Origin of the sequence: Acinetobacter sp. YZS-X1-1 (assembly GCF_000804305.1) — a bacterium.
Taxonomy (GTDB): Bacteria; Pseudomonadota; Gammaproteobacteria; order Pseudomonadales; family Moraxellaceae; genus Acinetobacter; species Acinetobacter variabilis.
The window spans coordinates 1-57,671 of record NZ_JWHB01000006.1 but is presented as its reverse complement, the minus strand read 5'-3'; the positions used below and the strand labels follow the sequence as shown (position 1 = coordinate 57,671).

General features: G+C 42.9%; 49 protein-coding genes, 1 tRNA gene and 2 pseudogenes (1 of these 52 running past the window's edge). 24 read left to right on the top strand and 28 right to left on the bottom strand.

Translation table 11 applies throughout. From position 1 onward, the window contains the following. A protein-coding gene (locus RJ01_RS05635; protein ID WP_005235301.1) for a YbgF trimerization domain-containing protein crosses the window boundary here: on the top strand, nt 1-15 show its final stretch. The gene continues 789 nt to the left of window position 1, outside the view; 15 of the gene's 804 nt are visible here — the last part of the coding sequence; its start codon lies off the left edge, out of view; the stop codon is at nt 13-15. Nucleotides 16-85: 70 nt separating this feature from the next. On the opposite strand, the gene lpxA is transcribed toward RJ01_RS05635, so the two are convergent. From lpxA to rimO, 12 genes are all read right to left on the bottom strand, one after another. Continuing rightward, a complete protein-coding gene (lpxA, locus tag RJ01_RS05630; RefSeq protein ID WP_005235299.1) occupies nt 86-874 on the bottom strand; it encodes an acyl-ACP--UDP-N-acetylglucosamine O-acyltransferase in 789 nt (262 codons plus the stop codon). Next, on the bottom strand, nt 871-1,356 hold the full coding sequence (gene fabZ, locus RJ01_RS05625; RefSeq protein ID WP_171064833.1) for a 3-hydroxyacyl-ACP dehydratase FabZ: 486 nt from the start codon (nt 1,354-1,356) through the stop codon (nt 871-873). The genes lpxA and fabZ overlap by 4 nt, the downstream gene beginning before the upstream one ends. Nucleotides 1,357-1,361: 5 nt before the next feature. After that, nucleotides 1,362-2,432, bottom strand: a complete 1,071-nt coding sequence (gene lpxD / locus RJ01_RS05620; protein WP_034170319.1) for a UDP-3-O-(3-hydroxymyristoyl)glucosamine N-acyltransferase — start codon at nt 2,430-2,432, stop codon at nt 1,362-1,364. A gap of 3 nt (nt 2,433-2,435) precedes the next feature. Next, the gene (locus tag RJ01_RS05615; RefSeq protein WP_034170375.1) at nt 2,436-2,927 is read right to left on the bottom strand and encodes an OmpH family outer membrane protein; all 492 of its coding nucleotides are present in this window, start codon (nt 2,925-2,927) and stop codon (nt 2,436-2,438) included. Between the two features lie 80 nt (nt 2,928-3,007). Further along, complete coding sequence (bamA, locus tag RJ01_RS05610; protein ID WP_376738166.1) at nt 3,008-5,503, bottom strand: outer membrane protein assembly factor BamA; 2,496 nt, start codon at nt 5,501-5,503, stop codon at nt 3,008-3,010. An 83-nt stretch (nt 5,504-5,586) separates the two neighbouring features. Further along, entirely contained in the window at nt 5,587-6,942 is a 1,356-nt protein-coding gene (gene rseP, locus RJ01_RS05605) for an RIP metalloprotease RseP (protein WP_034170317.1), read from the bottom strand. Between the two features lie 3 nt (nt 6,943-6,945). Continuing rightward, a complete protein-coding gene (gene ispC / locus RJ01_RS05600; protein ID WP_034170316.1) occupies nt 6,946-8,142 on the bottom strand; it encodes a 1-deoxy-D-xylulose-5-phosphate reductoisomerase in 1,197 nt (398 codons plus the stop codon). Next, nucleotides 8,143-8,967 (bottom strand): phosphatidate cytidylyltransferase, encoded by an 825-nt coding sequence (locus RJ01_RS05595; RefSeq protein WP_034170315.1) that lies wholly within the window; start codon nt 8,965-8,967, stop codon nt 8,143-8,145. A 5-nt stretch (nt 8,968-8,972) separates the two neighbouring features. Continuing rightward, the gene (gene uppS, locus RJ01_RS05590) at nt 8,973-9,725 is read right to left on the bottom strand and encodes a polyprenyl diphosphate synthase (protein WP_034170314.1); all 753 of its coding nucleotides are present in this window, start codon (nt 9,723-9,725) and stop codon (nt 8,973-8,975) included. Between the two features lie 7 nt (nt 9,726-9,732). Next, nucleotides 9,733-10,287 (bottom strand): ribosome recycling factor, encoded by a 555-nt coding sequence (gene frr / locus RJ01_RS05585; RefSeq protein ID WP_005235283.1) that lies wholly within the window; start codon nt 10,285-10,287, stop codon nt 9,733-9,735. A gap of 79 nt (nt 10,288-10,366) precedes the next feature. Beyond that, on the bottom strand, nt 10,367-11,095 hold the full coding sequence (gene pyrH, locus RJ01_RS05580; RefSeq protein ID WP_004786170.1) for a UMP kinase: 729 nt from the start codon (nt 11,093-11,095) through the stop codon (nt 10,367-10,369). 46 nt (nt 11,096-11,141) lie between these two features. Further along, complete coding sequence (gene rimO, locus RJ01_RS05575; protein ID WP_004786172.1) at nt 11,142-12,485, bottom strand: 30S ribosomal protein S12 methylthiotransferase RimO; 1,344 nt, start codon at nt 12,483-12,485, stop codon at nt 11,142-11,144. Between the two features lie 350 nt (nt 12,486-12,835). Between rimO and glnL the strand changes: the two genes are divergently transcribed. Next, nucleotides 12,836-13,945 (top strand): nitrogen regulation protein NR(II), encoded by a 1,110-nt coding sequence (glnL, locus tag RJ01_RS05570; protein ID WP_034170313.1) that lies wholly within the window; start codon nt 12,836-12,838, stop codon nt 13,943-13,945. Beyond that, nucleotides 13,932-15,407, top strand: a complete 1,476-nt coding sequence (gene glnG / locus RJ01_RS05565) for a nitrogen regulation protein NR(I) (RefSeq protein WP_034170312.1) — start codon at nt 13,932-13,934, stop codon at nt 15,405-15,407. The genes glnL and glnG overlap by 14 nt, the downstream gene beginning before the upstream one ends. 62 nt (nt 15,408-15,469) lie before the next feature. Here the strand turns inward: glnG and RJ01_RS05560 are convergent, their stop codons facing one another. Both RJ01_RS05560 and mnmG read right to left on the bottom strand, forming a co-directional pair. Continuing rightward, nucleotides 15,470-15,796 carry a hypothetical protein gene (locus tag RJ01_RS05560; RefSeq protein WP_034170311.1) on the bottom strand — a complete coding sequence of 109 codons (327 nt, stop codon included), beginning with the start codon at nt 15,794-15,796 and terminating at the stop codon, nt 15,470-15,472. Nucleotides 15,797-15,980: 184 nt separating this feature from the next. Next, nucleotides 15,981-17,861 carry a tRNA uridine-5-carboxymethylaminomethyl(34) synthesis enzyme MnmG gene (mnmG, locus tag RJ01_RS05555; RefSeq protein WP_034170374.1) on the bottom strand — a complete coding sequence of 627 codons (1,881 nt, stop codon included), beginning with the start codon at nt 17,859-17,861 and terminating at the stop codon, nt 15,981-15,983. 249 nt (nt 17,862-18,110) lie between these two features. On the opposite strand from mnmG, the gene RJ01_RS05550 reads away from it, so the two are divergent. The 21 genes from RJ01_RS05550 to RJ01_RS05450 all read left to right on the top strand — a co-directional run bounded on the left by RJ01_RS05550 (nt 18,111) and on the right by RJ01_RS05450 (nt 44,335). Continuing rightward, on the top strand, nt 18,111-18,482 hold the full coding sequence (locus RJ01_RS05550) for a hypothetical protein (RefSeq protein ID WP_034170310.1): 372 nt from the start codon (nt 18,111-18,113) through the stop codon (nt 18,480-18,482). A gap of 212 nt (nt 18,483-18,694) precedes the next feature. After that, nucleotides 18,695-19,582: a bile acid:sodium symporter family protein gene (locus tag RJ01_RS05545; protein WP_034170309.1), complete on the top strand. Its 888-nt coding sequence runs from the start codon at nt 18,695-18,697 to the stop codon at nt 19,580-19,582. Nucleotides 19,583-19,669: 87 nt separating this feature from the next. Next, nucleotides 19,670-20,569 carry a bile acid:sodium symporter family protein gene (locus RJ01_RS05540; RefSeq protein ID WP_034170308.1) on the top strand — a complete coding sequence of 300 codons (900 nt, stop codon included), beginning with the start codon at nt 19,670-19,672 and terminating at the stop codon, nt 20,567-20,569. A 123-nt stretch (nt 20,570-20,692) separates the two neighbouring features. Next, a complete protein-coding gene (gene prmA / locus RJ01_RS05535) occupies nt 20,693-21,598 on the top strand; it encodes a 50S ribosomal protein L11 methyltransferase (protein ID WP_034170373.1) in 906 nt (301 codons plus the stop codon). A gap of 18 nt (nt 21,599-21,616) precedes the next feature. Beyond that, nucleotides 21,617-22,477, top strand: coding sequence for a DUF3426 domain-containing protein (locus RJ01_RS05530; RefSeq protein ID WP_005235262.1), 861 nt, complete (start codon nt 21,617-21,619; stop codon nt 22,475-22,477). A 401-nt stretch (nt 22,478-22,878) separates the two neighbouring features. Further along, a complete protein-coding gene (gene fis / locus RJ01_RS05525; RefSeq protein ID WP_001086304.1) occupies nt 22,879-23,148 on the top strand; it encodes a DNA-binding transcriptional regulator Fis in 270 nt (89 codons plus the stop codon). 95 nt (nt 23,149-23,243) lie between these two features. Continuing rightward, nucleotides 23,244-24,818: a bifunctional phosphoribosylaminoimidazolecarboxamide formyltransferase/IMP cyclohydrolase gene (gene purH / locus RJ01_RS05520; RefSeq protein WP_005235255.1), complete on the top strand. Its 1,575-nt coding sequence runs from the start codon at nt 23,244-23,246 to the stop codon at nt 24,816-24,818. Between the two features lie 150 nt (nt 24,819-24,968). Further along, nucleotides 24,969-26,252 carry a phosphoribosylamine--glycine ligase gene (gene purD / locus RJ01_RS05515; protein ID WP_034170307.1) on the top strand — a complete coding sequence of 428 codons (1,284 nt, stop codon included), beginning with the start codon at nt 24,969-24,971 and terminating at the stop codon, nt 26,250-26,252. Between the two features lie 148 nt (nt 26,253-26,400). Beyond that, nucleotides 26,401-26,919: a GNAT family N-acetyltransferase gene (locus RJ01_RS05510; protein WP_081402646.1), complete on the top strand. Its 519-nt coding sequence runs from the start codon at nt 26,401-26,403 to the stop codon at nt 26,917-26,919. A gap of 539 nt (nt 26,920-27,458) precedes the next feature. Continuing rightward, nucleotides 27,459-28,334, top strand: coding sequence for a MetQ/NlpA family ABC transporter substrate-binding protein (locus RJ01_RS05505; RefSeq protein WP_034170306.1), 876 nt, complete (start codon nt 27,459-27,461; stop codon nt 28,332-28,334). A 72-nt stretch (nt 28,335-28,406) separates the two neighbouring features. Further along, nucleotides 28,407-29,432: a methionine ABC transporter ATP-binding protein gene (locus RJ01_RS05500; protein WP_034170305.1), complete on the top strand. Its 1,026-nt coding sequence runs from the start codon at nt 28,407-28,409 to the stop codon at nt 29,430-29,432. After that, nucleotides 29,429-30,124, top strand: a complete 696-nt coding sequence (locus RJ01_RS05495; RefSeq protein ID WP_034170304.1) for a methionine ABC transporter permease — start codon at nt 29,429-29,431, stop codon at nt 30,122-30,124. Before RJ01_RS05500 ends, RJ01_RS05495 begins: the two co-directional genes overlap by 4 nt. 646 nt (nt 30,125-30,770) lie before the next feature. Continuing rightward, the gene (dnaE, locus tag RJ01_RS05490) at nt 30,771-34,343 is read left to right on the top strand and encodes a DNA polymerase III subunit alpha (RefSeq protein ID WP_034170303.1); all 3,573 of its coding nucleotides are present in this window, start codon (nt 30,771-30,773) and stop codon (nt 34,341-34,343) included. 34 nt (nt 34,344-34,377) lie between these two features. Beyond that, nucleotides 34,378-35,226 carry an RNA methyltransferase gene (locus RJ01_RS05485; protein ID WP_034170302.1) on the top strand — a complete coding sequence of 283 codons (849 nt, stop codon included), beginning with the start codon at nt 34,378-34,380 and terminating at the stop codon, nt 35,224-35,226. Continuing rightward, nucleotides 35,226-36,035: a serine O-acetyltransferase gene (gene cysE, locus RJ01_RS05480; RefSeq protein WP_034170301.1), complete on the top strand. Its 810-nt coding sequence runs from the start codon at nt 35,226-35,228 to the stop codon at nt 36,033-36,035. Before RJ01_RS05485 ends, cysE begins: the two co-directional genes overlap by 1 nt. A 122-nt stretch (nt 36,036-36,157) precedes the next feature. Beyond that, nucleotides 36,158-37,108 carry an ABUW_2363 family tetratricopeptide repeat lipoprotein gene (locus tag RJ01_RS05475; protein ID WP_034170300.1) on the top strand — a complete coding sequence of 317 codons (951 nt, stop codon included), beginning with the start codon at nt 36,158-36,160 and terminating at the stop codon, nt 37,106-37,108. A 124-nt stretch (nt 37,109-37,232) separates the two neighbouring features. Then, nucleotides 37,233-39,239 carry a triacylglycerol lipase gene (locus RJ01_RS05470; protein ID WP_034170299.1) on the top strand — a complete coding sequence of 669 codons (2,007 nt, stop codon included), beginning with the start codon at nt 37,233-37,235 and terminating at the stop codon, nt 39,237-39,239. 291 nt (nt 39,240-39,530) lie between these two features. Further along, the gene (gene mutS, locus RJ01_RS05465) at nt 39,531-42,155 is read left to right on the top strand and encodes a DNA mismatch repair protein MutS (protein WP_005235238.1); all 2,625 of its coding nucleotides are present in this window, start codon (nt 39,531-39,533) and stop codon (nt 42,153-42,155) included. Between the two features lie 204 nt (nt 42,156-42,359). Further along, nucleotides 42,360-42,683, top strand: coding sequence for a ferredoxin FdxA (gene fdxA, locus RJ01_RS05460; protein ID WP_004786212.1), 324 nt, complete (start codon nt 42,360-42,362; stop codon nt 42,681-42,683). Nucleotides 42,684-42,823: 140 nt separating this feature from the next. Then, nucleotides 42,824-43,537 (top strand): D-Ala-D-Ala carboxypeptidase family metallohydrolase, encoded by a 714-nt coding sequence (locus tag RJ01_RS05455; protein ID WP_004786214.1) that lies wholly within the window; start codon nt 42,824-42,826, stop codon nt 43,535-43,537. 132 nt (nt 43,538-43,669) lie between these two features. Then, complete coding sequence (locus RJ01_RS05450; protein ID WP_034170298.1) at nt 43,670-44,335, top strand: O-methyltransferase; 666 nt, start codon at nt 43,670-43,672, stop codon at nt 44,333-44,335. Nucleotides 44,336-44,505: 170 nt separating this feature from the next. Here RJ01_RS05450 and RJ01_RS05445 read toward each other — a convergent pair whose 3' ends face one another. The 14 genes and pseudogenes from RJ01_RS05445 to RJ01_RS05380 form a co-directional block, all read right to left on the bottom strand. Continuing rightward, on the bottom strand, nt 44,506-45,348 hold the full coding sequence (locus RJ01_RS05445; protein WP_004786218.1) for a universal stress protein: 843 nt from the start codon (nt 45,346-45,348) through the stop codon (nt 44,506-44,508). Between the two features lie 187 nt (nt 45,349-45,535). Beyond that, nucleotides 45,536-46,153: a DapH/DapD/GlmU-related protein gene (locus RJ01_RS05440; RefSeq protein ID WP_004786220.1), complete on the bottom strand. Its 618-nt coding sequence runs from the start codon at nt 46,151-46,153 to the stop codon at nt 45,536-45,538. Further along, entirely contained in the window at nt 46,146-46,745 is a 600-nt protein-coding gene (locus RJ01_RS05435) for a YigZ family protein (protein WP_034170371.1), read from the bottom strand. The genes RJ01_RS05440 and RJ01_RS05435 overlap by 8 nt, the downstream gene beginning before the upstream one ends. A 114-nt stretch (nt 46,746-46,859) precedes the next feature. Further along, nucleotides 46,860-48,029: pseudogene (locus RJ01_RS05430) on the bottom strand (HlyD family efflux transporter periplasmic adaptor subunit). A 13-nt stretch (nt 48,030-48,042) separates the two neighbouring features. Then, a complete protein-coding gene (locus tag RJ01_RS05425; protein ID WP_034170297.1) occupies nt 48,043-50,181 on the bottom strand; it encodes a type I secretion system permease/ATPase in 2,139 nt (712 codons plus the stop codon). Continuing rightward, nucleotides 50,178-51,718: pseudogene (locus RJ01_RS05420) on the bottom strand (TolC family outer membrane protein). The gene RJ01_RS05425 and the pseudogene RJ01_RS05420 overlap by 4 nt, the downstream one beginning before the upstream one ends. Nucleotides 51,719-51,865: 147 nt before the next feature. Next, complete coding sequence (lptB, locus tag RJ01_RS05415) at nt 51,866-52,609, bottom strand: LPS export ABC transporter ATP-binding protein (protein ID WP_034170296.1); 744 nt, start codon at nt 52,607-52,609, stop codon at nt 51,866-51,868. After that, on the bottom strand, nt 52,609-53,175 hold the full coding sequence (gene lptA, locus RJ01_RS05410; protein ID WP_004786229.1) for a lipopolysaccharide transport periplasmic protein LptA: 567 nt from the start codon (nt 53,173-53,175) through the stop codon (nt 52,609-52,611). Before lptA ends, lptB begins: the two co-directional genes overlap by 1 nt. Then, nucleotides 53,159-53,707, bottom strand: a complete 549-nt coding sequence (gene lptC, locus RJ01_RS05405) for an LPS export ABC transporter periplasmic protein LptC (RefSeq protein WP_034170295.1) — start codon at nt 53,705-53,707, stop codon at nt 53,159-53,161. The genes lptA and lptC overlap by 17 nt, the downstream gene beginning before the upstream one ends. Nucleotides 53,708-53,740: 33 nt before the next feature. Beyond that, nucleotides 53,741-54,280 (bottom strand): HAD family hydrolase, encoded by a 540-nt coding sequence (locus RJ01_RS05400; RefSeq protein WP_034170294.1) that lies wholly within the window; start codon nt 54,278-54,280, stop codon nt 53,741-53,743. 3 nt (nt 54,281-54,283) lie between these two features. Then, a complete protein-coding gene (locus RJ01_RS05395) occupies nt 54,284-55,261 on the bottom strand; it encodes a KpsF/GutQ family sugar-phosphate isomerase (protein WP_004786235.1) in 978 nt (325 codons plus the stop codon). Nucleotides 55,262-55,534: 273 nt separating this feature from the next. After that, a tRNA-Gly gene (locus RJ01_RS05390) sits at nt 55,535-55,610 on the bottom strand. A 65-nt stretch (nt 55,611-55,675) separates the two neighbouring features. Then, nucleotides 55,676-57,097, bottom strand: coding sequence for a cysteine--tRNA ligase (gene cysS, locus RJ01_RS05385; RefSeq protein WP_034170293.1), 1,422 nt, complete (start codon nt 57,095-57,097; stop codon nt 55,676-55,678). 146 nt (nt 57,098-57,243) lie between these two features. Beyond that, the coding region (locus RJ01_RS05380) for a hypothetical protein (protein WP_005235199.1) at nt 57,244-57,671 on the bottom strand (428 nt) is incomplete at its 5' end.

Sequence of the window (57,671 nt, the reverse complement as noted above, 5' to 3'; positions counted from 1 at the left end):
AAATTTCTTAAGTAAAATATAAAGCCTCAAAATAAAAAAGACACCATGCAGGTGTCTTTTTTAATTCCAACTTCACTTCTATAACTTAACGCACAATGCCACGCTTTGATTGTTCAAGTGAATCAATCAGACGTTGGGCTTCAGAAACTTCTGGAAGAATCTCGTTACGGATTTTCTCAATAGCTTCCTGAGTCGTTAAGCCAGATTTATAAATCAGCTTAAAGGATTCACGTAAACCATTAATCACGTCTTTTGACCAGCCTTTACGACGCATGCCTTCAATATTCATGGCAAATGCATGGGCCGGGTTACCCGATACCATCACATAGGCAGGAACATCTTTCAGAATCAGTGAAGCACCACCAATCATGCTGTAAGAGTCAATTTTACAGAACTGGTGAATACCTGAGTTACCACCAATCACGACATAATCGCCTACGTGTACGTGACCCGCCACACCGACATTATTTGCAAAAATGTTATGATCACCAACCATACAGTCATGTGCAATATGCGTATTTACCATTAACAGGTTATGACTGCCAATCTTGGTAATACCTTTGTCCTGAACCGTACCACGGTGCAGACTGCAGTGTTCACGAATCTTATTATAATCACCAATTTCCAGCCAGGTTTCCTCACCTGCATATTTCAGATCTTGGCAGACTTCACCAACACTGGCGAACTGAAAAATTTCATTATGTTCACCAATACGTGTGAAACCACCTACCACGACATGTGAATGCAGTTTGGTACCAGCACCAATCGTGACATTTGGCCCAATAATACAATAAGGGCCAATCTGTACATCTGCAGCAATTACTGCAGATGCGTCAATGATGGCAGTTGGATGAATTAGGGGATTATTGCTCATGCCTGCTCGACTTTCAGATGGGAAACCATAATTTCCGCGGTTGTTGCGACAATGCCATCTACTGTGGCAATACAATTATATTTATAAATGCCACGTTTTTGCATCACTAATTCAGATTTAAGTACTAATTGGTCGCCAGCAACCACTTGTTTTTTAAATCGAACCTTTTCAGCGCCAGCAAAAAGGAATAATGAACCTTCTTTTGGAGTTTCATTATTCATGACAAAACCAAGGATACCTGAGATCTGTGCTAATGCCTCGACAATCAATACGCCTGGCATGATTGGATAGTTCGGAAAATGGCCTTGCAGAAACTCTTCATTAATTGAGACGTTTTTATAACCAACAATGCCATTTTCGGTAATATCGACAACGCGATCTACCAGCAGAAATGGATAGCGATGGGGCAAATATTCACGAATCTTTTGAATATTCATTGGCAATTCAGGCTTCGTGAATGTAGGCAAATTCGACTCTGTCATCATAATTATTTACGCAACTTAAATGTTGATTCAATGGACTCAATTTGAGATTGCATATGATCCAATCGTTTTACCAACTGGGTCAATGGCACATCTGCTAATTGTCTTAAGCGAACCACTGTGCGTTTCCATTGCTGATTTGGCAACAATCCCATGCCTGAAGAATAAGTACCTTCTTCAGTAATGTTATTTGTCACCATTGACATTCCTGTCAAGGTCACATTATCGGTGATATGTAGGTGTCCTGCTACCCCACAGGCCCCCGCGAGAATACAGTTTTTGCCAATCGTGGTACTACCGGCAATCCCGCATTTGGCTGCAATCGCAGTATTTTCACCAATCTTGACGTTATGGGCGATTTGCACAAGATTATCAATAATGACACCTTGTTCCAGAATTGTGTCATCCAGTGCACCCCGGTCAATACTACAGTTTGAGCCGATCCGGACATCATCTGCAACACGGACTGAACCCAACTGGGCAATCCGATGCCATTTCCCTTGATAAGGTGCGAAACCAAAACCTTCACTACCAATCACGGTATTGGCATGGATACGAACACGATTACCGATTTTTGTAGCACCTGTTAAAGTCACATGGGCATCAATAAAACAGTCCCGACCAATTTCAACCTGGTCGTCGATCTGAACGTGTGACTGGATAATGGTATTTTCACCTACCACACAATTCTCACCAATGATTGCATAGTGACCAATATAGGCATTGTCAGCAATGATGGCAGATGGATGAATTTGTGCGGTACTTTCAATTCCCTGAGTCGTATGCTTTTTCTCAAAAACGTGAGTCAGAATTGCAAAAGCCAGATAAGGGTTGGCCACGACAATGAAGTTCTGCTGGGAAGTTAGCTGCTCTTTTAATTCAGCAGTCACAATTAAAGCACCTGCCTTACTCTGAGCTGCCTGTTCCAGATATTTATCTGCATTGACAAATGCAAGGTCATGAGAGGTTGCATTTTCAAGACTTGCCAAACCTCTCAAACATAAATCCGCCTGACCTACATACTCACCTTGGACAAGACGAGCGAGGTCAGCTAACTGAAGTTTTTGATGATTCATCGATTATTTAATTGCATTAACCTTTTGAATCATTTTATCAGTTAAATCATACTTCGCGTCATAAGCAAGTACGGAATTTTTATTTAAAACCACACCTAGCTTGTTTTCTTGGCGCAATTGTTCAGCAGCACGCTTCAAATTTCCTTCAAAAGCCTTATTTACACTTTGCATGCGCGTTTGCACAGTTGCCTGTACCTGTTGCTGCACACCTGCCAGCTGAGTCGCTTTGCCTTCAAATTCTTTGGCTATTTTTTCACGTTCTGCCTGTGTTTTTGCAGCCTGACCTTTTTGCTTGATTGCAGCAAGATCTTTTTGCAACTGTGCAATTTGTGCAGTTTGCGACTTGATTTCATTTTCCAGAGTGGCATTTTGCTGCTTTAAATAAGTACTGTTTTGTACTACTTTTTCCAGATCAACGATCCCATAATCATCTGCATGTGACAATGAAGTTAAACCCGCTAAAGCAATACCCATTGCCATCATCATTTTTTTCATGTTTTTACCCATTCAAAAGATTTTGCTCACAAAACCTGATGGCTTCATGAGCAAAATTTGTATTTAAGATCAAAGTATTCTTAGAAAGTACGTCCAATTTCGAACTGAACATTTTGAGTTTCATCACCGTCTTTATCATTCAACGGGTATGCATAGCTCAGTGATAATGGACCAATCATGGTAATCCAGGTGAAACCAGCACCTACGCTATAACGCATATTGCCTGCATCGAAACCAAAGTTATCTTTACAGTATTGCTTCGCATTTACATCAGTATTTTGTGGATTGAGATATAAATTTCCGCGAGGCACATTACACTGAGTATCAAAAACTTGTGCTCCCTCTGCAAAAAGTACCGGGCGAACCTGACGTGCCCAATCTCCTTTAAATGGCACAGGAAGCACTAATTCTGTACCAAACTGAACTAAGGCATTACCACCCACTTCTTCTGGACCAAAGTCTTGTTCTCGTGATTCATTATAAGTTACACCTGGATATTTAGGGCCTAAGGTACTGTTTTCATAACCACGGACTGAACCATAACCACCAGCGTAGAAATTCTTATAGAATGGCAAATCATTACCATAGCCCAACTTACCATATCCACGCAGAACAAAATCTTTGCCTAATGGGAAGAAAGCTTGCGCATCATAAGTGACTTTTTGATATTCCACATCACTACCCGGCAAGGCAATTTCTGCATTGACACGGTGTGACATCCCAGTAGTCGGGAACATTGGACGGTTTAAGGTATTGTAAGACCAACCCAGATTCAGGTTATAAGTCAAGAAATCGCCTTTAAATTCATTTCCATAAGTAATTTGTGGCACTGCGCAGTCATAACCAATTACTGTAGTACCATCTTGTCCATAAATAGGTACAGTTAATTGTGAGTTACCAGCGCTGTCTTTTGGACAGTAGGCACCATCTCTAGTACTTTTACCACCATTAGCTAATAAATAATCCCGTACATAAGTCGATACATATGGACCTGTAGTCACTTCAGTTTGATCAATGTTCAGACCTAAGCTTACACTCTGGTTTTCATCAATTGGATAACCAAAGTTAATCCCGCCACCAAAACTGTCTGTCACATAGTTGTTGACGTTATAATCATCATTCAGCTTGGTTTTACGGTAGTACATATTATAGCCGCGACGTACACCATCAATGGTGAAGTACGGGTCCATCACGCTCAAGTTATAATAATCTTGAGTTTCAGAACGTGACAGATCAATCGAAACGCTGTTCCCTGTACCCAGGAAGTTAGTCTGACTTAATCCAGCCTGGAACGTTACACCACCACTTTGAGAGAAACCAACAGCTAGAGTACTTGTACCCGAATGCTGCTCTTCAACTGCCACATTCAAATCAATCTGATCTGGTGATCCTGGAATACGAACAGGTTTGATATCAACTGTTTTGAAGAAACCAGTACGCTCTAAACGTACTTTAGACAGGTCAATCTTCTCATTGCTTGCCAGCGCACTTTCCATCTGGCGCATTTCACGACGCAATACCTCATCGGCAGTTTTAGAATTACCTGTGAAGTTGATCCGACGCACAGTTACTTGTTGACCCGGATTAATATAGTAGTTCAGGTCAACCTGTTTAGTTTCGTTATTAATTTGAGGTACAACATTTACTTCAGCATAATAATAGCCAGCATTACCATATTTACGTAACAATAACTGTTTAACCGCATTCACTCGTTCCTGAGAGTAGGTGTCGCCTTCTTTATACAACTGCAAAGCTTGTAGCTCTTCAGGTTTATAAAGCGCATCGCCCAGGAATTTGGTTTGTCCAAACTTAAACTGTTCGCCTTCATTGACTGAAACTTCAATAAAGACATTCTTTTTATCTTCACTCAGGTTCAGACTTGAATTGGTAATATTGAAGTTGATGTAACCACGGTTCAGATACATCGCACGTAAGGCTTCTAGGCTCGCAGCCATTTTTTCACGTGCATAACGGTCATTACGCGAAATGACCGAGCTCCAGCCACTTTCTTTAACAGCGAATGCCTGTTTGATATCTGATTCTTTAAAAACAGTATTACCGATGATATTGATATCAAAAACTTTAGCAGCTTTACCTTCAACAAAATCGATCAGCACTTCAACGCGGTTGTTTGGTCGAGGGGTCGTTGTTACCGTAATATCGGCATCATAACGACCTTGCTGCATATATTGCTGTTCCAGCTCGGTTTCGACTGTTTGCAGTGCAGATTTCTTCAGCACCTCACCTTCAGCCAGACCCATTTTTTTCAGGCCTTCTTCCAGTGCTTCCTTCGGAATCAGCTTATTGCCTTTCAGCTCGATTTTTGAAATTACCGGACGTTCTACCACCTGGAATACCAAGGTATTACCCTGCTGAACGGCTTTAATGTCATCAAATAGTCCTGATGCATACAAGCTACGAATCGCATTGGCAATGATCGGATCATTCACCCGGTCACCACTGTTGATTGGCACCAAGCCGTACACATTTTCTGGAGTTAAACGTACCAATCCATCAAATTTTATATCTTGTACAATGAAGTCTTCTGCCGCATATACTTGTTGTGCTACTGCCATTGCACTAACGAGTGCCAAAGGCATAAATAAATGTGTGTGCTGCATGCCAGTCTTTTCCGCTGTTAATTATTCCATTTACGTTATTATAAACGCATAAAGTCATTAAATAATGCCAAAAGCATCATACTGCCGAGCAGTACCATACCAATTTTTAATCCAACCAATTGTATTTGTTCAGAAACAGGTTTACCACGAATTAATTCGATAAAATAATAAACCAGATGTCCGCCATCAAGCATTGGGATTGGCAATAAGTTTAATATCCCTAAACTTACACTCATTAGCGCCATAAAGGAAATAAAAGTTTCCCAACCCATTTCCGCGCTTTGTCCCGCCACTTTGGCAATGGTAATCGGGCCAGAAAGATTATCCAGACCAATCAGACCACGTACCATTTTGACGATCGAGTTCAAAATCATTGAAGACAGATGTGCTGTCTTGTCAAAGGCCATCACCATCGCCTCAACAGGCGTATAGTGAATCGTCTGTTTATATTCAGCAGGAATTGTCACCTTGCCCGGATCACTTTGAACTCCGAGCATACCGGTTACATTCCCCATATTGTCACGTTTGCCTTGCGGCATGACCTGAAGATGCACGACCTGATTACCACGTAATACATCTATCTTAAGTAATTTTTCTGGTGATGCCTGTACAACCTGTACCACATCGAACCAGTCTTTCATCTGTACACCATCAATGGCCAGAATCTTGTCACCTTCTTTAAGACCCTGACGAATGGCTGCCCCATCTTCACTCAGTTTGCTCACCACAGCCGGAATTTCCGGACGATATGGCAAGAAACCTAGTGTATCAAGGGGTGACTGACTTTGATCTTTAAGAAAGTCTTGAATTGGTAACTGGAATATCTTATTTTCACCCGCACGGTCTGCCTGAATCGAGACCACACCAGTTTCACCCACACGATCCACCAAAGCATAACTCAGTTTTTCCCAAGTTTCGACTTGCGCACCATCTATAGCGACAATCTTGTCGCCCGGCTGCATCTGTACAGCGGCTGCTGGTGTGTTTGGTAAAACCTTGCCTACACGAGTATTCAGCTGTTCTTGTGCCGGTAAAAAAAGCACCCAAAACAGGACAACGGCTAAAAGCAGGTTAATGAGAGGACCCGCAGCAACGATGGCAATACGTTTCCAGGGATGCTGACGGTTAAAGGCTTTAGGCAAGTCTTCTTCTGCCACACTGCCTTCACGCTCGTCCAGCATTTTGACATAGCCACCCAAAGGCAAAGCTGAAAGCTGATATTGGATACCGGATTTTTTAGAAGTCCATTTTAGGAGGGTTGGCCCAAAACCAATGGAATAGACCAGTACTTTAACGCCCAGTTTACGTGCCACAATGTAGTGACCAAACTCGTGAATCGCAATTAAGGGACCGAGTAATAGGATTGCGGCTGCAATAATAAACAAGGCGTTCATGTCTTAACTTCCTTTATTCACAACATATTGCTGTGATAAACCTCGTGCTGTGTGATCTGCATGCAGGATAGTATCCAGATCGTGTGCTGGTTGATTGTCCATCTGATTCAGGACAGTTTCAACCACCTGAGGAATTTGGGTAAATCTGATTTGCTGATTTAAAAATGCAGCAACTGCAATTTCATTGGCCGCATTCAAAATTGTAGGCGCAATTCCACCACTCTTCATGGCTTGACGTGCTAATTTCAGTGCCGGAAAACGCACCCCATCCGGTTCCTGGAAATTCAGCTGTGAATGCTTAAACAAATCCAGAGCCGGGATATGGGTACTAATCCGTTGTGGCCATGCCAAAGCATGTGCAATTGGCGTGCCCATATCCGGGTTACCCATTTGTGCCAATGTCGACCCGTCCACATATTGCACCATGGAATGAATAATACTCTGTGGATGCACAATAACTGTAACAAATTGTTCTTGAACTGCAAACAAATGACACGCTTCGATAAGTTCCAGCCCTTTATTCATTAAAGTAGCTGAATCTACAGAAATCTTTTGCCCCATTGACCAGTTTGGATGTTTGCAGGCTTGAGCAGGCGTCACATCATGCAATTGTTCAAGAGAATGATTCAGGAATGGACCGCCAGAAGCAGTCAGTAAAATCTGATGAACACCGAGCTTAGGTTGACCATTACGTTCGGCATCAAAGTAGTTTTGAGGCAGGCACTGGAAAATCGCATTATGTTCAGAGTCGACTGGCAATAATAATGCACCATAATCTCGCGCAGCTTGCATCATGATGTCGCCGGACATGACCAAGGCTTCTTTATTGGCCAATAGGACACGCTTACCCGCTTTGACTGCAGCCAATGTAGGAAGCAGGCCCGCCGCCCCGACAATTGCCGCCATCACAATATCAACATCCGCATGCTCTACAACTGAAATTAAGCCTGCTTCGTCCTGAAGAATTTCGATATCTGATAAGCCCTGCACTTGTAGCAGGTGAGAAAGCTCATCAACTTTATTTGCAGGCACTACAGCCACTTTAGGACGGTACTGCTGACAGATTTCTGCCAGCTCAGTAATACGACTTTGCGCTGTCACAGCGAAAACCGAGTAAGCTTCAGGATGTTGCTGCAAAATTTTTAAAGTACTTTGACCAATTGAACCTGTAGCACCCAGTATACAAACAGCTTGTGACATTTATAAATCTACGCCAATAAGTTTTAAAACATATATGCCTGTTGCAAAGATAGGAGCTGCAGCAAGCAAAGAATCAATACGATCTAGTACACCACCATGACCCGGCAAAATACGGCCCGAATCTTTGATTCCAGCACGACGCTTGATCATGGATTCAAACAGGTCACCTAGCACTGAACTAAATACGGTAATAATAGAAAGAATCAGGAACAGACATAGCTCTGGCCAGGTCATATCCAGATAAAGTGAAGCGACGGCAACCACGATGAGCATGGAGGTAAGAATACCGCCATATAGGCCTTCTACCGACTTGTTTGGGCTGACATTTGGTGCGAGTTTTTTCTTGCCGAACTTGCGTCCAACAAAGTAAGCACCACTGTCTGCACCCCAAACCAGCAGGAACAGGTACATCAACCACCACGGGGAGTTTAGCCAAACCGAGAAGATTGCCGTAACAGCAGCAGAAACCAGTACAATCCCAATGCCATGCAAGCTGACATTGTACCAGCCATCATAATCAGGATAGGTTTTAACCCAGTAGATACTCAGCAACCAGGTCAGAATAGATGCCGACCATAATAATAAGGCTACATCCCAATAGTATAAAGCCAGTGCAGATAAGGCTGCAGTCAGTAGACCATAGCCCCACGCCACTGGCTTGATAACATTTTTACATTTTCGCGGCATGAGTTTAAACCACTCATAGCCTGCCACCCCGGCAGCCACAACCATCAATGCGAACATTGGATATTGTGATTTGGTCGCAAACATACAGCTCAGTACGACTGCAACCAGCACCAATGCGGTTATAATCCGCTCAAACATGTGTATTAATTCTCAAGTCTTTCTTGAAGAATCTGCTCTGATGTTTTACCAAAACGACGTTCGCGCCCGCCAAATACAGCAAGTGCGTCATCGAATTCCTCTACGGTAAATTCTGGCCATAAGGTCTCAGTAAAATACAGCTCTGCATATGCTGCCTGCCAGAGCAGGAAATTGGACAGGCGGAAATCTCCACCGGTACGAATCAGCAGATCAACAGGCGGCAAGTCACTCAAACTGACATATTGACCGAACACATCAGTATCAATTGCTTCAAGATCTAATTTATTTATTAAAACATCCGCAGCAATCTGCTTCGCAGCTTGTGCCATGTCCCACATTCCACCATAGCTGATTGCAATGGTAAGCGTCATACTATCGAAATTAGCAGTCATTTGTTCTGCTTGCAACATCAATGCTTGCAGTTCAGGAGATAAACGCGACCGATCACCAATAAAACGTAAAGCAATATTAAATTTTTGCATACGTGGCAACTGTTCATGAATCGTGTCTTCCAACAACTTCATGAGCAGGTCGACCTCATATTGGGGACGGTTCCAGTTTTCGCTAGAGAATGCAAAGACCGTTAAAGCCTGGATATTTCTTTTTCTACAATGTTCCACAATCGGGTCTAGAACCGTTTTTCCTTCACGGTGTCCGTCGCCTTTCTGCATCTGATTTTTTTTGGTAAAACGATTGTTGCCATCCATGATGATGGCAACATGTTTTGGAAGACGGGAATTTTCTTCAGAAGCGGTCATTGATGAATTAAACCTTCATCAATTCAGCTTCTTTCGCAGCCAAGCGCTTGTCAACTTCAGCAACAAATTTGTCTGTGATTTTCTGAATTTCGTCAGATGCACGACGTTCATCATCTTCAGAAATTTCTTTTTCTTTCAACAATGCTTTGATGTCACCCAATACATCACGACGGATGTTACGAATCGCAACTTTGGCATTTTCAGCTTCGTTTCGTGCAACTTTCTGCATGTCACGACGAGTTTCTTCAGTCAACGCTGCCATTGGTACACGGATCGCGTCAGCAGTAATCGGGTTCAAACCAAGATCAGACTCACGGATCGCCTTATCAATCGCAGCAACCATTGAACGTTCAAATGGTTGAACCAGCAATGTACGTGAATCTTCCACACCTACGTTGGCAACCTGGTTCAATGGCACATCAGAGCCGTAGTAAGGAACCATGACACCGTTCAAAATTGATGGATGCGCACGTCCAGTACGAACTTTTGCGAAACCATGTTCTAACGAGTCAAGAGACTTGTTCATACGCTCTTCTGCGTCTTTTTTAAGATCGTTAATCATATGATCTTCCTTACTTAATTCTTAAAAGATGTATTTACTAAATTAGGAGGTAGTATAAAGGGCTTTGTAGCTCACGTCATTAATTGGTGACGTGAGTTCCTTCTTTTTCACCCATCACAACTGAAAGCAATGCGCCAGATTTGTTCATGTCAAATACTTGAAGTGGCACATTGTGGTCACGACATAAGCAGATCGCAGTTAAATCCATGACGCCCAACTTCTCGTCCAGCACCTGATCAAATGTCAAGGTATCGTATTTCACGGCATCTTCGTATTTGCTTGGATCTTTGTTGTAAACGCCATCAACCTTAGTAGCTTTCAGGATCAGGTCAGATTCAATCTCGATACCACGCAAACAAGCTGCTGTATCCGTAGTAAAGAACGGATTACCTGTACCCGCAACAAATACGCACACTTCACCTTGAGTCAGATGACGAATCGCATCACGGCTAGAATAAGATTCGACCACTGCACCAATCGGTAATGCAGACATCAAACGGGTTTTGATATTACGGCGTACCAAAGCATCACGTAATGCCAGACCGTTCATGACAGTCGCCAACATACCCATCTGGTCACCGGTTACACGACCAACAAGACCGTCTTTTTGCAACTGGCTACCACGGTACAGGTTACCGCCGCCCACCACGATACCGACTTGTACACCCAAACCCACGAGATGCGCAATAGAAAGTGACATCTGATCAAGCACTTGTGCATCGATACCCATGTCCTTGTTTCCTGCCAGTGCTTCACCAGATAGCTTTAGCAGGATGCGACCAAATCGTGGCTTTTTAGAATCCAACATCATCAAACTCCAAATTATTTAATCTAAATTCTTTTAATTCAAAATCTTAAGCAGACTTGATTGAGATCAGCTTGGCAAATAAATCATATTCATCTGCATCAGTGATTTCGACTTCAAGCAAATCCCCTGCCTTAATCACACTTTTGTCGATATCTTCAACAAAAACATTACCATCAATTTCAGGCGCATCCGCATATGAGCGCGCTACAGCAACCGGGAATTCTTCTTCCAGGTCATCGACTAGCACAGTCATTTTCTGACCAATACGTTTTTGTAGCTTCGCTGCTGAAATTTCCTGCTGAACCTGCATGAAACGTTCATAACGTTCTTGCTTGATCTCTTCCGGCACATGGTCTGGAAGATCATTCGCTGTCGCACCTTCAACTGGTGAATAAGTAAAACAGCCCACACGATCTAGCTGTGCTTCTTTCAGCCAGTCCAGAAGCATCTGGAAATCTTCTTCCGTTTCGCCCGGGAAACCCACCACAAATGTAGAACGGATGACTAGGTCAGGACATTTCTCACGCCATACTTTTAAACGCTCCAGTGTATTTTCACTGTGCGCTGGACGTTTCATCAGTTTCAGGATTCTTGGGCTGGCATGCTGGAATGGAATATCCAGATAAGGCAGGATTTTGCCTTGAGCCATCAAATCGATCACGGCATCTACGTGTGGATATGGATAGACATAGTGCAGACGCACCCAGATGCCCAATTGACCCAATGCTTCACACATGTCATAGAATTTGGTTTTAACTGGCTGGCCGTTCCAGAAGTCCAGTTTGTATTTGGTGTCGACACCATAAGCAGAAGTATCTTGGGAGATCACGAGTACTTCTTTGACACCTGAACGTTTCAGTGCTGCAGCTTCTTCAAGCACAGAACCAACTGGACGGGAAACCAGATCACCACGCATACTTGGAATGATGCAGAAGGTACAACGGTGGTTACAGCCTTCTGATATTTTCAAGTACGCATAGTGTTTCGGAGTAAGACGAATGCCTTGCTCAGGAACTAAATCAATAAATGGATTGTGTTTTGGCGGCTCAGGAACATATTCATGTACCGCATCCATCACTTCTTCATAGGCCGCTGCACCTGTCACTTTCAGGACGTTCGGGTGCATTTGGCGAATTTTATCTTCGTCTTTTCCTAGACAACCTGTTACGATTACACGACCATTCGCGCTCATCGCTTCACCGATGGCATCTAAAGACTCTTGTACTGCAGATTCAATAAAACCACAGGTATTTACTACTACTAAATCAGCACCGTCATAATCCGATGCGACATCATAACCTTCAGTCTTTAACTGAGTTAAAATTCGTTCAGAATCTACCAATGCCTTAGGACAACCTAAAGATACAAAACCGACTTTGGGGGACTTCATGAATCTGCGCTCCACTAGAATGCGCGTATTGTATGTCTTTTCGCATCATAAAAATAGTTGAAATGGCCACTCTTTGCATCACGCACTAAAATAACGCCATAAAATATTCAATATAAAAGCTTATGCACCAAAATGAATCATTTTAGGTTTACAGCCTCAATTTAATCCGTTATACCTGAGTTTGATTGGGCATCCCTGTCAGATTTCGTGCATTTTTCAGCAAAATTTTAACAAGAGTTCTAAAGTTGGCGTGCATCTTGCTTATTTTGCCTCAAATCTGAACTTTGAAATTGTTATTTTGCTTTATGAAGATGCCATTGCGCCATTTTAATACAGGAAAACCACCGCTAATGGATCAGCCTCTTTCCATCGACTATCGCCTTTTGGTGGACAACCTGACCACTGCCATTATGCTGGTTGATAGTCATCTGAATATTTATTACTTAAATACAGCCTGCGAGGCCATGTTTGATGTCAGCCTGTTACGCGCATCAGGCACGCCGGTATTAAATATACTGCAAGCGCCAACAGATGAATTCAATACTGAAGAATCTCTCTATAACACCCTGCATACTGGCCAACCTTATACTCGCCGTGAGGCGACAATCATCGTTAACTTTAAAGACATTCATGTGGACTATACGGTTTCCCTGCTCAATGCGGGCAAGCCAAATCATCCTTTATTGTTGATCGAGCTGAATCAGCGTGACCGTATGCTGAAAATCTCACGTGAAGAAAACTATATCCAGCAACACCAGGTCGCGCGTCAGTTGATTCGTGGCGTGGCACATGAAATCAAAAATCCACTTGGTGGCATTCGTGGTGCAACCCAGCTTCTGGCACGTAGCCTTGAAGATCCGAAATATAAAGAGTTCACTGACATTATTATTAGTGAAGTGGATCGCCTGAGAAATCTGGCAGATAGCATGCTCGGTTCACGTCAGTTACCAAGCTATGAAATGGTCAATGTGCATGAGCCTTTAGAACGTGTCCGTTCACTGATTGTAAATCAGACTAAAAAGAAAATTAAAATTACCCGGGACTATGACCTGTCCCTGCCGGAAGTTCTGGCAGATCGCGATCAGCTCATTCAGGTCATGCTAAATATCTGCGTGAATGCCGTTCAGGCCATGACAGAAAATAAAGACTTCTTTATCGAGCATCAACCGGAACTTATTTTAAGAACCCGGATTCAGCGTCTTTATACCATTAGTGGTGTAATTCACCGATCTGTGGTTCGAATTGACATTGAAGATAATGGTCCGGGTGTTCCAGACGATATTATCGAAGCCGTGTTCTACCCGCTGGTGACCAGCCGTGCCAAAGGTACCGGACTAGGTCTCAGCATTGCTCAAAATATTATGCATCAACATAACGGAATGATTGAATGCCAGTCAGTTCCAGGAAAAACCGTATTTAGCTTATTTTTACCTTGGGAGTCAGATCATGTCGCGAAATAAAATATGGGTGATTGATGACGATCGTGCCATGCGTTGGGTACTAGAAAAAACATTTAAAGAAGAAGGTTTCGACGTTACCAGTTTTGAAGAAGCTCAGTCAGCACTTGATCAATTGGGCGTAGATGCACCTGATGTGATCCTAACCGATATCCGTATGCCAGGGATCGATGGTCTAACCTTTTTAGGCAAGGTGAAAAATACCAACCCCGATCTGCCTGTTATTATTATGACGGCGCATTCAGATCTGGAATCAGCGGTATCCAGTTATCAAACGGGTGCTTTTGAATACCTGCCAAAGCCATTTGATATTGATGAAGCATTGGCACTGGTTAATCGTGCGATTTTGCATATCACCAAATTACAGCAGCAAGAATCTGCTAAATCTGCACCAACGATTCAGTCAACTGAGATCATTGGTGAATCGCCTGCGATGCAGGAAGTGTTCCGTGCGATTGGTCGTTTGTCTCAATCACATATTACCGTGCTGATTAATGGTGAATCGGGTACAGGTAAAGAACTGGTCGCGCATGCCCTACACCGCCATTCACCACGTAGTAATAAACCATTTATTGCACTGAACATGGCTGCAATTCCAAAAGACCTGATTGAGACTGAATTGTTTGGTCATGAAAAAGGCGCTTTTACCGGTGCAAATACGCAACGTCAAGGCCGTTTTGAACAGGCCAACGGCGGTACGCTGTTCCTGGATGAAATTGGCGACATGCCTTTTGAAACACAAACGCGTTTGTTACGTGTCCTAGCTGATGGTGAATTCTATCGCGTTGGTGGTCACATTCCAGTTAAAGTTGATGTACGTATTGTGGCAGCAACGCATCAGGATCTAGAAAAGCTGGTACATGATGGTCGCTTCCGTGAAGACTTATATCACCGTCTAAACGTGATTCGTATTCATATTCCTAAACTGGCGCATCGCTCTGAAGATATTCCGATGCTGGCACAGCACTTCCTGGCGCGTGCAGGTAAAGAACTGGGTGTAAATCCTAAAATCTTGCGTCCTGAAACTCAGGAATATATGCAGAAGCTGCCTTGGCAAGGTAATGTGCGTCAGCTTGAAAATACTTGTCGCTGGCTGACTGTTATGATCACAGGCCGTGAAGTTTATCCAGAAGATCTGCCGCCTGAATTAAAACAGATTCCAATTCAGCAGCAGGATCCGGGCACTCCAATTCCCAACCTGAATCAAATTGCACCGCATCACTGGGATGAATTATTAGGTCAATGGGCAATCCAGAAACTGAAAAACGGCGAAATGAAGCTGTTAGATGTGGCTACACCAATGTTTGAACGCACACTAATTAATGCTGCACTACAACAAACTCGTGGTCGTAAGCGTCATGCTGCGGAGCTTTTAGGTTGGGGACGTAATACCCTCACCCGCAAGCTGAAAGAGCTCGGCATGGACAGTGCGGATGACGATGAAGTAGAAGAAGTCGAAGGCTAGGCCTGAAATTAAAAAAGCACCCTTGGGTGCTTTTTTATTACTTATATATGGTAATGAGATTCTTACACTGTTAAACCGATATATCGTGAATAACCCGCCGCGCCTAGATCCGATTTTAAAATTAGATAATTCGGATAAGTACTTGTGGTGATTTCTTCGAACATGTTGACGATGTCATCATTGGCATGCAGCTCATCCACTGTCTTTCGCATAGTTTGCTCAAATTCATCGGTAATGTATTCAAAGCCGATATCCATGGCAATAAATAAGGTATGTTCACACGGTTGAACATACTGTTCTTCTTGCCAGTTAATAATCTCTTGATGGCAATGTGGACAGGCAATATGATCGGTGGCTTGGATGTCGAGTTCTACAAGTTGATATGGCATCTTTAATATCTAAAATTAGGACCTTCATTATTTTAACAAACGATTGAATATAAAATCTAATTATTATAAACAGATCTTTCCCTCTCCTTTTAGGGGAGGATCAGGGAGAGGTAGATTTTAAAACAACAGTTCTATTCCACAATAAAAAACCCGCACTTAGCGGGTTTTCTATTACTTCATGATCTTAAGCAGATTTTTTCGCTTGAGCATTCTTACGGATGGTGATCATCACCAGTTGAACCGCTGCTGGTGTTACACCTGGAATGCGGCTTGCCTGAGCAAGTGTTTCAGGACGAATATCTTTCAGCTTCAAGGTAATTTCACGAGAAAGACCAGAAACAACATCGTAATCAAAATCAGCAGGAATACGAGTTTCTTCCAGACGTTTCATTTGCGCAACGTCTTGATGCTGACGGTTGATATAACCTTCGTATTTCACCGCAATTTCAATTTGATCACCGACTTGTGGTGAAACTTCAGAACCAGTCAATTCAGCAATTTGAGCAAAGGTAATGTTTGGACGTTTCAGCAAATCAATCGCAGAACATTCTTTAGAAAGATCCGCACCTGTCATCTCAACGAATTTTTTACCCATTGGGTTGTTTGGTGCAGCCCAAAGATGTTGCAAACGACCTGTTTCTTTCTCTACAGCTTCCATTTTTTCACAGTAAGCTGCCCAACGTTCGTCATCAACTAAGCCCATTTCACGACCGATTGATGTTAAACGTTGATCAGCATTGTCTTCACGCAGCATCAACCGGTATTCCGCACGTGATGTGAACATACGGTACGGTTCTTTAGTACCTAAAGTAATCAGGTCATCAACCAGTACACCCATGTATGCTTCATCACGTTTTGGTGTCCATTGCTCCTGATCCCATGCGCGACGTGCCGCGTTCAGACCTGCAAGCAAACCTTGAGCACCCGCTTCTTCATAACCTGTTGTACCGTTGATCTGACCAGCAAAGTACAGATTATTGATCGCTTTGGTTTCCAAAGTGAATTTCAACGCTTGCGGGTTAAAGTAATCGTATTCAATCGCATAACCCGGACGAAGAATATGTGCATTTTCCATACCACGGATTGAGCGTACCAGTTCAAACTGCACATCAAATGGTAAAGAAGTTGAAATACCGTTTGGATAAAGCTCATGTGTATCCAGGCCTTCAGGCTCAAGGAATACTTGGTGTGAGTCTTTATCCGCGAATTTATGAATTTTATCTTCAATCGATGGGCAATAACGTGGACCTACACCCTCAATCACACCAGTGTACATTGGTGAACGGTCTAAACCGCCGCGAATGATCTCATGAGTACGTTCATTGGTATGAGTGATGTAGCAATTCACCTGTTCAGGGTGCATAGACACATCACCCATAAATGACATGGTTGGAGACGGGAAATCACCCGGTTGCGGTGTCATGACAGAGAAATCAACTGAACGCGCATCAATACGTGGTGGTGTCCCCGTTTTTAAACGACCCACAGGCAAGTTCAATTCACGTAAACGGTGCGCCAGAGAGATTGACGGCGGATCACCAGCACGACCACCTGAAGCATTGTTTAAACCGATGTGAATCACACCGCCTAAGAATGTACCCGCAGTCAGCACCACAGTTTTCGCATCAAAGCGAATACCCATTTGGGTCACGACACCTTTCACGGTATCGCCTTCAACAATCAGGTCATCTGCTGCTTGCTGGAAGATATCCAGGTTCGCTTGATTTTCTAAAGTCTCACGAATCGCCGCTTTATAACGAACACGGTCAGCCTGCGCACGAGTCGCACGTACTGCTGCACCTTTACGTGAATTCAGAATACGAAATTGAATACCGCCTTTATCGGCAGCCAGCGCCATCGCACCGCCCAAGGCATCAATTTCACGCACTAAATGTGATTTACCGATCCCGCCAATGGCCGGGTTACAGCTCATCTGCCCTAAAGTCTCAATGTTATGAGTTAAGAGTAATGTCTGTCGACCCATACGTGCTGCAGCCAATGCTGCTTCCGTACCTGCGTGACCGCCACCGATAACAATGACATCGTATACTTTAGGATAGTGCATAGTGGTAAATAGAGAGATAGAAAAAGGATAGCTGAACATTATAGCAAACTTCCTTCCAAAGTTGACAAAATCACTTGAATTTATCCTTCAGAATTTGCCCTGCTAGCCAATAAAGCAATGTAATTAAACTTTGCAGACTTACTATATAAATTAAACATCTAAACTCAAAAAGTTACCTGACTCATATTGTTTAATATTGATTAGTTTTTAATCTATAAAGTGGTCACATTACAAACAAAGGTATACATGATGAATAAGAATATTTTCCTAGCAACAGCGCTCTGCGGTCTATGTTTCGCTCCATTTGCAGCCTCAGCAAATGACAAAGTCGAAAAGGTTTATAATGCCCAAAAATACCAGCAAGTTTGTAAAGGTAAATCAGAGGGTGCTCCTGTAAGTTTTGCTTACCGCGGCATTATCTGGAATGGTACCTGTCAGCAACAGTTCTTCCCTTCATCATCAACCAATATCAAAGGCGATGAACCCGAACTTTATACATCTTGTAGTTCAGGCGGCGAAACTTCTGCAACCATTAATGGCACTCAGATCAATGGTAAATGTGCATTAGGCTTTACCCCTCCACGTCCACAGTCACAAATGCAGCCTCAGCCACGGATGTAATAAGATATGCAGTCTCAACCGCAAATGCAAACTCAGCCTCAAATCCCATCTCAATCAGGGATGTAAATCACTATATAGCTGATTAAATATATTTTTAATCATAAACTTAACGGGTAAAATGCATAAATTTTACCCGTTTTTATATTGCTTATTTATTCATCTACGCTAAACTCAAAACATACCTAAAAAATGAATAATAAAAAGGAAACTTCATGGATTCGGGGTTTTTTAGCTTGTTTTTGCCGATTACTTTGGCAATTACGATGATGGGGTTAGGGCTACAGTTAACAATCAAGGATTTTCTACATGTTAGTCGTTATCCTAAGGTTATTTTTATTGTCTTATTCTCACAACTGGTGATTTTAACCGGTTTAACCTTTTTAATCTGTCTGGTACTTGATCTGCCGCCATTGCTTGCTGTAGGCATGATGCTGCTGGCTGCCTCTCCAGGAGGAGCTACTGCCAATCTACTGAGTTATCTTTATAAAGGTGATGTTGCGCTTAATATCACGTTAACCGCCATCAATACGATTATTTCTATTTTTACCTTACCTTTTATTATGAACCTGTCCCTGTACTATTTTATAGGACAGGATACCGGCATCGGCTTACCGCTTGAAAAAATGGCTCAGGTTTTTCTGATTACGCTGATTCCGGTTGTGATCGGCATGCTAATTCGGGCAAAATTTCCAAAGCTTTCAGATATTGTACATATGCCAATGCGGCTGCTATCTATCGTTTTTCTAAGCATGCTCTTGATCTATGCCATTTTCCAAGAGCGCTTTAACATCATCGAATATTTTGCCAGTATCGGGATTGCTACCTCTATATTATGTTTTTCCAGCCTGTTTCTCGGTTATTGCCTGCCTTTATTAATGGATATCCCAGACAAGATGGCACGCGCCTGTACCTTTGAAGTCGGCATTCACAACACAACTGTATCCATGACGATTGCGATTTCTGTCCTCAATAATGTCACCATTGCCATCCCCGCGGGTATTTATTCAATTGTCATGTACGTTTTTGCCGGTATTTTTGGTTTTATGATTAGTCAGCAAAAGCTTAGCTATAGTGGCAAGAGTCGTTTATCAGATTTGTAACTTCCTAAGTCAAATGCCTGCTTAAGCTGTATGCTTTTTATAGAAAATTTAAAACTATTAAAATAAATTTCTATAAGGAGCATGCAGATGGACTCTGGGATCATAACAATATTCCTCCCCCTCGCACTCGCCATCATCATGGTGGGATTAGGACTCGAACTCACACTCAAAGATTTTGCGCGGGTGAGTCAGCACCCTAAAGCAGTGCTGGTTGCCTTGTTTTGTCAATTAATTCTGCTGGTAAGCATCGCTTTCATTCTATGTAAAGTTCTGGCTTTACCACCTTTACTCGCTGTTGGTCTGATGTTGCTAGCCGCATCGCCAGGTGGTAGCACCGCAAATCTGTTCAGCTATCTATTTAAAGGTGATTTGGCGCTTAATATTACCTTGACTGCGATCAATTCGGTGGTTGCTGCATTTACCTTACCTTTAATCATGAATTTCTCGATCATGCATTTTATGCAGGACAGTCAGCAGATCAGCTTGCAGTTCGGAAAGATCCTGCAAGTGTTTGGTATCATTATTATACCGGTCGCGATTGGTATGTTGATTCGTCATTATGCCCCAGCACTCACTGTAAAGCTGAATAAGCCTCTTCGCATTTTTGCAGTCCTCTTTCTGGTGCTAATTATTGCCGGAGCAATTTATAGTGAACGCGCCAATATTGCCGAATATCTGACTCAGGTGGGTTTAGCAACCGCCCTGTTCTGTCTCTTCAGCTTAATGATTGGCTATTTTGTTCCACGACTAATGAACATCAATTCTGCTCAGGCACGTGCCAGCGCCTTCGAGATCGGTATTCATAACAGCACACTCGCCATGACTATTGCACTTACTGTCATGTCCAGCACTGTGGTTGCCATGCCTGCTGCGGTCTATTCCATCTTCATGTATATCTTCGCGGCTATTTTTGGATTATTACTGAATCGCTTTGCTCCAGTAACTGCACGTCCTAACATTTCTCCCACTCAAGAAAATGCGTTTTAACCGGTTTTCATAAAAAGGGTGCGTAAGCATCCTTTTTATTTGACTCCGTCTCAAGAAGATCATACCTTCAAGCTGAACTTCCGTTACAATAGCTTTTTGAAAAAATGTATAAAGGTTATTTCTGTGAAGTGGTTACAAATTCATATTACAGTTGATCAAGCTCAGGTAGATTTTACTGAAACATTACTTAGCTCACTGGGCGCCGTAAGTGTCACTCTGGATGATGCTGAAAACCAGGATTTACTGGAACCACTTCCAGGTGAAACACCGCTCTGGAATAAAGTGATCGTGACTGGCATCTATGCTCAAGAAGATGACGAAGAAGAAATCGATGTAGCTGCTTTGGAAACCTTTATTCGCGCACAACTACCTGAAGCACCGATCCGCCATGAATTCCTGGAAGATCAAGCTTGGGAACGCACCTGGATGGATGCCTACGAGCCAATCCAGATTTCTGAAAAATTCTGGATTGTTCCAGAATGGATGGAAGCGCCTGAAGCAGATGCAGTGAATATCAAGCTTGATCCAGGTTTAGCTTTTGGTACAGGTAACCACGCCTCTACTTTCCTTTGCCTGCAATGGTTGGGTAAAACTGATGTAAAAGACAAGATCGTGATCGATTATGGCTGTGGTTCAGGTATTCTGGCTGTCGCTGCATTGTTACTCGGTGCCAAATATGCGTATGCAACTGATATTGACCCACAAGCTGTTTTGGCCACCAAACAGAATGCTGAACTGAATGGTGTATTGGATCGACTTTATGTTGGTTTACCAGAGGAGTTCAATGCAGAGCTTGGCGAGCAGAAAGCAGATGTATTTGTTGCTAATATTCTGGCTGGCCCACTCATGATGCTTGAGCCTGAGTTCGCAGAATTGGTCAAACCTGAGGCAGAGTTCGCACTCGCAGGTGTTATTGAAGAGCAAGTTGCTGATGTTACTAGCATTTACTCAAAACATTTTGATATATTAGAAGTAGAAAAACGCGATGAACACTGGTGCCGTATTTCGGGGAAACGCCATAAGAATTAAAGAGTCTATAAAACATTTATGAGTGACAAGCGAACCCACTGCCCGACCTGCTCTACAACCTATAAAGTTACGGTTGCGCAATTAACCATTGCCCAAGGCATGGTTTGCTGCCCAAAATGTAGTACGACCTTTAATGCTTTATCGCATCTGGTGACCGAAGCACAGAATTCGGTCGCCCTTACCCATACGCCAAGTCATGTTTCTTATATTAATAGAAGCCTCGCCGAATCTACTTGTTCAGCCAATTCTTCAGATCAGCACTATTTACTCAACATCTTTGATGAAAAAGTTGAAAACTCAAATATTGATCTGAAAACATATCTGAACAACCTGAATTATTTCAGTACCGAACCGATTGCAATCCTCCCTAGCATGAACTGGGATGATCAGGCTGATAAACAGCACAATAAAGGCCCGCTTTATTATTTAGGCTGGACCAGCCTAAACCTGTTCTTATTTGGCTTACTTTTATTTCAATTCTTCTGGTTTAATCCACACTATATTAAGAATAGTCATGTGATGAGTGTGGCTTTTAACAATATCTGTGAAGTGTTCAACTGTTCCAATCTCGAAGAACATTACAATCTGATCAATACCAATAAGGTCAAGGCCAAAGCAATTGCTACAGATAAAACCCAGTTTAGCGGTGAACTGATCAATTTCCATAAGCGTAGTCTGGAAATGCCAAATTTGAGAGTCCACCTTAAAGATCAGGGTGTGGTCTTGGCGACTTATAATTTAAAACCTCAGGAATACCTGATCGAAAGCTTGGTCAAGATTCAACGTATTCCCCAAAACAGCCCATTTAAATTTGAATTTGTGCTTCCTGTCGACCGTAAAGACTTCGATAATTACAGTTTGGAAATAATTCGACCTTAATATTGATAAAAACTATTAAAAAACGAAAAAAAAGTTAAAAAAAATGCAGTTTTCTTGCTCACTTTTCCCGAGACAATGGTATTATACGCGCCACGAAAGCTATGTGCTGCAAACTCCTCGCTACTTTTTCACAACAAATACAGTCTTGCCTAATGCGCTCTAAAACTTATTGCGTATCTAGCAGATTTTTTTGTTTTGATTTTGGTCAGTAACAAAACTTTAACTATTGTTACGCTTATTTTTCGACCAAATCGTCGAGATGTGGCAAGCTACAAGCTCAATGTAATGACCAAGTTTTAGAACTCCAGTTTTAGGATCTAAAATGGAGTTCATTTCAATTTCTAGACCACTTTTATATATCGCTTTACCCAAGTGATATTTGATTTTTCGGATTAATTCGCATGAATAGCAAATCTCCTATTTTTACTGCACAATCTGATGTCGCTCTTCGTATTCACGTAGATCGCGCAGTTCGCCACTACTTTGCACAACTGCAAGGCGAGCAACCTTCTCAGGTGTACGACATGGTGCTGGCAGAAATGGAGAAGCCTTTATTATCTGTCGTTCTAGAATATACGCGTGGTAATCAGACACGCGCTGCCGAGATTCTCGGACTAAACCGCGGTACTTTACGCAAAAAGTTAAAAGCTCACGGTTTAATGAGTGAATAAATGATAAAATGCTTGCGGCTACCGCAGGCATTTTTTTTTGACTGTTAATTAGCTATTTAGATTTAATCTGTTCCTTGGTAACTGTGACGAAGATCATGACTATTAAACGCGCTTTAATCTCTGTTTCCGATAAAACCGGTATTGTGGAATTTGCACAAGACCTTGCTGCTCTTGGGGTAGAAATTTTATCTACAGGTGGTACATACAAATTGTTGAAAGACAATAATGTCGCTGTAGTAGAAGTTTCGGAGCACACTGGTTTCCCAGAGATGATGGACGGCCGTGTAAAAACACTACATCCGAAAATTCATGGTGGCATTTTGGCTCGTCGTGGTCTAGACGAAGCTGTGATGGCTGAACACAACATCGATGCGATCGATCTTGTCGTTGTTAACCTATATCCATTTGCTGCAACTGTAGCGAAACCAAACTGTTCACTGGCTGATGCGATTGAAAATATCGACATCGGTGGTCCAACAATGGTTCGTGCTGCTGCGAAAAACCACGCATCTGTTGGTATCGTGGTAAATGCTGCTGACTATACGACTGTGATTGCTGAGCTTAAAGCTGAGGGTGCTTTATCTTATGCAACGCGTTTTGACCTTGCTGTTAAAGCATTCGAACACACTGCTCAATATGACGGTATGATCGCATCTTACCTAGGCGCTCGCGTAGGTAAAGAAGAAGGTCAGGCAGATAAATTTGCGCGTACTTTCAATACTCAATTAAACAAAGCTCAAGACTTACGTTACGGTGAAAACCCGCACCAGTCTGCTGCGTTCTATGTTGACCCTGCTGCGAAAGAAGCTTCTGTTGCGACTGCTAAGCAGTTACAAGGTAAAGAACTCTCATATAACAACATCGCGGATACTGATGCTGCACTTGAATGCGTTAAATCATTCGCGAAACCTGCTTGTGTGATCGTAAAACACGCGAACCCATGTGGTGTTGCAGTATCTCTAGACGGCATCAAAGCCGCTTATGATCTTGCTTATGCAACTGACCCAGAATCTGCATTTGGCGGCATCATTGCGTTCAACCGTGAATTAGACGTTGCAACTGCGCAAGCAATTGTGGATCGTCAATTCGTTGAAGTGATCATTGCACCAAGTATCGCTGACGGCGTACTTGAAGTGACTGACGCGAAGAAAAACGTACGTGTACTCGTATGTGGCGAACTTCCAGCGATTAATGAACGTGCTCCACAGCTTGACTACAAACGTGTAAACGGTGGTTTACTGGTTCAAGATCAAGACTTGGGCATGATCACGAAAGATGACCTTAAAGTAGTGACTAAGCGTGCTCCAACTGAACAAGAAATCGATGACATGATCTTTGCTTGGAAAGTTGCGAAATACGTGAAATCAAACGCGATTGTTTATGCGAAAAACCGTCAAACTATTGGTGTGGGCGCAGGTCAAATGAGCCGTGTAAACTCAGCTCGTATTGCTGCGATCAAAGCTGAACACGCTGGTTTAGTGGTTGAAGGTGCAGTTATGGCATCTGATGCCTTCTTCCCATTCCGTGACGGTATCGACAACGCGGCTAAAGCCGGCATCAAATGCATTATCCAACCAGGTGGTTCAATGCGTGACGAAGAAACAATTGCTGCAGCGGATGAAGCTGGTATTGCAATGGTATTCACTGGCATGCGTCATTTCCGCCACTAATTAATTATAAGTTGTATTTATTAATCCCCCTAAATCCCCCTTTATAAAAAGGGGGACTTTTCGCGCATATAGAGGAAGTCTTTATTTCGCGATTCCCCTCCCTTTCGTAAAGGGAGGTTGGGAGGGATTCAATTTTGAGGGATTTTTTAAATGAATATTCTGGTTTTAGGTAGTGGCGGCCGTGAACATGCGCTTGCATGGAAAATCGCACAAGACGATCAAGTGGCAAAAGTATTTGTTGCACCGGGCAATGCAGGCACCGCAACTGAAAATAAATGTGAAAATGTTGCTTTGGACATTCTCGACAATCCTGCCATCATTGATTTTGCGAAAAATAATGCAGTTGAAATGATTATTGTGGGTCCTGAAGCACCGCTTGTGAATGGTGTGGTTGATGCTTGCCGCGAAGCAGGCGTGAAAATTTGGGGTCCAACTCAATTTGCTGCTCAGCTGGAAGGCTCTAAAGCATTCGCTAAGCACTTCTTAAAACGCCATAACATTCCAACAGCTTTCTACGATGTATTTACCGAAGTAGATGCAGCGAAAGCCTTTGTAGAGAAAAATGGTGCACCAATCGTGATCAAGGCTGATGGTCTTGCTGCAGGTAAAGGCGTGATTGTTGCCATGACCAATCAAGAAGCATTTGATGCGATTGATGACATGCTGGCTGGCAACAAATTTGGCGATGCCGGTTCTCGCGTAGTCATTGAAGAATTCCTTGCTGGTGAAGAAGCCTCTTTCATTTGTATGATTGATGGTGACAACATCCTGCCAATGGCGACATCTCAAGATCATAAACGTATTTTTGAAGGCGACCAAGGTCCAAATACTGGCGGTATGGGTGCTTACTCTCCTGCTCCTGTTGTGACTGCTGGCGTATTTGAAAAAACTATGAATGAAGTGATGCGCCCGACTGTTGAAGGCATGAAAAAAGATGGTCAAGTATACATAGGTTTCTTGTATGCAGGTCTGATGATTGACGATAAAGGTCAACCAAAAGTAATCGAGTTCAACTGTCGTTTTGGTGATCCTGAAACTCAACCGATCATGATGCGCTTAAAATCATCTTTGGTAGATTTGGTTCAAGCAGGTCTTGAAGGCAATCTTCCTGCAGAAGCTGAATGGGATGAGCGTAAAACTGTCGGTATCGTACTGGCATCTAAAGGCTACCCTGAAACTTCTAGCAATGGCGATGTGATTTCAGGTCTAGATACTGAAATGACTGATGCCAAAGTATTCCATGCAGGCACCAAAGCCAATGAAAATGGTGATATTGTCACTGCTGGCGGTCGTGTACTTTGTGTGACTGCTTTGGGTAACACCATTGGTGAAGCACAAGCGAAAGCATTAGAGCTTTGTGAAAAAGTAACATTCGACGGCGTTCAATACCGTAAAGATATTGGTTACCGTGCAATTGCGCGTGAAAATGCTTAATCTATATTTAGATTAAATAAAAACCCCGCTGAATGCGGGGTTTTTTTATAGTGAAGAATTTCAACTTTACTCATGCTTGGCTTTATAGTTTTATAAATAGCTAGATCACTAAACTCCATTTTTAGAAATGTTAGAAACATAACGCCTCATCCTTCGACCTTGGCAAGCATCGGACTATCCAGCTTTTATTGCTATGGGGCAAAATCCTGAAGTTATGCGTTATTTTCCCAGCCTACTGACACCTGAACAAAGTCTACAATTTATTGAAAAAGTAACTAAACAGATTGATCAGTATGGTTGGGGTTTATGGGCAGTTGAGCTAAAAGAGCCTAAAGAATTTATTGGCTTTATTGGCCTGCAACCGCAGCCTGATCTGTTTGAGTTTACACCCTGTGTTGAAATTGGCTGGCGTCTTGCCAAAAAATATTGGCATCGAGGTTATGCCACTGAAGGTGCTCGCGCAGTATTGGATTACGCATTCAATACTTTAGGTTTGAATAAAGTTGTATCTTTCACTGTCACAGTCAATACACCATCCGAAGCGGTGATGAAAAAGATAGGCATGGTAAAGACTCAAGAATTTCAGCATCCACGCTTGCCTAAGGATCATCCTTTATGTTGGCATGTATTGTATGAAATTAATCAAAGCAATTATTCAAGTAAATAAGGGTTGACTTAAACCCTCCTTAACCATTCATTAAAAAAGATTTTTCAGTAGCTCAATGAGCTAGTAGATTTACCCATGTTTATTCATTTTTATGATTTCTATTGGATAAAATCTTATAAAGATCAATATTTAAGCGATCAGAAATTTTGGCTTATCTTCAATAAAAATAATATATTGTATTCATTAATATTTTGATCATTTTCATTCAATTTATATTCTATTAAAAAGATAAGTAAATAGTTTTTATCCACTATATTGAATAAATAATAATTGCTATGATTGCGCCCATTCAGAGCACCAAATTTGACTATATCTTTTATAAAACCTCTATTTACTCTCTCCAAATAGGGAATCTCTATAGTGGTTTGGTGAACTCTGACCCGATCGAATTAACGTGAACTGTTGCAGTACATTTGCATTTTCCCTGCCGGAGCCACATGCGACTCGATCTAAGGTCAGCTGAAAGTGTAATAAAACTCCACTTTAACATGACCTTAAAATGCATATACTTTAGGCAACACGAAAATTAGGACATCTTTATGAAAAAGCTACTTGGCGTTTTACTCAGTGCATCTGTACTGACTTTAACTGCATGCGGAAAACAAGAAGCGCCTGCAACGGATGCAGCACAAAACAAAGACTCAGGTGAACTGCAAACTGTTACTATGGCATCGACTGGTTCAGATGCTGACGTATGGCGCTACATTTCAACTTTGCCTGAAACTAAACAAGCCGGCATCAAACTTGATGTGAAAAACTTCACTGACTATGTGGCGATGAATACTGCTGTTGCCAACAAAGAAATTGATGTCAACGCATTCCAGTCTTATGCCTATATGGTTGCTTATAACGACGCCAATACTCAAAAGATCGCTCCGCTTTCTACGACTTATCTTGAGCCAATGGGGATCTACTCAAGCAAAGTAAAAAAAGTAGAAGAATTTAAAACAGGTGCGACGATTGCAATTCCAAACGACGGCGCGAATGAATCACGCGCATTGTTATTATTACAATCTGCTGGTCTGGTAAAACTTAAACCAAACTTTGACCTGGTAAAAGGCACGCCTGCTGACATTACTGAAAATGCGAAAAAGATTGTGATTAAGCCAATTCAAATGGCGACTGCAGTTCGTGTGAAAGATGAAGTTGATGCGATTGTTCTAGGTAATACTTTGGCAATGGAAGGTGGTCTGAACGTATTGAAAGATGCGATCTACTACGAAGCGATTGATCAAAGCACTAAAATGAATGTTAATGTTTTAGCTGTGGCTGCTGACCGTCAAAATGATCCTGTACTTCAAAAAGTTGGCCAGTTGTATCATACTCCTGCTGTGAAAGCCTATGTTGATGAACACTTCGGTGGTACTAAAGTTGCTGTCAATAAACCAGTGACTTATTTAACCGAAGAAAAGTAATACAATAATCAATATTCAGAACAGGCAAGATTTCTTGCCTGTTTTTTTATTCGTGATGCAGTATTTGACACTATGATTGAATTTAAAGACATCTCCAAACAGTATGAGCTCAAGGGTCAAACCTTACGTGCCTTGAATCGGATTAATTTACAGATTCCGACCGGCAGTATCTTTGGCATTATTGGCTATAGTGGTGCCGGTAAAAGTACCCTGATCCGCCTGATTAATCTGCTTGAACGCCCTACTTCTGGTCAGGTGATTATCAATGGCACAGACTTTACTGCTTTGGATGCCAAATCATTGCGTCAGGAACGTACCCAGATCGGCATGATTTTCCAGCACTTCAACCTGATGCAGACCAAAACGGTGGCTGCCAATATTGAAATGCCAATGAAATTGCTTGGCTGGAGTAAAGCTGAACGGGAAAAACGTCTCGAAGAACTGCTGGATTTTATTGATCTAAAACATAAGCGACATGCTTTCCCGGATGAATTGTCAGGTGGTCAGAAGCAGCGTGTCGGTATTGCGCGTGCCCTAGCGAATCATCCAAAAATTTTGCTGTGTGATGAAGCAACTTCTGCTCTCGATCCGCAAACGACTAAATCTGTACTGCAACTACTCAAACGGATTAATCAGGAACAAGGCATTACCATTGTTATGGTCACCCATGAAATGGATGTGATCGAAACTGTGTGTGATTATGTTGCAGTCATGGAAAAAGGTGATGTGATTGAGACGGGTTCTACCTTACAGATCTTTAGTCAACCGCAACATCCAACCACCAAGAATTTCATCCAGACTGTATTACAGCAGAATTTGCCAGTGAATATTCTAGCGAATCTGGAAAACCAAAATCATCACAGTATTTATTGTTTAAAATTCCTGGGCAGTTCTGCGCAGGAAACCGTAATTCAAGGTGTGATCAAACAGTTTGATATCAGCTTGAATATCCTGTTCGCCAATATGACGGAAATTAATGGGTCGGTGATTGGCCAGATGTTTATCCAACTTTTAGGCGATCCTGCACAAATCACAGCTGCAATGCAATATCTGAGAGATAACGGCGTACAAGTAGATCAAGCAGGAGTACAAGAATGAGAGACTTAATTGTACATTGGTTGACCACTATTACTGCGCCATTCTGGAAAAGCTCGCTGTCGATGGATCAGTTTGTTACAGCACTGCAAGAAACCTTCCATATGGTGTTCTTTGCGATGTTGTTTGGCTGTATCTGGGGCTTCATTCAGGCGATCATTTTACTCGTCACTCGTCCAAACGGGATTCTGCCAAACCGTGTGATTTACCATGCTCTAAACCCGATTGTGAATGCACTGCGTTCCCTGCCATTTATTATTTTGCTAATTGCGGTGATTCCACTAACCAAGTTTTTGGTCGGAACATCAATTGGTACTTGGGCAGCGATTGTACCTCTAACTATTTATGTCGGTCCTTATATCGGCCGTCTGGTAGAAACCTCTCTGCTGGAAGTGAATGAAGGCATTATCGAATCTGCTCAGGCGATGGGTGCAACACCAATGCAGATTATCTTTAAGTTTATTCTGCCGGAAGCGCGTAGCTCACTCATTCTTAACCTGACTACTGCAACCATCAGTCTGATTGGTGCAACGGCGATGGCTGGAGCAGTTGGTGCTGGTGGTATTGGTGACTTAGCGATCTCTTATGGTTATCAGCGTTTTGATACCTCTGTCGTGATCATGACTGTAATTGTCTTGTTGATTCTGGTGCAGATTGTACAAAGTGTCGGTGACTGGTTATCTCGACTTCGTTAAGCTAAATTCCTAAGTAAATAAAGCCCTCTTTTTGAGGGTTTTATTCTTGTATAAAATCTATAACACCCTAATTAACCTATTAACTATCGAGGTTGGCGATATGGATGTCGCCCGTTGGCTTATCTTACGTTCACTTTAAAGCAGTGCTTAAAGCTTACTCAGGACATATCAACAAGCTAACAGAAGATTTTTGTTACCTTTCACAGCAGTGCTGCTCATCTTTCAAAAGTAAAGTAAGAGATTTAGTGTACTCGCTCATGAATTATAGAAATCATTTATTTTTGAAATTTCAATTCTTCTGAACTTATGAGCTGTCTATTAAAATTATTACTAAATATTATTTTGCTTTTGATCTTAAGATAACCAACCTCACCTTTAAAAGTTTCCTCTTACTTTTGACGGGGCAAAAGTAACAAAACCCCTTTGTTGATCTGATGGCACTTCCTTGTGCCACAGATCAACTAGCGACATCCATGTCGCTGGGCTATAGATTTAATTTCAGGGAAATTATCCTTGTTTAAGTAGAATAATCACTCCAAAGCCCACTTTAAATTAAGACCTAAAAGTTAGCCATTTCCCCTCAATTTCAAACTGAAATAATAAATCCCGTGCTAAACTATCGAGTGGTTTTTGCAGGGACTCATTTATGCACTTTGTTCATCTTGGTATTCATACAGAATTTTCTATTACTGAATCCATCGTACGTATACCTGACTTGGTCAAAGCTGCTGCGAATGACGAGATGCCAGCACTCGCGCTGACTGATTTATCCAACTTACATGCCGCGGTCAAATTCTATAAAAAATGTTTGGATAAAGGCATCAAACCGATTCTTGGCTCTGAAATTCGTCTGAATGATGCTGAGCATCGGGTTACCCTGCTTTCCATGACCAACAAAGGCTGGCGCAACCTGACCGAACTGGTGTCTGAAGGTTATATCAGCGGCCAGCAACTGGATATTCCTTGCGTACAAAAAGATTGGATCTTGAATCAGCACGATGACATGATCGTATTGCTCGGTATGCAGTCCGATGTCGGCAAAATGCTGATTACTTCAAATCCCGATAAAGCTGAACCGCTACTGCAAGAATGGGTAGAGAAATTTGGAAATCGTGTTTATCTCGCCCTCACCCGCACTGGCCGTGCTAATGAAGATACTTTCATTGAAGAAGCGGTAAAGCTCGCAAAGAAATATAATATTGGTGTAGTTGCACATAATGATGTGCATTTTATTGCACGCGAAGACTTTGAAGCACATGAAGCGCGCGTCTGTATTGCAGATGGTTATGTACTCGGTGATAATCGTCGCCCGAAAACCTATAGCCCTGAGCAGTATTTTAAAAGCTCAGCAGAAATGGCGGAGCTGTTCTCGGATATTCCAACAGCGATTGAAAATACCTTCCATATCGCAAGACGTTGTAATGTCACCTTGCGTCTAGGCTTTAATGACTTACCAGATTATCCAATTCCTGAAGGTCATACCATTGATACCTACTTTGCACATTTATGTGAAGAAGGTTTAGAAGAACGCCTGAACTTCCTGTATCCACCAGAAAAACGTGAAGAAGATTGGCCTATCATCCGTCAGCCTTATGATGAACGTCTGGCGTTTGAAATCAAAATTATTCTGGACATGGGTTTCCCGGGTTACTTCCTGATCGTCATGGACTTCATTCAATGGTCCAAAGGAAATGGTGTACCGGTAGGTCCGGGCCGTGGTTCAGGTGCGGGTTCCCTCGTAGCCTATAGTTTAAAAATTACCGACCTTGACCCGCTGCGCTATGACCTGCTGTTCGAACGTTTCTTGAACCCGGAACGTGTGTCAATGCCCGACTTTGACGTCGACTTCTGTATTGCTGGTCGTGACCGCGTGATTGACTATGTAGCACGGACTTATGGTCGTGATGCGGTGTCGCAGATTGCCACCTTCGGTACTATGGCGGCTAAAGGTGCGATTCGTGACGTAGCACGTGTCCTCGGTAAATCTTATGGTCTGGCTGATCGTATTTCCAAACTGATTCCAACCAAGCCTCTGGGTTTAAGCCTTGAAGAATCATTGGAAGCTGAACCCCAACTGAAAGATATCGTCACCAATCCATCGAATCCCGATTATGACGATGCCTCAGAAATCTGGGAAATGGCACTCAAGCTTGAAGGCATTACCCGTAACACCGGTAAACACGCCGGTGGTGTAGTGATTGCACCGACCAAGCTAACCGACTATTCAGCCGTGATGTGTGATGCCGATGGTACTGGACGTGTTGCCCAGTTCGATAAAGACGATGTCGAAGCTGCCGGCCTGGTCAAGTTCGACTTCTTGGGCCTACGTAACCTGACCGTTATTGAAGATGCCATCAAGCACATCAATGCACGCCCAGACGTCACTGAACCGGTGAATATTTCCTATATTCCGCTGGATGACAAGCCTGCCTATAACATCTTTGCGACGGCGAATACCACTGCAGTATTCCAGTTTGAATCCGTCGGCATGAAGAAGATGCTCAAGGAAGCGCGTCCAAGCAAGTTCGAAGAAATTATTGCCTTCGTATCGCTATACCGTCCAGGTCCAATGGACCTGATTCCTGACTTTATCCATCGTATGCACGGTGGTGAATTCGAATACCTGCATCCCTTGCTGGAAAAGGTGTTAGAGCCAACTTACGGGATCATGGTATACCAAGAACAGGTAATGCAGTCTGCACAGTTCTGTGCCGGCTATAGCTTGGGTGGTGCGGACTTACTTCGTCGTGCGATGGGTAAGAAAAAACCTGAGGAAATGGTCAAGCAGCGTAAGATCTTCATTGAAGGTGCTGCGAAAAAAGATATCGATGAAGCCACCGCCAACCATATCTTCGACTATATGGAAAAATTCGCAGGCTACGGCTTTAACAAATCGCATGCCGCCGCCTATGCCCTGGTAGCTTATCAAACAGCTTGGTTGAAAGCGCATTATCCTGCTGAATTCATGTCAGCGGTGATGACCTCGGAAATGCAGAACACTGATAACGTGGTGTTCCTGATTGATGATTGCCGTCATAACGGACTGGAAGTATTACCACCATCGGTGAATATGTCGATTTACCAGTTCCATGCCAGTGATCCAAAAACTATTGTGTATGGTTTAGGTGCGATTAAAGGCGTGGGTGAAGCGGCAATGCAGTCCGTGATTGAATCACGTCAGAAAGAAGGTCCTTATAAAGACCTGTTTGACTTCTGTCACCGTATCGACCTGAAAAAAATCAATAAACGTACGCTCGAAGCCTTGATCCGTGCTGGTGCACTGGATTGCTTGGGCATTGAACGCGCTAATTTAATGGCACAGCTTCCTGAAGCAGTACAGGCTGCAGATCAGGCCCGTCAGAACCGTGAAACCGGGATCATGGATCTATTTGGTGAAGTTGAAGAAGTTCAGCGTAAACCGGCCAAACCGGTGAAACCTTGGTCTGATGAAGTCCGTCTCAAAGGTGAAAAAGATACACTCGGCCTATATCTAACGGGTCACCCAATTGATGTATATCGTAATGAGCTAAAAGCCTTTGTACCTTGTCAGATCAATGAATTAACCCCGACCCGTCGTGGTATAACGACTGTGTTTGCTGGTTTGGTAGTCGATGTCGCTAACTTCCCGAACCGGATGATGGTGACATTAGATGATGGTACGGCACGTATCGAAATCTCCACCAACCATGAACGCTTCCAGCGCTTTAAAGACATCGTTCAGGTTGATAAAGTCGTGGTGATTGAAGGTGAAATTTACGAGCGTGAAGGTTTTGATCGCCCACTCGGTCGTTTGACCAAAGCCTTTAGCCTGAATGAAATCCGTCAGAAACGTGCTAACAGCATCAAGATTACCTTGCAAGCTGAACATTACAGCAAAACCCTCAGCCGTGACTTGCAGCAAATTCTGATGCCATATACCAATGTGGATATGAGCACGCATATTCCAGTGATTCTGTATCTGGATTATGGCTATGCCACGGCTGAACTGCATCTGGGCTTAAGCTGGAAAGTTGCACCACTGGATGATCTTCTCGCCAAGCTGCGTGACTATTTTGGCAAGACTGCGCTCTATATCGAGTATCAGGTGAAGTCTAAAGCTGCACGTGCCGTATCTTATGAAGAAGCTAAGCCAGTTGAGGTTCCGCCTCCGCCTGCTGACATGAGCATGGACGATGCCTTGGCACAATATGAAGCTGAATCTCAGCCGCAGTATTCATAATCTCCCATTCTAATATATCCAAACTGGAATCATCATGAGTCAAATTGACAATGCTGCTGTTTCAGCACATCTCTCCCATGTGCGTATTGTCATGGTTAATACCACCCTGCCTGCCAATATTGGTAGTGCCTTACGTGCCATGAAAACCATGGGCCTGTGCAAACTGGTTCTGGTTGCGCCTAAAACTTATCCGCACCCAGATATTGATGCGCTTGCTGCAGGTGCAACCGATCTGATCGAACAGATTGAAATCGTAGAAACACTGGAAGATGCGATTAAAGATTGCCAGATCGTCTTTGGTACCAGTGCGCGCAGCCGTACTATTCCATGGCCTTTACTTGATGTACGTCCAGCCGCAGAAAAAGCACTTTCAGCTGTAGTTGAAGATAAACAGGAAATTGCGATTCTGTTCGGTCGTGAAGACCGCGGTCTGACCAATGAAGAACTGGCGATGGCGAATTATCACTTAACCATTCCTGTGAATACGGATTACGGCGTATTGAATGTCGCTCAAGCCATTCAGGTGATCTGCTATGAACTGCGTATGGCAGCACTGGATCAGGTAGAACATCCTCGTGATCCAAAAGCCACCATGCAAGTCATTGATGGCATTGAAATGGAGTGGGATGAACCGCTGGTGACCCATGAACAGATGGAACAGTTCTACCCGCATCTGGAAAAAATGCTGGCAGAAATTGAATTTATGGACCCAAAAAACCCACGATTACTTCCTTTACGCTTGCGTCGCCTTTTCGGACGTATACAATTAGATCGTATGGAATATCACTTACTTCGTGGTATTTTCACTCGTGTTCAGGCACTGAATAACGGCACCTGGAAAAAACCTTCCCATACATCACAACAGGATGAGGATCAAAACTAATGCTAAAACAGCTCAAAGAAGATATCCAAGCTGTCTTTGCGCGCGATCCTGCAGCACGCAATACCTTAGAAGTCTTAACCACCTACCCTGGCATCCATGCACTGATTATGCATCGCATGGCACATGAGCTATGGAAAAAAGACTGTAAAGGTACAGCGCGTGTTTTGTCCTCTTTTAGCCGTTTTGCAACAGGTATCGAAATTCATCCGGGCGCCAAGATTGGTAGACGTTTTTTCATTGATCACGGCATGGGCGTTGTGATTGGTGAAACTGCGGAAATTGGCGATGATGTCACCCTGTATCATGGTGTGACTTTGGGTGGTACAACCTGGAATAAAGGCAAACGTCACCCGACTCTGGAAGATGGCGTTGTTGTTGGTGCAGGTGCCAAAATCCTGGGTCCATTCACGGTAGGTAAAAATGCCAAGGTCGGTTCCAATGCTGTGGTTACCAAAGCAGTTCCGCCGAATACCACAGCGGTTGGCAACCCAGCGCGCTTTATCACCAAAGATCAGCCAAAAGATGATGCTGAAGCACGTCGTCGTGATTATGCCGAAAGTATTGGCTTCCAGCCTTATGCAACTACACAGGATCAGACAGACCCGATTATTGAAGGTATGCGGGTTTTACTTGACCGTATTCAACAAAATGAAAAACGCATGAATACACTGTGCAACCGCCTGTCTTTGCTTGACCCGACTTTCAAGAAAAACCAGTTAAATGAACAGCCATTTAGCAAAGAAGAACTTAAAATTCTGGAAGATGCGCGCCGTGAGTGCGAAGCACAAACCAGTCAGTCCAAGGCCTGACTATAAATCATAATTCTTTTGTAACACGCATTTGCTTGCATGATCGCAGCACTTTTCATAGACTGACGATCATGCATTTTTTGAATAGATGTTTTAAAAAATAACATGAATGGACGGATATTATGACCTTGAAGCCCTTAGCAATTGCTTGCTTAGCTTTTACCATGACGGCGTGCTCTATGGCACCGACCTCAAGCAAACAAAAACAGAAACCAGCTGATCAGGTCGTTTTTGTTGAACCTGAAATTACTCCGCCATTTTATGCTTTAAACCCGTTTAACTATAACGAACCACCTCCATTTGAAGTTCATTTGCAAAAGGCCGCTGCGCAGCCAGTGACAAAAATGGTGGTGACTGATCCTAAAGATCCGTCTAAACAGTTAACCCTAGATGTAAACAAGCTGATTATCCCGATGGTGGATAGCAATACACGCAGTATGCGTTATGCAGCACTTGCCAATGAAAATGAAATCGACATTACCGAAATCGATGATTTCTTGCAGATGGTAGAAGGTAAAGCGCGTCATTATCCACCTCGTTTTAGCGACCGTCAGGAACGCCGTGGTTTTGAAGCAAAGCTTCGCGAAGTTTCTCAACAGCTAGATACTCTAGCTTCACGTCCAAATGCTTCATTTGATGTATTAATGCGTGCATTTAAGGCCAGCGTGATGGCACGTAATCTTGATTTAGGTTCTATCTATACCACCAAGTCAATGACCTATGCACAGCGCATTCTTCGTATCAACCAGGATGATGCTGAAGCAAACTTCTGGTTTGGCTTTGGTCTGTCTGAAGGTGGCGGTCATCGTGAAGCGATTCAGTATTTGGACAAGGCAATGCAGGCGGGTGTTCAGGAAGCTTATTTATCTGCGGCAAATAACTACATTGCCATGGAGAATAAAAAGAATGCTGTTCAGGTTCTGAATAATTACAAAATTAAATACCCGCAAGAAGCTGAAGTCGCTGATCGTCTGATTCAGGAAATTGAAAAACAGGGTCGCTGGAACGTATGGCAAGTCATGCAAACAGCCGCTCCTGCACCAACAACCCCGGCGCCTACACCAGCACGATAAGCTATATTTCAGATTCATAATATTACAAATAGACCGCTCCGGCGGTCTATTTTTATGGGAAAAAATTAGTAAAATACAAAGCATTATCAAGCTTTATAATTTTAAATGAGTGTTCAAAGTCTTTATGCACGAGAAAATAAATAAGATAGCATTACTTTGCACTGTACTCATGACAGCCTTACTCAGTGGCTGTCAGGTGGTGAGTGTTAAAGAGCAGGCTATTAATGTCACCATCAATAATGAACGCGATAGCATTCTTACACGCGATAAGTTGAGTGAAGCCAGTCTGAATGTCCTGTCCATGACCGGACGTGAAGCACAAGTCTGTGAAGATAATCCAGAAGAATGTGTGAAAGAGCTACAAGAAATTCCACAGATTCTGGATGAGCAATTACTTTCCACATCGAGTGAATTATATCTAGCTAAATCACTACAGCTGGGTAAATCGGCTGAATGTAAAACCAGTGCTCTGGCTAAAACCCGATCTGAAGAAAAACAGCAACTGCAAACCCAGAACCTGCAAAAATGTCAGGAACAGCAGTTACAAATGCTGGATAAAAGTATCCGCTACAGTTATGCCTATCTGTTCCAGACTGAACGTGCGCCCCAAGACCGGATTTTCGACAACCGACAAGTTCAGATTCGTGACTTTTATAACCTGGCGATTGCTCATTTAATCCAGATCTACGCGGAACGTTATAAAACCAAAGAAACCGGACAACGTCTACAGGTTGGCAACAGTGTCTATAGCATTAATCTGGACGATTTCCCCCAGCTCAAGAATCAGTCGATTGAACAGTTAATGTCGACCTATAACATGAACTTCTCTGGTCTGCGCTCGATTACCCGTCGTGACGGTTTCGGCTCTGAGTTTCTGGTGGTTTTGCCGGAAGAAAAAATTTCCAAAAAAGATAAAAAATATCTGGTTGATCCACTAAATTACCAATATCAAAATGGCGTAAATCCTTTTATTCATTCAGCACGTTATCTGGCAACCACAATTACTGCCATTCCAGAATCAGCGAACTCTGTAGAACAGATCCTAAATAACAGCAACTTCCATTTAAAACTTTATGACCCGTATAAATATGACAAGATTAAAGTTGCCAATAAGGAATATACTTTAGCTGCAAATTTTTCAGCGCCTTATGGCTTATGGCTGGCAGAAAATAACCTGGGACGTGCAGCCTATCTGACACTGATCAATCGTGACGATAATCTGGTCATGCCTCATCTATTTATGCTGGAACCTTATAATCCAAATAAAAAGGTTTTAGTGCTGATTCATGGTTTGGCCAGCAGCCCGGAAGCCTGGATTCGTTTAACGAATGATATTATGGGTGATCCGGTCTTAAGAGAAAATTTCCAGGTGTGGCAGGTCTTCTACTCAACCAACATGCCTATTCTGGAAAGCCGTTTCCAGATTAATGCGCTGCTTCAACAAGGTTTCGCGCGTATTAGTAATAATGCACCAGCCAAAAAAGAAGCTGTACTGGTTGGACACAGTATGGGCGGTGTCATTGCCCGTCTATTGGTAAGTGATGCAGATATTACCGAGCCCGCTTTTAATATTGTAAAAAATTCGAAGCTGACCAAGTTCCGGGACAATCCGCTCTTTAAAGCGCGCTTGAAAATGCAGCCGGTTCCGAATTTCAGTCGTGCTATTTTCCTGGCAGCACCGCATAAAGGGACCGATTATGCAGATCGCTGGCATACCAAATTGGCACGTAAAATTATTCGTGTTCCGAGTGCCTTTTTGGGCGCATTTGCCGACACAGTCCAAGGTGAAATTGGCTTAAGTGATTTTCTACATGAAGTCGGTCGTGACCTGATTCAAAATGGGCCGAGTGACCTTAGTAAAAAATCAAAATTCACGGCATTGACTAAAGATATTAATCCTGCACCGGGATTCAAATTTCACTCGATTATTGGCAATAATACAGATAGTGATGATGAAAATATCATGACTGATGATGTCGTTGCTTATCAGAGTGCATATCTTGAAGGTGCGGCTTCCAATAAAATTATCAAAGGTGGACATTCCGTTCAGGAAACGCCTGAGGCTGTACTGGAACTCCGCCGCCTTCTCAGATTACATCTGGTCGACTTAGGATTGTATGACCCTGATTAAATTTTGATGAAAGACATAAAAAAAGCTGCCAATCGGTGGCTTTTTTTATGGGCACCCCATGTATCAATACCCTTTTATGCTTTATATCGACTAAGTCCGTCTAAATACAGATTCCTGAGGATTTATATTTCTTTCTAAAAATTAAATTTGTTAGACTTGAGGCAATTACTTTTGACATTCAAACCGGTCTTTACAGGATTTTTAGCTTAGGCTATTTTCCAGGTTTTCCGAGGATAGTGTTTCGGAAAAAGATTCAGGTTTTGCTTTATATATTTAAAGGATTTTTTCTTAATGACCAGTTCAGAACTTGTGGCTGATCTCTCTAGCTTAACGCCCATGATGCAGCAATACATGTCGGTCAAAATGCAGCATCCACACTCATTGATGTTTTATCGGATGGGTGATTTCTATGAACTGTTCTTTGAAGATGCCCATAAGGCCGCCAAAATTTTAGGCATTACCCTGACCCATCGCGGTAAAGCCAATGGCCAGCCAATTCCGATGGCCGGTGTACCTTTCCATGCTGCTGAAGGCTATCTGGCTCGTCTGGTGAAAAAAGGCGAAACGGTGGTGATCTGCGAGCAGATCGGTGAAGTGACTGGTAAAGGCCCAGTTGAACGTGGTGTCGTCCGAATCATTACTCCTGGAACCTTAACCGATGATGCCTTATTAGGTGCTCATCAAACCTCCAACCTGGTTGCTCTGTGTGTTCACCAGCAACAAATCGGAATTGCACTTCTTGACCTGAGTGCCGGTTTATTTAAAGTCCAGCAAATCGATTATGACTTAAGTCAGTTAGCCATTGAGTTGGCACGCCTGATGCCTAGCGAAATTGTGATTGATGAAAATCTGCAAGATCAGGCACTGGTAGAACACTTAAAACAACAGCTAGATGTTCCGATCAGCAAACGCCCGAATGTTGACTTCAACCAGAACAATGCTCAGAAGACATTATGCGACCAGTTTGCAGTGAGCACACTTTCAGGTTTCGGAATTGATCATCTGCCTTTGGCCAAAGCTGCTGCGGCTGCATTAATTCACTATGCCAAAGAAACTCAAAAAACAGCTTTACCGCATATCCGAACCATTCAACTGGAACAAAGTTCAGACTTTATTGCACTGGATCCAGTCACCCGTCGTAATCTTGAGCTAATTGAGCCTTTATTTGAGCATGGCACTTCATTGTTCCAGCTGATCAATGACTGTCAGACCGCTATGGGTGGCCGTCTGCTTAGCCGCACCCTGATGCAACCGCTTCGTGATACTGCGATTCTGGATGAGCGACTGGATGCCACACAGGTATTGCTTGAAGGTTTCCATGAATCGCCAGTCCGTCTGGTCTTAAAAGAAATCAGTGATATTGAACGTGTACTCAGCCGTATCGCTTTAGGCAGTGCGCGTCCACGCGATCTGGTTCAATTACGTCAGGCCTGTGCACAGATTCCATTTTTACGCCATGCATTACAACCACTGTTAAGTCAGCAGAATTCGAAATTATTACAGCAGCTGAATCAAGAACTGGGCGATTTTCATGGTCTGCATCAGCGCCTGATGTCCGCTATCGTTGAAAATCCACCGGTACTGCTACGTGATGGCAATGTCATTGCAGAAGGTTTCGATACCGAGCTGGATGAGCTGCGTAAAATCCGTGATCATGCTGGACAGTTCCTGATTGATCTGGAAATTAAGGAACGGGAGCAAAGCGGCATTCCTACCCTGAAAATCGGCTATAACCGTATCAGTGGTTATTATATCGAACTTACACGTGCACAAGCTGAACAGGCACCTGAACATTATATCCGTCGTCAGACACTGAAAAATGCCGAGCGTTATATCACGCCTGAACTAAAAGCTTTTGAAGATAAAGTGCTGTCTAGCGAATCCCGTGCGCTTGCTCGTGAAAAAATGCTGTTCGAAATATTGCTGGATGAACTGCGTCAGGATATTGGTAATCTACAGATGATGAGCAGTGCGATTGCCCAGATCGATCTGTTGGCAAACTTTGCACATCAAGCACGTTTACGCAATTGGGCACGACCAAAATTCAGCCCTGAAATTGGTGTGAAAATCGTTGCCGGCCGTCATCCAGTGGTGGAAGCTTTAAGCAAGACTGCATTTACTCCGAATGATACCCAGCTGGATTATCAGCACCGTATGGCCATTATTACCGGTCCAAATATGGGTGGTAAATCCACCTTTATGCGCCAGACTGCCCTAATTGCCCTGCTGGCTTATTGCGGTAGTTATGTGCCAGCGCAATCGACAACACTGGGTCCAATTGACCGAATCTTTACCCGGATTGGCTCTGCAGATGATTTGTCGACTGGCAAATCAACCTTTATGGTGGAAATGACGGAAACTTCGCAAATTCTGCATCATGCTACCAGTCAATCTCTGGTTCTGATGGATGAAGTGGGTCGTGGAACCAGTACCTATGACGGACTATCACTCGCTTGGGCTTGTGTGCTGGATCTGACTAAACGGATTCAATGTCTATGTCTGTTCGCAACACATTATTTTGAGCTGACCGAACTGGATAAAGAATCAGGCATTGATAACTACCATGTCACAGCCAAAGAACTAAATGGCAACCTGATTCTGCTGCATAAAGTCCAACATGGTCCAGCTAGTCAGAGTCATGGTTTACAGGTGGCTAAACTGGCAGGTATTCCTGCGGCTGTAATTAAAGAAGCTCAACATCGTTTGAAGATTCTGGAAAAGCAGCATCAGGCCAAACCGCAAAGTCCACAGCATGATCTGTTCGCGATGCCTGAAATCATTGAAAAAGTCATCGAGATTGAAAAGCCTTCAGCAGCGCTTGAATTATTAGAAGACCTTGATGTCGACAATTTGAGTCCACGTGAAGCATTACAGCAACTTTATGCTCTTAAAGATCTCATGAAACAGCCAAGTTAAAATCACTCCTAAGCCCTATCCTGCATAGGGCTTAGCTGATGATGATTCTCATTCCCTGAGCCTTTCCTCAAATCATCGCAGTTTTTTCAAATTTAACAGCCCTATATATAACAAATATCAATAAAAGGAATTGTTTGTTCCCTCTATTTTTGCCTAAAATACGGTATTCGTCATTAGAACCATATTTTTTAGGTAGCTGTCGCCATGACCTTCGTTGTCACTGAAAATTGTATTAAATGTAAATATCAAGACTGTGTTGAAGTTTGCCCTGTAGACTGTTTCTATGAAGGTCCTAACTTCCTTGTGATTAACCCGGACGAGTGTATCGACTGCGCGTTATGTGAGCCTGAATGTCCTGCGAATGCAATTTTCTCTGAAGATGAGTTACCGGAAGGCCAAGAAGTTTTTATCGAGCTAAATGCTGAACTGTCTCAAAAATGGCCGAACATCACTCAAATTGGTGAGCAACCTGCTGACCGTGAAGAGTGGAATGGTAAAACTGATAAATTACAATATCTTGAAAAATAATTTTTCAAATCTTAAAAAAAGACCAGCATAGACTGGTCTTTTTTTATACCCCATCCACACATTTCATTGCAATTTATCCTGATTTTCTCCGTAAAAGTGGACTAAAATAGCGCTATTTTAAAATATCTGAATTGCTATCAATGAAGCATTTAATAAAGGGGTTATTGAGTGTTTGTATAATCCCGCTTGTCTTTGTAGGATGTGCTACCACCACAAAACAGTCTGGTAAGGTAACTCCAGATAAAAGGATTTACATCCCAGAAGAACGAGTCCAGTACAACCATAAACCACAGCCTAAACCGGTTCCTTATGTCTATACTCACTGGGTATCGGCATTAAATAACCTGTCTCTTGTACGTGAATATGAAAACTTTTTGGCCCAGCAAGGGGTCGGAAATATTATTCCAAGTTTTGAGCTGATGCGTACTGCACGGGATTGGGCTAAATGTGGTCGATCGCAATATATGATTCCAAGCCGTGAGCTCTGGTCAAATCAGGTGCCTACTTTACGTGTCTTCAAATATCTGGTTGCTGCCAATGTACTGACTGATTTTGAAGTCACTTCGGTTTATCGTGACCTGCCTTTAAATCAGTGTGCCGGTGGAGCCAATTCTTCACGTCACCTGTTTAACTCGGCAATTGATTTTCGGATCGGACCTGAGTACCCACAGGCTCAGGATTATGCAGCGATTGAAAATACCAAGTTCAAACTGTGCCAGTTTTGGTTACAGCATGGACAAAGCCTGAATATGGGGCTCGGTTTATATGCCTCTGGCCAAATCCATATTGATACTCAAGGTTATCGCACTTGGGGCCCGGATTTAAGTCGTCGCTCATCAATGTGTAATTACTAAGTCATTTCACTTTCTATACAAAGCCAGCTTTTGGCTTTGTATAGCCTAAAAAATCAGCGAATATAGAACAATAAATTGCGCTGTGCCCGGAAAAGTTTAAAATGCACGCATCACAACAAAGGTGCGAGTACTATGCAACAAATGTGGACAGATATTGACCGCTACATTGATTCACATTTAATTCCTGAAGATCCTATCCTGAATCAGACTCTTGAAAATACTGCTGCACATGGTTTTCCAGATCATCTGGCTGTTGCGCCAAATCAGGGAATGCTGCTGCAAATGCTGATCCAAATGAATAAGTGCAAACGTGTACTGGAACTGGGAACCTTTGCTGCATATAGCACCATGTGGCTGGCTCGTGCCCTACCTGAAGACGGTTATATTCTGACCATTGAAGGCCGTGACACGCATGCTGCCATGGGACAGGAAAATATTGATCGTGCACAGTTAAAACAGAAAATTGAGCTGAAATGTGGCCGGGCTGCAGATGTGCTTCGTGCCCTGCCTGAAGATACTGAAGCCTTTGACTTTATTTTTATTGATGCTGATAAGCAAAGCTATCCTGAATATCTGGAGCTAAGCTTAAACCTTTCTCACTCCGGTACTATTATCTTCCTGGACAATGTGATTCGTGCCGGTGATATCATCAATCCGGACAATAAAAAACCAAGTATTGAAGGCATTCGTGACATGTTTAAAGCGCTGGAAAATCATCCACGTATCTTGTCTTGTACTGCTTTACAGACCGTCGGTAGCAAAGGCCATGATGGTTTTGCACTCGCAATTGTTAAATAAAACGACTAGAACAAAAATCAGCCAATAAAGTATTCCTGATAAATAACATCATCTTACAGAATGTAACCACAGAGTTATCCACAATATATGAGGATAACTCTGGTTATTTTTAATTCAAGCTGTAACAATTTATCAAAAAATACATCTCTGCCGCTTTTGTTATCCTCTTTTTACTTTGCTACCAATAATGGAACTTTAGAATTGCGGAAAATCGTTGTCGCAATACTGCCCAAGAAGAACTGGTGGATCTTGCTGTGACTGAATGCCCCCAAGACAATTAACTGAATCCCATATTCCTGCTGATAAGACAGGATATTTTCAGCCACTTCTCCATAGCGGTATTCTGGAACGACCTCTAGTCCTGCTTCTGTCAAATATTGCAGAGGCTCATTCAGGATTTCCACATGATCCCCGATATAAAGCAGATGACATTGTAATTGTCTTAATAAATCACTTTCTGCAATGCGTTTCATCATCTTCACACAAGTCGGCGAATATTCATAAGCAAAGATAAAACGTGTCGGTGGTCTGAAGTGTTCCCCTACAGTCATCACTGTACAGTTAGCACCACGGATAAAGTTTTCTACATTGGTGCCGATTGGCTTGTTTTTCTCGGCAGAACGCTCACCGAGTAGTCCGATTACAGCAATATCATCAGGTTTTAGAATCTGAAAACTTTGTTCCAGAAAATCACCCTTTTCCTGAATATGGGTGGTGCGGATGCCATAATCTTTAAAGATACGATCCGAAATATGCTGGAGCAGATTATTGCTATAACTAAGCGCAATTTCACTTTGCTTTTGCTCCAGCTCAGCCAGCTCTTTAAGCAACATGGCATTGCTTTCAAAGCCAATCACACCGCTAATTTCCCCAAGATGATAACTGGCCGGGTAATAATCCAGAACCTGTAATAAAACCAGTTCACGGCCGGTCTGTTTGGCAATCCATGCAGCCGCATCTGCAAGTGCGTTCGTGCATGGTGAGGAGTCTATGCAGGCAATGACACGTTTCATGTTCAGCCTCTCTTTTATAATAAAAATTTCTTAGTTATTTTTAACTTAGCACAAGCATTAGTAAATGTGCACTGAAATCTGTAAGGCTTGAATTGAAATATGTTAACTTTTATGTGATGTGATAAGACCTTTACCGAATATTAAGCACCTGATATAAATCCTTTTTCCAAGAACTTCTTTCACTATTTTAATCCCGATATCGAATCAATTTTGCCGGATTTCCGGCGACAATTGCACGCGCTTCAATATCTTTCGTGACCATGCTATTCATCCCTATAATCGCCTGATCGGCAATTTTCACCCCATCTTTAATGCCGACATGGGCACCTAGCCAGACATCCCGACCAATCTCAATCCCTTTGGACCTGACTGGCTGCTGATAAATCGGCTGCTCCAGTTCCATCCCATGATCAAAGGCATAAAGATGACAATAGGCTGCGATGCGTACCTGATCATGCAGTTTAATCCCAACCCGACCACCATCCAGAATACAGTGATGATTGATTGCGACTTCGCTCCCTATCTCCAAAGGACCATGTAGCGTACAATCTGCCGCAATAAAGGTATTATCTCCGATACTAATTTTACGACCCGGCTCAGCAAAGATATGCGCCAACGGCGAAATAAAACAGTTTTCGCCAATTTCGACTGTTTCCATCTCCATCAGATAGGTCTGATATTCTTTCTGCCAAGCTTCAGCCCAACCACGATTCTTGGGTTTTAAGGACCAATATAGCCAAGGCATATAATTCAGGCGGTGTTTATGCTGCTCACGATATTTCAGTAATGGATCTGGTTCAGTCATCTGTGGCTTCTTCTATGATTTTTAATTGTTCACGTCCGCGAGTAACATCCTGAATCTTCAGAGCAAAAGGTTCAATCTGATGTTTCTGAAATTGTGCTTGAACCTGTACACCTTCAGCCATATATTCTTCCTGATAATCAATCTGCTGCTGATTCAGCTCATACTGAAAAATCGCCCACTCATTAAACTGGCAGGCAAATTCGACCTTTTTCTTTTCAATCAGCTTAATTTTTTCAGCTAATAACAAACATTGTCCAGCACAGCCCCCATAGGCACGGACCAGACCGCCGGTGCCTAGTTTAATACCGCCATACCATCGATTCACTAGTACCAGTACATTGGTTAGCTCATTGCCTTCAATAGTCGCGAGGATCGGCCGGCCGGCGGTACCCGATGGCTCACCATCATCATTAAAGCGTACATGATGACCGATTTTCCAGGCCCAGCATTGATGAGTGGTGGTCGGATCACGATAGGCCTCCAGAAAATCCTTCACATCCTGCTCATTTTCTACAGGTGTGGCAAAGGCCTGAAATCGGCTTTTTTTGATGTCTTCCTCAAAACTGACAAGGCTGGCAATGGTAAATGGCATAACTTCAGGCATTCAAATTTCACCTGTGCAGTATACCTGTTTTGAGGTGGCAAAGAAAAAGCCTCTCTATACGAGAGGCTTGATTCAATTTAATTTTATTGATTACTTTTAAATTTAACGTTCACGCAATGCTTCTTTAGCCTTGTTGAATGGCTTGATCAGATAGTCCATTACCGTTTTTGCTCCGGTACGAATGTCAACAGAGGCCACCATACCTGGTGTGATATTAAACTCCTGCCCGGCGGCATTTCTCAATTTGTCACTATCGGTACGGATATACACACGATAGTAGAACTGATCCTGTTTGACTTCATCCCGCAAGGTATCTGGCGAAATCACGGTCACTTTACCTTTTAGACCGCCATAAATCGAGTAATCATAGGCAGTAATCTTCACCAGTGCTTCCTGATCAGGACGGATAAAAGCAATATCACGTGGTGAAATTCGGGCTTCAATAAGTAATTTCTCGTCCAGAGGCACGATGGTCATCAGCTTGCCATTTTGTGGTACCACTCCACCCAAAGTCATGACATCAATTTCTTTGACCACGCCACGAACTGGGGATTTAAAAATGGTCCGGTTCAAGGTATCTGACTTGCCGCGTACCACCTGTTGCTGAGTTTCCACATCAGTATTGGCTTTGGAAAGTTCTTCCCGTGCTTTAACATAGTACTGGTTACGAATATCATTCATCTGGTTACGCAGGTCATTGGCTTCTCGCTTCAACCGTAAAACTTCAACTTCACTGGCTGCCCCTTTAGCCACCAATGGCGCGGTCATTTCAAGTTCCTGTTGTACCAGTACCAATGCCTGTTGCAAGCCGGCAAGAGATTCTTCCAGATTGGCACGACGTGACTAATACAGTGCGGTTTCTTCTTTGACCAGTTTCGGGTATTTCAGCACTTCTTCCGGAAAAGACAACGGTGTACCACTTACTTCTGCACGTAAACGGGCGGAAGTCGCACGTGAAGCGATCAGCAAGGATTCTGATTCACCGACATTAGATTCAAATCGGGTTGGATCAAGCTGTGCCAAGACTTGGCCCCGTTCTACAATCTCACCTTCTTTAACATTCAATTTGGTTAGAATGCCACCCTCTAGAGACTGAATCACCTGTTCTTTAGAAGATGGAATGACTTTCCCCGTACCGGTCGAAACCTCTTCCAGTTTAAATAGCCAGGCTCACGTCAGCAGTATTAACAAACCAATGCCCACAATCCAGATAATCAAACTGGATTTAGGTAATGGTGGTTCCTGAAAGCTCACTTTGTTTGAACGCGTAATGTTTGTGGTTCACTCATGCGCTTGCTCCCACGACCCGTTTAGTTCCTACCTGTGATTGATTTAATATCTGATCTCGTGGACCATCCATGACAATTTTGCCATCATTGACCACAAGAATACGGTCAACTAACTCCAGTACGGCGCGATGATGCGTTGCTACTACCAGCGTACGATGGGACAGATACCCTTTCAGATGATCAATTAACTGTTTTTCTGAAACATCATCAATCGCTGCGGTTGGCTCATCTAACAACAAAATTTTAGGCTGGCGGATCAGGAGCTGTGCAAGTAATAAGGCTTGACGTTGCCCACCCGAGAAGCCCACTCCACCTTCCAGAATGATATGATCCAGACCTTCTTTTTTCTCCTGAACAAAGTTAAGTGCACCTGTGATTTGTAAAGCTTCCAGAATCTGCTGATCCGTAGCGAGCGGTGCACCCAAAGTCAGGTTTTCACAGATACTGCCGTAAAAGAGTTGTGAATTCTGATTAAGTAAGCCCATATCACGGCGTACATCTGAAGGATCTATCAGGGTCAGATCAATACCGTCCAGTTTGACCTTGCCTTGTGCTGGAGTTTGCATACCCGACAACAGTTGTAAAAGAGTCGATTTACCAGCACCGTTACGGCCCAGAATTGCAATTTTTTCACCGGGCTTGATTTCGAGTTTTGGAATGACCAGACTCGGTTTGGGATCATCATCGCCATATTTGAACACCACGCCACTCAAGTCATAATGACCATCCAATACAGGACGGTGAATCAGATGTGAATAGTCCGGCTGATCTACCGATTTTTTCATCAACTCATCCAGACCGCCTTTAACAACTTTGGCTTGCTGTAAACGGCCTAAGACACCGGTAATTTGTGAAATAGGTGCCAGCATCCGTGATGATAAAATCGAACAGGCAACTAAAGCACCTGTGGTCATCTCACCATCCATCACCGCAAATGCACCGACCAAGACCACAATGGCAAAGGTGAGTCCCTGAATTTTTTGAGTCCATGCTGTCATTAAGCCAACAATTTTACGTTGTTGCATACTGACATCAGCAGAGACTTCATTCATATGATTCCATTGGTTCTGGAAGCGGGTTTCAGCTCTTAACAGCTTGATATCTTCAATCCCTTGTACGGCTTCCACTAATAAGGCATTACGGATTGCAGATTCACGCATTCCTAACTGTGCCAACTTGGCCAGTTTTTTCTGCGCCAGAATTCCCGGAAGAATCATGAGTGGTACTACCAGTAGCATGACCCAGAACAGGTTGCCGCCAATAATCCAGAAGATTCCCAGGAACAGGAGGAAGAATGGTAAATCTGCAATTGCCGTCACGGTAGTGGAGGTGACTAGTTCACGCACACCTTCGAGTTCACGAATCTGTGAAATAAACGTTCCGGTCGATTTGGAACGCTCACTGTTTTTAATTCTTAAGGAATGCCCAAATACCCGGTCAGATATTTTCAGGTCAGCCCGTTTACCAATAATGTCTAAAAGATAAATACGGGAGACTCGTAATACAAACTCGAAAATGGCCGCAATCAGTACACCACCGGCCAGCACCCATAAAGTAGGAATCGATTGTGAGGGAATCACACGGTCATAAACGTTCATCGAGAAGACAATCGTTGCCAAAGCCAGAATATTGGCGATTAAAGAGGCAAACATCACATCGATGTAGCGTTTCCAGTCTTTCAATACAATTGACCAGAACCAGTTTTTTTCAAAGGGCTTGATATATTCGTCGACACGCGCATCCGGTACAGAAGACTCTGGTCGCAAGATATAAATATGCTTCGCACCTGTTTCTAACTGCTCGATGGTAAAACTTTGCGATAAACCGGCATCACCACTCAGTTGTACACTGACATTACCTTGTGTGTCGATACGTTCAATAACACCAACATCTCCGCTATCAAATTCAACCAATAAGGGCAAACGCCAGGGATTCAGCAGACTGCTATCAAATTTATTTTTGCGGACATTTAATTCCATCTGACGGCTAACAATCTTGAGCATTTCATCAATGTCATGATGCTGGTTCCAGTCCAGTTGAAGACGAATCCGCTCCTCAGATGGTTCGATCCGATAATGCTTGGCAATATTTAAAACTGCCTGAAGCCACGGTTGATAATTTAGTGTAGTACTCATGGCTGAACTTCAAACCCCTGAATGGATATACGGTTAAGCGCGTAAATATCCCGTGTACGGCCTGTTACCTGAATGTATTGCACAATCGCCGAATAGATGTCATAGCGCGCTGATTCAATTTCCTGTGCTGCGCTGTGAATCGCCTGTTCTGCATTCAATAAATCCACTACAGTCCGTGTGCCCAATTTATATTGTTCTTGATATAGTTCTTTGGTTCGTACCGTGGTTTCACGGCGCTGAGCCAGGACATTCATTTGTCTTTGTTTATTTTCAATCTGTTCCCGGATTAAGCGAACCTGATCCAGCACATCCAGATAGACAGTATTGACCTGTGCGCGTGCAGCTTCTTCGGCATAACTGGCAGCACGTGCCTGAGACTGAACAGCACCCCCTGATAAAAATTACTGCTGGCTTCAATCATAATAGAATTATAAAAGCCATCATCTTCATTATTATTCGGATTTCGACCATTAACTGCCTGACTTAAGCTACCTTTCAGATTAATGGTCGGATAACGGCTTAAACGTGCCTGATCTTTTTGCAATCGGGCTACATCTACTCCTGAATGTGCCAAGATCATGCTTGGAACCTGGGTAAATTCGGGATCCTGATAAAGATCAGCTTGAGTCACGATACGATCTGGAATTTCCCATTGAATTGCAGAGACATCAAATCCCAATAAAGTTCGCAAACGTTGCTGATATTTTCTTAACTGGGTCTGTTGCACGATCAGGTTAGATTGTGCAGCTTCCAGATTGGACTGCGCCTGAACCGGATCGGCCTGTGTGCTAATTCCGGCGCGAGCACGTAAATTGGCAATTTCTGCAATTCGTGCAATGCCTTGAATCTGCTGTTCGGCAATCTTGGTAATTTCCTGATAGCGTTTAATATTGACGATGGCATCAGCTACTTCCAGTGCAACCTGATCCAGACTCACTAATACTCTTGCCTGGTCTTCTGCCAGTCTCGCCTATTCAACACTGACATTGGTTTTAATCTTACCAAAGTCATATAGCATCTGGGTTGCATTCAGAGAAACCACCTGAAGTCCGCGTTCACCTGAGGTCAAATCTCCGGTACCTACACCGCCAGATAACTGCGGATAATAGGCTGCTTTGGCCACATCAATATTGGCGGCCTGTGCAGATAAAGACGAAATACTCTGGGCAATTTCCGGACGACGCTGAACTGCAGTATGAACCGCCTCAATCAGACTCATTTTTGCAGGAATACCAGCATTTATAGGTCGAATTGAAGATTGTGCCTGCTGCGGCCGACTAATCTGCGGCAGTTCAGCCACCTTTGAGGTATCCAGTGAGTACTGACTGAGTGAGCTAATATCAATCGTTTGCGCAGATCGCGTTGGCTCTGGTGCAATCAGTTTTCCTAATCCACTTTTAATATTATTAAAATAATTTTGTGAATTTTCTGCATGTACGAATGGCACAGATAAAGGTAAAAGAAGAATGATCCATATTCCCTTATTTTTATCTATTATCCCCTGAACATTTTTTAAGTGCTGCAGCCTAAATTGCATAATAATGAATAATGAATGTTTCGTGTTTTAGCCTAAAAATATATCAAATCATACAAAAAGATAGCTTTTTCATCTTAATTTAAGTAAAAAAACCCACATTTGACGACTAAAGTCTTAGTGCGGGTTTTTTCTGATAATGAAAATTTTCTATACAGTAAAGTCATCACCCAGATAAACTTTACGTACCGTTTCATTGGCCAAAATTTCTTGTGCCGTGCCTTCTGCAATCACTGCACCTTCGCTGACAATATAGGCATGTTCACAGATGGCCAAAGTTTCACGAACGTTGTGATCGGTAATCAATACACCAATTCCACGATCTTTCAGCGTGGTAATAATATCTTTAATATCACCCACGGAAATCGGGTCAACCCCGGCAAAAGGTTCATCCAGTAACATGAATTTTGGGTCGGCCGCCAAAGCACGGGCAATTTCAGCACGACGACGTTCACCACCCGACACGCTCATACCCAATGAATCTTTAATATGGGTAATTTTAAAGTCTGCCAGTAATTCGGCTAAACGTTGTTGACGCTGAGCTTTGCTTAAATCCTTACGGGTTTCCAGAATCGCCATAATATTTTCAGAAATGGTTAGTTTTCTAAAAATAGAAGCTTCCTGCGGTAAATAGCCAATACCTTTACGCGCACGTTCATGCATTGCCAAGTCAGACAAATCGAGATCATCCAGATGGATTTCACCTTTGTCCATACGCACCAGACCCACCACCATATAGAAACTGGTAGTTTTACCTGCACCATTAGGCCCTAAAAGCCCAACAATCTGCCCACTTTCCATACTGAAGGAAACGTCCTTGACTACCCAGCGTTTACTATAATTTTTCGCCAGATGCTTAATGGTTAAAGTTTGAACCTGATGCGTCTGTGCCATTAATCACGTGCTCCCGGAAAGGATTTCGAAGATGAAGGCGGAATCACGATTTGTACACGACCTGCTGCTGAACCGGTTTTATTTGGTGTACCTGTTGCTTCAATATCGCCTTTATTCATGCTGTATTTCAGCGTATTACCACGGATACTAGCGCCATCTTGCTGCAAGTAGGCATTTCCAGACAGGGTAATAATCCCGGTTTCCGCATTATAGACAATTTTCTGTGCCTGACCTTTGGCCAAACCTTTGGCAGGATCAACTTTCTGCTGAAATTGAGCCGGGCTACCTGTTGCCGTAATCAGGCTGATCTGTTTTTTATTATTCAGATTCGCCACAATCGAATTGGCCTGCAATTTCATGGTGCCCTGTTCAATGATGACATTACCCGAATATGTCGTGACTCCGGTACGCTCATTAAAAGTCGCACGGTCAGCTAATAAGGTAATTGGTTGGTTACGGTCAGATGGCAATGCAAACGCAGTGGCTGAACCCAATGCAACCAGACTTAACAACGCGGCGCGCTTAAGGAAAGTGTTCATCATTTTAGCTCTAGGAATTTGGTTCATACTTTCCTCGAATATTAAAGAATTCGTATTGACCATCATTAAGATTGGCTTTTAGGCCCTGACTGATAAATTCAGCCTGTGGAGATTCAACAATGACGGTTTTATCGGTTTCAATTTCACGTGTTTTCGGAAAAGCCGTCAGCTCCTCGGTGTGGAACTGCATTTTTCCATTTTGCATGATCTTGGTCGCCAGCACTTCTTGAGAAAGTACAACTTTTGTATTGTCATCATAACCGTTGCCCTGTTTGGCAAAAAATGTCGCATCAACCTGACCGTCTTTATAGGTCGTTGCCTGCAGATTTTTGAGACTCGAAGTCTCTAGCTGCAGGTTTTGTTCAAGCTGGTCGACCTGGGCACGTACAGACAACATGCCCTTTTCATCAGTTTGGGTTAAGTTAATATTATTTGCAGAATAGGTCATGCTACGTGCAGAATCAGTCTGCAACTTATTGCCCTTACCGCTGTAATAGTAATAACCACCACTTATTGCGGCAATGATAATAGCCGTAAGATATAAAACTCTAGTGTCCATAAGCGGTGTACTTAATCCAGGATGTATGACTTATTAATAAGGCGCACGAGTATATTTTTCAAGTAACTCTTGGTACTTACCTTTGGACATCAGTAACATGTCACAAATCTCGCGTACCGCACCACGACCACCATAGGCCTGCGTTACCAGATCAGCACGACGACGTACTTCAACATGCCCGTTTGGGACAGTCACTTTCATACCTGCAATCGCGAAGGCAGACAGATCAGGCCAATCGTCACCCATGTATAAACAGTCTTCAGGGTCGATATTGAGCTGAGTACAAGCTTCACGTAAAGCAGTTCCTTTATCTTCGCGGCCCTGATAAACCAGATCTACACCCAAATCCGACATACGTTTCTGTACGATATTGCTTTGACGTCCAGTGATAATGATCACTTTGATTCCGGCTTGCTGTACCAGCTTCATCCCTAGACCATCACGGATATCAAAAGATTTAATTTCATCACCCGTATTGGTCAAGGTGACAAAACCGTCGCTTAAAATACCATCTACATCAAGTACCAGTGCCTCAATATGACGTGCCTGCTCTAATAATACATAAGATGCCATTTATTAATTTACCCCAGCCTGAATCAGGTCATGCATACTAATTACACCAATGACTTTATTGGCATCATCAACCACTACAAATTGATTAATTTTACGTTCGTTCATTTTTTCCAGTGCAACGACAGCACGTGCTTCCTGAGAAATTGTCAGTGGATTTTTGGTCATTACTTCCTGAATCGGTAAATTGACATCAAAACCTTGCTGTTTGTCGATCAGGCGGCGTAAGTCACCATCAGTGAAAATACCCAGCAGAAGGTCATTTTGATCCACAATTGTGGTTAAACCTAGGCGTTTATTTGAAATCTCGTATAAAACTTGATTCATTGGTGTATCTGGTGACACTTTTGGCAATTCCGAACCAGTGTGCATTAAGTGTTTTACATGCAGCAATAAGCGTTTACCCAAGGCACCTGCTGGATGTGACAAGGCAAAATCGTCAGCAGTAAAACCACGTGCATCTAAAAGAGCGACAGCCAGTGCATCACCCAGCGCTAAAGTTGCTGTTGTACTCGAAGTCGGTGCCAGGCCAAGTGGACAGGCTTCCTGAAGATGACCCAGAGTTAAAGCCACATCAGCATTTTGTGGCATTGGGCCTTTGGCATCCCCACTAATGGTAATTAAAGGAATTTCCAGACGCTTGATCAGAGGCATCAGCATCATGATTTCATCGCTTTTGCCTGAGTTTGAAATGGCGATCAGTACATCACCCGGTACCAGCATACCGAGATCCCCATGCCCTGCCTCGCCCGGGTGCATGAAGAATGAAGGCGTACCCGTAGAGGCAAAAGTTGCCGCCATCTTACGGCCAATATGCCCGGATTTCCCCATCCCGGTAATCACCAGACGACCTTTGCACTGCAGGATAATTTCACATGCCTGACTAAAACGCTCATCGATCTGCGTGGCTAAAATCTGTAATGCTTGTTCTTCGATACGCAAGGTTTCAAGTGCAACTTTCTGGAAGTCTATTTGATTTGGCATATTTGGTGGGTTCAAAGTAGGTTTACCTTAACTCTATACAGAGTTGACTCAGTCTAGCAAAAAATAATTTTCGCAATTTTATCATATCTATGCAAATGTCAGGTTTCAAAATGTAGAGCTTTTCATAAAACTTAAACAGAATGTTCTAAAATTTCCCTGACCGAAAGCTCTTCATTATTTAGAATTTCATTAGGTAAATCAGTTTTGATTGTCCTTTTTATTTTGCGTAGGCAATAAAAAACCCCAATCTTCCGATCAGGGTTTTTTGAATTTTGGAGCGGGAAACGAGACTCGAACTCGCGACCCCAACCTTGGCAAGGTTGTGCTCTACCAACTGAGCTATTCCCGCAATATGGGAGTGAATTATAGAGAGTTTCTGCTAACTGTCAACTCTCTATCGATTCAACTGCCGAATTAATCAGCACGACGCCATACAGTTCCTTGACGGGTATCTTCCAGCACCACCCCTTGGTCTAATAAAGACTGGCGGATTTCATCGGCACGAGCAAAGTTTTTCTCTTTTTTGGCATCTTTACGTTGCTGGATGAGATCTTCAATCTGCTCTTCAGACAAGCCTAAAGCTTCCTGACCAATATCAGACTTCAAGAATTCATCGACATTGTGCTGTACCAGACCCAGAATATTGGTGAGATGGCGCAGAGTAGAATAATAAACTGTAGCCTGTTCCTGATTCTGATCTTTTACTGCACGGTTCAGCTCTTTATTCAGTTCAAACAATACAGCAATGGCTTCTGGCGTATTGAAGTCATCTCGCATTGCCGTATTAAAACGCTCAACAAAGTCTTGATCTAACGTATCAACCAGCTGTTCGCCATATACTGCCTGATAAGCTTTGAAAGAATGATAGAAACGCATTAGCGTATTTTTCGCTTCTTTTAAAGCTACATCTGAATAGTTCACCGGGCTGCGATAGTGTGAAGATACGATAAAGTAACGCACCACTTCCGGATGGAATTTTTCAATCACATCACGGATGGTGAAGAAGTTGCCCAAAGACTTCGACATTTTTTCGCCATCAACATTGATGAAGCCGGCATGCATCCAGTAGTTCACATACTGTTCACCTGTCGCTGCTTCAGACTGTGCAATCTCGTTTTCATGATGCGGGAAGCTTAAGTCAGCACCACCGCCATGAATATCAAAATGATTACCGAGGCAGCAGGTAGACATGGCTGAACATTCAATATGCCAGCCTGGACGGCCATTGCCCCATGGTGAAGCCCAAGAAGGTTCATTTTCTTTGGCATGTTTCCAAAGTACAAAGTCAAACGGGTGTTTTTTCTCAACTTCGACGTCTACACGTTCAGAAGCGCCTGCCTGCATATCTTCCAGTTTACGGCCTGAGAGACGCCCGTATTTGGCGAATTTTTCAACCTCGAAGTAAACATCGCCATTATTTGCCGGATATGCAGTCCCTTTTTCCACCAGCGTACCAATCATGTTTTGCATCTGATTGATGTAATCAGTGGCTTTTGGTGCTTCATCCGGTGCAAGACAGCCTAATTTGGCGAAGTCTTCATTCATGGCATCAATAAAACGGCTGGTCAGTGATGAAATGCTTTCCCCATTTTCATTGGCACGTTTAATAATCTTGTCGTCAATGTCAGTGATATTGCGTACGTATTTTACTTTCCAGCCCTGACTGCGCAGGAAACGGATAATATAGTCAAATGCAACCACTGTGCGTGCATGTCCGATATGACAGTAGTCATAGACCGTCATCCCACAGACATACAGATCAATCTGACCTTCTTTACGAGGCACAAATTCTACTTTTTTACGTTGCTCTGAGTTATATAGAACAAATGGTTGCATAGGTCTTCTAGAATGCTTTTACAAATGATGGCTCATCTTAACCTAAGCATTATTTTTCATAAAGTTTTAAGAAAAGTTTTCAAGACTTTTTCTGCGGTTATTTCTATATTGTTAAAAAAACCAGCAACTGCTGGTCTTTTTAGATATCAGGATTTAGCTTCAGTTTTGCACTGTATTAACATCTGCTTGTTTTTTGGACCTAATGAATTACTTAGACTGGTATTTAAAACACGCGCATAGTTTTGATGATCTTTCTGGTAGAAATCTACCGTAGCCCCCTGGTACTCGGCGGTAGTTATATATTGATAATCGTCAAAAGATTTTTCAGACTTAGGCTCAATTGACTTTAATAAAGCACGCTTTTGTTTAGCAGAAATCAAGCGCAAAATGCTTTTTTCACCAATAACATAAGATAGATTATGAGCTTTCTCTTTTGAACAATCCAAAGCATAACGGCCTTTTAATTCCCCTAAAGATAGTTTCACAATAGTCTGTTCAATTGTTGCGAACACTGAACCTGACACAAGCATAGCCCCAAGACCAATTAGGGTCTGTTGACATTTACTGTTCATAA

Coding starts and splice junctions, on each gene's coding strand:
- ispC (WP_034170316.1), bottom strand. CDS start 8,142: ATGTCACAAGCTGTTTGTATACTGGGTGCTACAGGTTCAATTGGTCAA.
- RJ01_RS05495 (WP_034170304.1), top strand. CDS start 29,429: ATGAGAGACTTAATTGTACATTGGTTGACCACTATTACTGCGCCATTC.
- uppS (WP_034170314.1), bottom strand. CDS start 9,725: ATGACCGCTTCTGAAGAAAATTCCCGTCTTCCAAAACATGTTGCCATC.
- RJ01_RS05470 (WP_034170299.1), top strand. CDS start 37,233: ATGCACGAGAAAATAAATAAGATAGCATTACTTTGCACTGTACTCATG.
- frr (WP_005235283.1), bottom strand. CDS start 10,287: ATGATTAACGATCTTAAAAAAGACGCAGAAGAGCGTATGAACAAGTCT.
- RJ01_RS05425 (WP_034170297.1), bottom strand. CDS start 50,181: ATGAGTACTACACTAAATTATCAACCGTGGCTTCAGGCAGTTTTAAAT.
- dnaE (WP_034170303.1), top strand. CDS start 30,771: ATGCACTTTGTTCATCTTGGTATTCATACAGAATTTTCTATTACTGAA.
- glnG (WP_034170312.1), top strand. CDS start 13,932: ATGTCGCGAAATAAAATATGGGTGATTGATGACGATCGTGCCATGCGT.
- RJ01_RS05545 (WP_034170309.1), top strand. CDS start 18,695: ATGGATTCGGGGTTTTTTAGCTTGTTTTTGCCGATTACTTTGGCAATT.
- RJ01_RS05395 (WP_004786235.1), bottom strand. CDS start 55,261: ATGCCAAATCAAATAGACTTCCAGAAAGTTGCACTTGAAACCTTGCGT.
- RJ01_RS05485 (WP_034170302.1), top strand. CDS start 34,378: ATGAGTCAAATTGACAATGCTGCTGTTTCAGCACATCTCTCCCATGTG.
- pyrH (WP_004786170.1), bottom strand. CDS start 11,095: ATGTTGGATTCTAAAAAGCCACGATTTGGTCGCATCCTGCTAAAGCTA.
- RJ01_RS05505 (WP_034170306.1), top strand. CDS start 27,459: ATGAAAAAGCTACTTGGCGTTTTACTCAGTGCATCTGTACTGACTTTA.
- rseP (WP_034170317.1), bottom strand. CDS start 6,942: ATGAACGCCTTGTTTATTATTGCAGCCGCAATCCTATTACTCGGTCCC.
- RJ01_RS05440 (WP_004786220.1), bottom strand. CDS start 46,153: ATGACTGAACCAGATCCATTACTGAAATATCGTGAGCAGCATAAACAC.
- mnmG (WP_034170374.1), bottom strand. CDS start 17,861: ATGCACTATCCTAAAGTATACGATGTCATTGTTATCGGTGGCGGTCAC.
- cysS (WP_034170293.1), bottom strand. CDS start 57,097: ATGCAACCATTTGTTCTATATAACTCAGAGCAACGTAAAAAAGTAGAA.
- RJ01_RS05550 (WP_034170310.1), top strand. CDS start 18,111: ATGAATAAGAATATTTTCCTAGCAACAGCGCTCTGCGGTCTATGTTTC.
- RJ01_RS05560 (WP_034170311.1), bottom strand. CDS start 15,796: ATGCCATATCAACTTGTAGAACTCGACATCCAAGCCACCGATCATATT.
- RJ01_RS05500 (WP_034170305.1), top strand. CDS start 28,407: ATGATTGAATTTAAAGACATCTCCAAACAGTATGAGCTCAAGGGTCAA.
- purH (WP_005235255.1), top strand. CDS start 23,244: ATGACTATTAAACGCGCTTTAATCTCTGTTTCCGATAAAACCGGTATT.
- RJ01_RS05615 (WP_034170375.1), bottom strand. CDS start 2,927: ATGAAAAAAATGATGATGGCAATGGGTATTGCTTTAGCGGGTTTAACT.
- RJ01_RS05435 (WP_034170371.1), bottom strand. CDS start 46,745: ATGCCATTTACCATTGCCAGCCTTGTCAGTTTTGAGGAAGACATCAAA.
- RJ01_RS05400 (WP_034170294.1), bottom strand. CDS start 54,280: ATGGCATCTTATGTATTATTAGAGCAGGCACGTCATATTGAGGCACTG.
- bamA (WP_376738166.1), bottom strand. CDS start 5,503: ATGGCAGTAGCACAACAAGTATATGCGGCAGAAGACTTCATTGTACAA.
- cysE (WP_034170301.1), top strand. CDS start 35,226: ATGCTAAAACAGCTCAAAGAAGATATCCAAGCTGTCTTTGCGCGCGAT.
- fdxA (WP_004786212.1), top strand. CDS start 42,360: ATGACCTTCGTTGTCACTGAAAATTGTATTAAATGTAAATATCAAGAC.
- purD (WP_034170307.1), top strand. CDS start 24,969: ATGAATATTCTGGTTTTAGGTAGTGGCGGCCGTGAACATGCGCTTGCA.
- lptC (WP_034170295.1), bottom strand. CDS start 53,707: ATGGACACTAGAGTTTTATATCTTACGGCTATTATCATTGCCGCAATA.
- lpxD (WP_034170319.1), bottom strand. CDS start 2,432: ATGAATCATCAAAAACTTCAGTTAGCTGACCTCGCTCGTCTTGTCCAA.
- lpxA (WP_005235299.1), bottom strand. CDS start 874: ATGAGCAATAATCCCCTAATTCATCCAACTGCCATCATTGACGCATCT.
- fis (WP_001086304.1), top strand. CDS start 22,879: ATGAATAGCAAATCTCCTATTTTTACTGCACAATCTGATGTCGCTCTT.
- RJ01_RS05540 (WP_034170308.1), top strand. CDS start 19,670: ATGGACTCTGGGATCATAACAATATTCCTCCCCCTCGCACTCGCCATC.
- glnL (WP_034170313.1), top strand. CDS start 12,836: ATGGATCAGCCTCTTTCCATCGACTATCGCCTTTTGGTGGACAACCTG.
- RJ01_RS05450 (WP_034170298.1), top strand. CDS start 43,670: ATGCAACAAATGTGGACAGATATTGACCGCTACATTGATTCACATTTA.
- RJ01_RS05595 (WP_034170315.1), bottom strand. CDS start 8,967: ATGTTTGAGCGGATTATAACCGCATTGGTGCTGGTTGCAGTCGTACTG.
- rimO (WP_004786172.1), bottom strand. CDS start 12,485: ATGAAGTCCCCCAAAGTCGGTTTTGTATCTTTAGGTTGTCCTAAGGCA.
- lptA (WP_004786229.1), bottom strand. CDS start 53,175: ATGAACCAAATTCCTAGAGCTAAAATGATGAACACTTTCCTTAAGCGC.
- RJ01_RS05475 (WP_034170300.1), top strand. CDS start 36,158: ATGACCTTGAAGCCCTTAGCAATTGCTTGCTTAGCTTTTACCATGACG.
- RJ01_RS05445 (WP_004786218.1), bottom strand. CDS start 45,348: ATGAAACGTGTCATTGCCTGCATAGACTCCTCACCATGCACGAACGCA.
- fabZ (WP_171064833.1), bottom strand. CDS start 1,356: ATGACAGAGTCGAATTTGCCTACATTCACGAAGCCTGAATTGCCAATG.
- mutS (WP_005235238.1), top strand. CDS start 39,531: ATGACCAGTTCAGAACTTGTGGCTGATCTCTCTAGCTTAACGCCCATG.
- RJ01_RS05455 (WP_004786214.1), top strand. CDS start 42,824: ATGAAGCATTTAATAAAGGGGTTATTGAGTGTTTGTATAATCCCGCTT.
- RJ01_RS05530 (WP_005235262.1), top strand. CDS start 21,617: ATGAGTGACAAGCGAACCCACTGCCCGACCTGCTCTACAACCTATAAA.
- lptB (WP_034170296.1), bottom strand. CDS start 52,609: ATGGCACAGACGCATCAGGTTCAAACTTTAACCATTAAGCATCTGGCG.